At 40.4% G+C, this 57,671-nt stretch carries 57 protein-coding genes, 5 pseudogenes and 1 riboswitch (1 of these 63 running past the window's edge); of the genes and pseudogenes, 50 read left to right on the top strand and 12 right to left on the bottom strand.

Annotated features, from left to right (window positions below; genetic code table 11):
* The 7 genes from rpoC to G4417_RS08900 form a co-directional block, all read left to right on the top strand.
* Positions 1-2,560, top strand: partial view of a DNA-directed RNA polymerase subunit beta' gene (gene rpoC / locus G4417_RS08930; protein WP_173683666.1) — the 3' portion only. 1,202 nt of this gene lie to the left of the window's left edge; only the last 2,560 of its 3,762 coding nucleotides appear in the window; its start codon lies off the left edge, out of view; its stop codon occupies positions 2,558-2,560.
* A gap of 331 nt (positions 2,561-2,891) precedes the next feature.
* A complete protein-coding gene (locus G4417_RS08925) occupies positions 2,892-4,796 on the top strand; it encodes a serine/threonine-protein kinase (protein WP_173683665.1) in 1,905 nt (634 codons plus the stop codon).
* Positions 4,783-5,595, top strand: a complete 813-nt coding sequence (locus tag G4417_RS08920) for a PP2C family protein-serine/threonine phosphatase (protein ID WP_243872101.1) — start codon at positions 4,783-4,785, stop codon at positions 5,593-5,595. Before G4417_RS08925 ends, G4417_RS08920 begins: the two co-directional genes overlap by 14 nt.
* A gap of 13 nt (positions 5,596-5,608) precedes the next feature.
* Positions 5,609-6,838, top strand: a complete 1,230-nt coding sequence (locus G4417_RS08915; protein ID WP_173683663.1) for a hypothetical protein — start codon at positions 5,609-5,611, stop codon at positions 6,836-6,838.
* A gap of 352 nt (positions 6,839-7,190) precedes the next feature.
* On the top strand, positions 7,191-7,547 hold the full coding sequence (locus G4417_RS08910) for a hypothetical protein (RefSeq protein WP_243872100.1): 357 nt from the start codon (positions 7,191-7,193) through the stop codon (positions 7,545-7,547).
* Positions 7,548-7,630: 83 nt separating this feature from the next.
* On the top strand, positions 7,631-9,166 hold the full coding sequence (locus G4417_RS08905) for a glycoside hydrolase family 32 protein (protein ID WP_173683662.1): 1,536 nt from the start codon (positions 7,631-7,633) through the stop codon (positions 9,164-9,166).
* A gap of 165 nt (positions 9,167-9,331) precedes the next feature.
* Complete coding sequence (locus tag G4417_RS08900) at positions 9,332-9,532, top strand: hypothetical protein (RefSeq protein WP_173683661.1); 201 nt, start codon at positions 9,332-9,334, stop codon at positions 9,530-9,532.
* A 189-nt stretch (positions 9,533-9,721) separates the two neighbouring features.
* Here the strand turns inward: G4417_RS08900 and G4417_RS08895 are convergent, their stop codons facing one another.
* Entirely contained in the window at positions 9,722-10,822 is a 1,101-nt protein-coding gene (locus tag G4417_RS08895) for a serine hydrolase (RefSeq protein WP_173683660.1), read from the bottom strand.
* 86 nt (positions 10,823-10,908) lie between these two features.
* Complete coding sequence (locus G4417_RS08890) at positions 10,909-11,922, bottom strand: N-acetylmuramoyl-L-alanine amidase (RefSeq protein WP_173683659.1); 1,014 nt, start codon at positions 11,920-11,922, stop codon at positions 10,909-10,911.
* Between the two features lie 624 nt (positions 11,923-12,546).
* Here G4417_RS08890 and rpsL point away from each other — a divergent pair.
* The 4 genes from rpsL to tuf all read left to right on the top strand — a co-directional run bounded on the left by rpsL (position 12,547) and on the right by tuf (position 17,325).
* Complete coding sequence (gene rpsL, locus G4417_RS08885; RefSeq protein ID WP_008705161.1) at positions 12,547-12,963, top strand: 30S ribosomal protein S12; 417 nt, start codon at positions 12,547-12,549, stop codon at positions 12,961-12,963.
* Between the two features lie 224 nt (positions 12,964-13,187).
* The gene (gene rpsG, locus G4417_RS08880; RefSeq protein ID WP_020993199.1) at positions 13,188-13,658 is read left to right on the top strand and encodes a 30S ribosomal protein S7; all 471 of its coding nucleotides are present in this window, start codon (positions 13,188-13,190) and stop codon (positions 13,656-13,658) included.
* A 17-nt stretch (positions 13,659-13,675) separates the two neighbouring features.
* Positions 13,676-15,796 carry an elongation factor G gene (gene fusA, locus G4417_RS08875; protein WP_161276509.1) on the top strand — a complete coding sequence of 707 codons (2,121 nt, stop codon included), beginning with the start codon at positions 13,676-13,678 and terminating at the stop codon, positions 15,794-15,796.
* A gap of 335 nt (positions 15,797-16,131) precedes the next feature.
* Complete coding sequence (gene tuf / locus G4417_RS08870; RefSeq protein WP_008705156.1) at positions 16,132-17,325, top strand: elongation factor Tu; 1,194 nt, start codon at positions 16,132-16,134, stop codon at positions 17,323-17,325.
* A 257-nt stretch (positions 17,326-17,582) separates the two neighbouring features.
* Here tuf and G4417_RS08865 read toward each other — a convergent pair whose 3' ends face one another.
* On the bottom strand, positions 17,583-18,065 hold the full coding sequence (locus G4417_RS08865) for a helix-turn-helix domain-containing protein (protein ID WP_008790928.1): 483 nt from the start codon (positions 18,063-18,065) through the stop codon (positions 17,583-17,585).
* Positions 18,066-18,297: 232 nt separating this feature from the next.
* Between G4417_RS08865 and G4417_RS08860 the strand changes: the two genes are divergently transcribed.
* The 7 genes from G4417_RS08860 to G4417_RS08830 all read left to right on the top strand — a co-directional run bounded on the left by G4417_RS08860 (position 18,298) and on the right by G4417_RS08830 (position 23,654).
* Positions 18,298-18,492 (top strand): hypothetical protein, encoded by a 195-nt coding sequence (locus G4417_RS08860; RefSeq protein ID WP_008373537.1) that lies wholly within the window; start codon positions 18,298-18,300, stop codon positions 18,490-18,492.
* An 11-nt stretch (positions 18,493-18,503) separates the two neighbouring features.
* A complete protein-coding gene (locus tag G4417_RS08855; protein WP_004850597.1) occupies positions 18,504-19,595 on the top strand; it encodes a site-specific integrase in 1,092 nt (363 codons plus the stop codon).
* A gap of 169 nt (positions 19,596-19,764) precedes the next feature.
* Positions 19,765-20,847 (top strand): AAA family ATPase, encoded by a 1,083-nt coding sequence (locus G4417_RS08850; RefSeq protein ID WP_055152729.1) that lies wholly within the window; start codon positions 19,765-19,767, stop codon positions 20,845-20,847.
* 67 nt (positions 20,848-20,914) lie between these two features.
* Complete coding sequence (locus G4417_RS08845; RefSeq protein ID WP_008793133.1) at positions 20,915-21,154, top strand: hypothetical protein; 240 nt, start codon at positions 20,915-20,917, stop codon at positions 21,152-21,154.
* Positions 21,155-21,328: 174 nt separating this feature from the next.
* On the top strand, positions 21,329-21,556 hold the full coding sequence (locus tag G4417_RS08840) for a DUF5348 domain-containing protein (protein ID WP_008373546.1): 228 nt from the start codon (positions 21,329-21,331) through the stop codon (positions 21,554-21,556).
* 195 nt (positions 21,557-21,751) lie between these two features.
* Positions 21,752-23,173, top strand: coding sequence for a plasmid recombination protein (locus G4417_RS08835; RefSeq protein WP_004850583.1), 1,422 nt, complete (start codon positions 21,752-21,754; stop codon positions 23,171-23,173).
* A gap of 4 nt (positions 23,174-23,177) precedes the next feature.
* A complete protein-coding gene (locus tag G4417_RS08830; RefSeq protein WP_008793036.1) occupies positions 23,178-23,654 on the top strand; it encodes a TnpV protein in 477 nt (158 codons plus the stop codon).
* A 464-nt stretch (positions 23,655-24,118) separates the two neighbouring features.
* Here G4417_RS08830 and rlmN read toward each other — a convergent pair whose 3' ends face one another.
* Both rlmN and G4417_RS08820 read right to left on the bottom strand, forming a co-directional pair.
* A complete protein-coding gene (rlmN, locus tag G4417_RS08825) occupies positions 24,119-25,108 on the bottom strand; it encodes a 23S rRNA (adenine(2503)-C(2))-methyltransferase RlmN (RefSeq protein WP_002569187.1) in 990 nt (329 codons plus the stop codon).
* Positions 25,109-25,131: 23 nt separating this feature from the next.
* Entirely contained in the window at positions 25,132-25,311 is a 180-nt protein-coding gene (locus G4417_RS08820; protein WP_002588768.1) for a cysteine-rich KTR domain-containing protein, read from the bottom strand.
* A gap of 384 nt (positions 25,312-25,695) precedes the next feature.
* Here G4417_RS08820 and G4417_RS08815 point away from each other — a divergent pair.
* The 8 genes and pseudogenes from G4417_RS08815 to G4417_RS08780 all read left to right on the top strand — a co-directional run.
* Positions 25,696-25,911: pseudogene (locus tag G4417_RS08815) on the top strand (helix-turn-helix domain-containing protein); the annotation flags it as partial.
* 32 nt (positions 25,912-25,943) lie between these two features.
* On the top strand, positions 25,944-26,828 hold the full coding sequence (locus tag G4417_RS08810) for an XRE family transcriptional regulator (protein ID WP_226799365.1): 885 nt from the start codon (positions 25,944-25,946) through the stop codon (positions 26,826-26,828).
* Positions 26,829-27,652: 824 nt separating this feature from the next.
* Positions 27,653-27,940: pseudogene (locus G4417_RS08805) on the top strand (TnpV protein); the annotation flags it as partial.
* A gap of 143 nt (positions 27,941-28,083) precedes the next feature.
* Positions 28,084-28,428, top strand: coding sequence for a DUF2116 family Zn-ribbon domain-containing protein (locus G4417_RS08800; RefSeq protein WP_008705137.1), 345 nt, complete (start codon positions 28,084-28,086; stop codon positions 28,426-28,428).
* Positions 28,429-28,483: 55 nt separating this feature from the next.
* Positions 28,484-28,834: an SdpI family protein gene (locus G4417_RS08795; RefSeq protein WP_020993192.1), complete on the top strand. Its 351-nt coding sequence runs from the start codon at positions 28,484-28,486 to the stop codon at positions 28,832-28,834.
* 64 nt (positions 28,835-28,898) lie between these two features.
* On the top strand, positions 28,899-29,090 hold the full coding sequence (locus tag G4417_RS08790; RefSeq protein WP_008705135.1) for a DUF6019 family protein: 192 nt from the start codon (positions 28,899-28,901) through the stop codon (positions 29,088-29,090).
* Positions 29,091-29,127: 37 nt separating this feature from the next.
* Positions 29,128-29,442 carry a DUF3784 domain-containing protein gene (locus G4417_RS08785; protein ID WP_173684216.1) on the top strand — a complete coding sequence of 105 codons (315 nt, stop codon included), beginning with the start codon at positions 29,128-29,130 and terminating at the stop codon, positions 29,440-29,442.
* A gap of 150 nt (positions 29,443-29,592) precedes the next feature.
* Positions 29,593-30,534, top strand: coding sequence for a helix-turn-helix domain-containing protein (locus G4417_RS08780; protein WP_025580140.1), 942 nt, complete (start codon positions 29,593-29,595; stop codon positions 30,532-30,534).
* A 469-nt stretch (positions 30,535-31,003) separates the two neighbouring features.
* Here the strand turns inward: G4417_RS08780 and G4417_RS08775 are convergent, their stop codons facing one another.
* On the bottom strand, positions 31,004-31,222 hold the full coding sequence (locus G4417_RS08775; RefSeq protein WP_019163084.1) for a hypothetical protein: 219 nt from the start codon (positions 31,220-31,222) through the stop codon (positions 31,004-31,006).
* A gap of 120 nt (positions 31,223-31,342) precedes the next feature.
* Here G4417_RS08775 and G4417_RS08770 point away from each other — a divergent pair.
* The 5 genes and pseudogenes from G4417_RS08770 to G4417_RS08750 all read left to right on the top strand — a co-directional run.
* Positions 31,343-31,987, top strand: a pseudogene (locus tag G4417_RS08770) (AAA family ATPase); the annotation flags it as partial.
* Between the two features lie 38 nt (positions 31,988-32,025).
* A complete protein-coding gene (locus G4417_RS08765; RefSeq protein ID WP_173684217.1) occupies positions 32,026-32,367 on the top strand; it encodes a TnpV protein in 342 nt (113 codons plus the stop codon).
* A gap of 447 nt (positions 32,368-32,814) precedes the next feature.
* The gene (locus G4417_RS08760; protein WP_055152721.1) at positions 32,815-33,630 is read left to right on the top strand and encodes a hypothetical protein; all 816 of its coding nucleotides are present in this window, start codon (positions 32,815-32,817) and stop codon (positions 33,628-33,630) included.
* A 69-nt stretch (positions 33,631-33,699) separates the two neighbouring features.
* Entirely contained in the window at positions 33,700-34,389 is a 690-nt protein-coding gene (locus G4417_RS08755; protein WP_055152719.1) for a response regulator transcription factor, read from the top strand.
* A 40-nt stretch (positions 34,390-34,429) separates the two neighbouring features.
* Positions 34,430-35,542, top strand: a complete 1,113-nt coding sequence (locus G4417_RS08750) for a sensor histidine kinase (protein WP_173684008.1) — start codon at positions 34,430-34,432, stop codon at positions 35,540-35,542.
* Positions 35,543-36,144: 602 nt separating this feature from the next.
* On the opposite strand, the gene G4417_RS08740 is transcribed toward G4417_RS08750, so the two are convergent.
* From G4417_RS08740 to panD, 3 genes are all read right to left on the bottom strand, one after another.
* The gene (locus G4417_RS08740) at positions 36,145-37,128 is read right to left on the bottom strand and encodes a bile acid:sodium symporter family protein (RefSeq protein WP_173684007.1); all 984 of its coding nucleotides are present in this window, start codon (positions 37,126-37,128) and stop codon (positions 36,145-36,147) included.
* Positions 37,129-37,131: 3 nt separating this feature from the next.
* Positions 37,132-37,971: a pantoate--beta-alanine ligase gene (gene panC, locus G4417_RS08735; RefSeq protein ID WP_173684006.1), complete on the bottom strand. Its 840-nt coding sequence runs from the start codon at positions 37,969-37,971 to the stop codon at positions 37,132-37,134.
* Between the two features lie 109 nt (positions 37,972-38,080).
* Positions 38,081-38,473 carry an aspartate 1-decarboxylase gene (gene panD / locus G4417_RS08730; protein WP_173684005.1) on the bottom strand — a complete coding sequence of 131 codons (393 nt, stop codon included), beginning with the start codon at positions 38,471-38,473 and terminating at the stop codon, positions 38,081-38,083.
* A 534-nt stretch (positions 38,474-39,007) separates the two neighbouring features.
* On the opposite strand from panD, the gene G4417_RS08725 reads away from it, so the two are divergent.
* The 3 genes from G4417_RS08725 to G4417_RS08715 all read left to right on the top strand — a co-directional run bounded on the left by G4417_RS08725 (position 39,008) and on the right by G4417_RS08715 (position 44,364).
* Positions 39,008-39,628, top strand: coding sequence for a DUF3786 domain-containing protein (locus tag G4417_RS08725; protein WP_173684004.1), 621 nt, complete (start codon positions 39,008-39,010; stop codon positions 39,626-39,628).
* Positions 39,629-40,003: 375 nt separating this feature from the next.
* A riboswitch (cyclic di-GMP riboswitch) is annotated at positions 40,004-40,079 on the top strand.
* Between the two features lie 216 nt (positions 40,080-40,295).
* Positions 40,296-42,074 carry an ABC transporter substrate-binding protein gene (locus G4417_RS08720; protein WP_119245903.1) on the top strand — a complete coding sequence of 593 codons (1,779 nt, stop codon included), beginning with the start codon at positions 40,296-40,298 and terminating at the stop codon, positions 42,072-42,074.
* Positions 42,075-42,132: 58 nt separating this feature from the next.
* Positions 42,133-44,364 (top strand): ATP-binding protein, encoded by a 2,232-nt coding sequence (locus G4417_RS08715; protein ID WP_243872099.1) that lies wholly within the window; start codon positions 42,133-42,135, stop codon positions 44,362-44,364.
* On the opposite strand, the gene G4417_RS08710 is transcribed toward G4417_RS08715, so the two are convergent.
* Positions 44,344-44,562 (bottom strand): hypothetical protein, encoded by a 219-nt coding sequence (locus tag G4417_RS08710; protein ID WP_173717679.1) that lies wholly within the window; start codon positions 44,560-44,562, stop codon positions 44,344-44,346. The two genes, G4417_RS08715 and G4417_RS08710, sit on opposite strands and share 21 nt — an antisense overlap.
* A 167-nt stretch (positions 44,563-44,729) precedes the next feature.
* Between G4417_RS08710 and G4417_RS08705 the strand changes: the two genes are divergently transcribed.
* The 13 genes from G4417_RS08705 (at position 44,730) to G4417_RS08645 (ending at position 54,212) form a co-directional block, all read left to right on the top strand.
* The gene (locus G4417_RS08705; protein WP_243872098.1) at positions 44,730-45,281 is read left to right on the top strand and encodes an RNA polymerase sigma factor; all 552 of its coding nucleotides are present in this window, start codon (positions 44,730-44,732) and stop codon (positions 45,279-45,281) included.
* Between the two features lie 31 nt (positions 45,282-45,312).
* Positions 45,313-46,089, top strand: a complete 777-nt coding sequence (locus G4417_RS08700) for a hypothetical protein (protein ID WP_173684002.1) — start codon at positions 45,313-45,315, stop codon at positions 46,087-46,089.
* 1 nt (position 46,090) lies between these two features.
* Complete coding sequence (locus G4417_RS08695; RefSeq protein WP_026649936.1) at positions 46,091-47,002, top strand: ABC transporter ATP-binding protein; 912 nt, start codon at positions 46,091-46,093, stop codon at positions 47,000-47,002.
* A gap of 1 nt (position 47,003) precedes the next feature.
* Positions 47,004-48,152, top strand: coding sequence for an ABC transporter permease (locus G4417_RS08690; protein ID WP_173717678.1), 1,149 nt, complete (start codon positions 47,004-47,006; stop codon positions 48,150-48,152).
* A 128-nt stretch (positions 48,153-48,280) separates the two neighbouring features.
* Positions 48,281-48,577, top strand: coding sequence for a hypothetical protein (locus G4417_RS08685; protein WP_173684000.1), 297 nt, complete (start codon positions 48,281-48,283; stop codon positions 48,575-48,577).
* 20 nt (positions 48,578-48,597) lie between these two features.
* Entirely contained in the window at positions 48,598-49,107 is a 510-nt protein-coding gene (locus G4417_RS08680) for an RNA polymerase sigma factor (RefSeq protein ID WP_173683999.1), read from the top strand.
* A 1-nt stretch (position 49,108) separates the two neighbouring features.
* On the top strand, positions 49,109-49,762 hold the full coding sequence (locus G4417_RS08675; protein ID WP_173683998.1) for a zf-HC2 domain-containing protein: 654 nt from the start codon (positions 49,109-49,111) through the stop codon (positions 49,760-49,762).
* A 188-nt stretch (positions 49,763-49,950) separates the two neighbouring features.
* Complete coding sequence (locus tag G4417_RS08670; RefSeq protein WP_173683997.1) at positions 49,951-50,805, top strand: YitT family protein; 855 nt, start codon at positions 49,951-49,953, stop codon at positions 50,803-50,805.
* A 90-nt stretch (positions 50,806-50,895) separates the two neighbouring features.
* Complete coding sequence (locus G4417_RS08665) at positions 50,896-52,209, top strand: Na+/H+ antiporter NhaC family protein (RefSeq protein ID WP_173683996.1); 1,314 nt, start codon at positions 50,896-50,898, stop codon at positions 52,207-52,209.
* Positions 52,210-52,362: 153 nt separating this feature from the next.
* Positions 52,363-53,004 carry a MerR family transcriptional regulator gene (locus G4417_RS08660; RefSeq protein ID WP_055060018.1) on the top strand — a complete coding sequence of 214 codons (642 nt, stop codon included), beginning with the start codon at positions 52,363-52,365 and terminating at the stop codon, positions 53,002-53,004.
* A complete protein-coding gene (locus G4417_RS08655; protein ID WP_019163048.1) occupies positions 52,985-53,302 on the top strand; it encodes a YbjQ family protein in 318 nt (105 codons plus the stop codon). The genes G4417_RS08660 and G4417_RS08655 overlap by 20 nt, the downstream gene beginning before the upstream one ends.
* A gap of 88 nt (positions 53,303-53,390) precedes the next feature.
* On the top strand, positions 53,391-53,726 hold the full coding sequence (locus G4417_RS08650; protein WP_019163047.1) for a hypothetical protein: 336 nt from the start codon (positions 53,391-53,393) through the stop codon (positions 53,724-53,726).
* A 57-nt stretch (positions 53,727-53,783) separates the two neighbouring features.
* Positions 53,784-54,212 (top strand): SseB family protein, encoded by a 429-nt coding sequence (locus G4417_RS08645; RefSeq protein ID WP_019163046.1) that lies wholly within the window; start codon positions 53,784-53,786, stop codon positions 54,210-54,212.
* A gap of 118 nt (positions 54,213-54,330) precedes the next feature.
* On the opposite strand, the gene G4417_RS08640 is transcribed toward G4417_RS08645, so the two are convergent.
* Entirely contained in the window at positions 54,331-55,698 is a 1,368-nt protein-coding gene (locus G4417_RS08640; RefSeq protein ID WP_008705109.1) for an MATE family efflux transporter, read from the bottom strand.
* Positions 55,699-56,056: 358 nt separating this feature from the next.
* Between G4417_RS08640 and G4417_RS08635 the strand changes: the two genes are divergently transcribed.
* A complete protein-coding gene (locus G4417_RS08635) occupies positions 56,057-56,515 on the top strand; it encodes a ferritin-like domain-containing protein (protein WP_055058331.1) in 459 nt (152 codons plus the stop codon).
* Between the two features lie 13 nt (positions 56,516-56,528).
* Here the strand turns inward: G4417_RS08635 and G4417_RS08630 are convergent, their stop codons facing one another.
* Positions 56,529-56,852 carry a helix-turn-helix domain-containing protein gene (locus tag G4417_RS08630; protein ID WP_173717677.1) on the bottom strand — a complete coding sequence of 108 codons (324 nt, stop codon included), beginning with the start codon at positions 56,850-56,852 and terminating at the stop codon, positions 56,529-56,531.
* A gap of 5 nt (positions 56,853-56,857) precedes the next feature.
* Here G4417_RS08630 and G4417_RS17510 point away from each other — a divergent pair.
* Positions 56,858-57,034: pseudogene (locus G4417_RS17510) on the top strand (beta-glucosidase); the annotation flags it as partial.
* A gap of 155 nt (positions 57,035-57,189) precedes the next feature.
* Positions 57,190-57,671, top strand: a pseudogene (locus tag G4417_RS08625) (IS200/IS605 family accessory protein TnpB-related protein); the annotation flags it as partial.

Genomic DNA, 57,671 nt, shown 5'->3' with positions numbered 1-57,671 from the left:
GCTGGAGCCTGCTGTATGGGATGTTCTGGAAGATGTTATCAAAGAACATCCGGTTATGCTGAACCGTGCACCTACACTGCACCGTCTTGGTATCCAGGCATTCGAACCAATCCTTGTAGAAGGTAAAGCAATCAAACTGCATCCGCTGGTTTGTACTGCGTTCAACGCTGACTTCGATGGTGACCAGATGGCCGTACATCTTCCGCTTTCACAGGAAGCTCAGGCAGAGTGCCGTTTCCTTCTGTTATCACCGAACAACCTGCTGAAACCTTCTGATGGTGGTCCTGTAGCCGTTCCTTCACAGGATATGGTACTTGGTATCTACTACCTGACTCAGGAAAGACCTGGAAATAAGGGTGAAGGCAAGTTCTTCAAGAGCGTAAACGAAGCAATCCTTGCTTATGAGAATAAAGTAATCACACTGCAGTCCAGAATCCATGTTCGCTGCAGTAAGACAATGCCGGATGGAACTGTTCTGACCGGTACAGTAGAATCTACACTTGGACGTTTCCTGTTCAACGAAATCCTTCCTCAGGATCTTGGTTTCGTAGACAGAAGTGTTCCGGGAAATGAACTTCTTCTTGAGGTTGACTTCCTGGTAGCCAAGAAACAGCTGAAACAGATTCTTGAAAAAGTCATCAATACTCACGGTGCTACAAAGACTGCTGAGGTTCTTGATGCTATCAAGGCTACAGGTTACAAGTATTCCACACGCGCAGCCATGACTGTTGCCATTGCCGATATGACAGTTCCGCCACAGAAACCGGAGATGATCAAACAGGCTCAGGATACTGTAGACCTTATCACAAAGAACTACAAACGTGGTCTTATCACCGAAGAAGAGCGTTACAAAGAAGTTGTTGATACATGGAAAAAGACTGACGATGAGCTTACACATGCTCTGCTGTCCGGTCTTGATAAATACAATAACATCTTCATGATGGCTGACTCCGGTGCCCGTGGTTCCGATAAACAGATCAAACAGCTTGCAGGTATGCGAGGACTGATGGCCGATACAACCGGTCACACCATTGAGCTGCCTATCAAGTCAAACTTCCGTGAAGGTCTTGACGTACTGGAATACTTCATGTCTGCACATGGAGCACGTAAAGGTATGTCCGATACAGCTCTTCGTACAGCCGATTCAGGTTACCTGACAAGACGTATGGTTGACGTTTCTCAGGATTTGATCGTACGTGAGACAGACTGCTGTGAAAACAGGGATGAGATCTCAGGTATGTATGTAGAATCTTTCGTAGATGGTAAAGAAGAGATTGAAGGACTTCAGGAACGTATCACAGGTCGTTTCTCCTGTGAGACAATTAAGAATAAAGATGGCGAAGTGCTTGTAAAAGCAAACCATATGATCACACCGAAACGTGCAGCCCGTATCATGAAAGAGGGCGTGGACAATCAGACAGGCGGATCTATCGAGAAGGTTAAGATCCGTACAATCCTTACATGTAAATGTAAAGTTGGTATCTGTGCGAAATGTTACGGTGCAAACCTTGCAACCGGTGAGCCGGTACAGGTTGGTGAATCTGTTGGTATTATCGCTGCTCAGTCTATCGGTGAGCCAGGTACACAGCTTACTATGCGTACTTTCCACAGTGGTGGTGTTGCCGGTGGGGATATCACACAGGGTCTTCCCCGTGTCGAGGAGCTTTTTGAGGCAAGAAAGCCGAAAGGTCTTGCTATTATCACAGAAATTCCTGGTGTTGCTGTTATTAACGACACTAAGAAAAAACGTGAGGTTATCGTTACAGATCAGGAAACAGGTGAATCCAAGACTTACCTTATTCCTTACGGATCCCGTATCAAGATCACAGACGGACAGATCCTTGAAGCAGGTGATGAACTTACAGAAGGTAGCGTAAATCCGCATGATATCCTGAGAATCAAGGGTGTACGTGCAGTTCAGGATTATATGATCCGTGAAGTACAGCGTGTATATCGTCTCCAGGGTGTTGAGATCAGCGATAAGCATATCGAAGTTATCGTTCGTCAGATGCTGAAGAAAATCCGTATCGAAGATAACGGAGATACAGAATTCCTTCCTGGAACACTGGTTGACTTCCTTGAATACGAGGACGTTAACGAGCAGATGGAAAAAGAAGGCAAACAGCCTGCAGATGGAAAACAGGTTATGCTTGGTATCACCAAGGCATCTCTTGCTACAAACTCCTTCCTGTCAGCCGCTTCCTTCCAGGAAACAACCAAGGTTCTTACTGAAGCTGCTATCAAGGGTAAGGTTGACCCGCTGATTGGTCTGAAGGAGAACGTAATCATCGGTAAACTGATTCCGGCAGGTACTGGTATGAAACGCTACAGAGACGTAAGACTCAGCAGCACAATGCCTGAACCGGAAGTAAATGTTGAAGATATGGATGAAGAACTTCCTGAAGATGAAGAGATCAAAGATGATGAGATGATCACAATGGATGAAGAACTTCCGGAGGATGAAGAATTCGATGTTGAAGAATCTGATGAAGAAGAGGCTGCTGAAGACGAAGCTGATGATCAGGCCGAAGCTTTAGACGATACAGAAGACAACGAATGATCCAGCGGAGTAGATAATTTATCCGGACTGATTTAATATGAATTTATAAGAGAACTATCTGTGCCGACAGATTTTGCCGGCGAGGTAGTTCTCTTTTTCACTTATTATAGCAATCGTTTCAATGCACTGTTTCACAGGATTGCTATAAATTCCAGAACATTCCATTGTCAAAAAAAGAGAAAAATACAAAGAGACTGTTTTTTGTGTTATAATACCAATACATTATGATTATGAAAATATATATTTTTGTTTCCGGTAACAGTTTATGAAATGCATTACCCGGAACCGAATGGAAAATGATAAAGAAATTGAACAGAAATGGAGGTGCGATATGGATAAAGAACTTCCGGTTTCCGCATGGCCGGAATGGAAGATTATAGAGAAAATCGGCGAAGGCTCTTTTGGCAAGGTATATAAGGCACAGAGAACAGAACGTGGAAAATCTTTCTATTCTGCTATCAAAATTATTAATATCCCCGGAAGTCAGAGTGAACTTAACAGTGTGCGCTCTGAGACAGGAGATGACCAGTCCGCAAGACAGTATTTCCAGAATCTGGTGGAGGAATGTATTCAGGAAATCAGTACCATGGAATATTTCAGAGGAAACTCCTACATTGTCTCTGTAGAGGACTTTAAGGTAATGGAGTATCTGGATGCCATTGGCTGGGAAATCTCCATAAGGATGGAATATCTTACAAGTTTCATGGATTACTGTGCGGAAAAGCAGCTTACCGAGAAAGAAGTAATAAAGCTGGGGATGGATCTGAGCAAAGCACTGGAATACTGTAGAAAACTTAAGATTATTCACAGGGATATTAAACCGGAGAATATTTTTGTATCCAGATTCGGAGATTTTAAGCTGGGAGATTTCGGAATTGCACGTGAGCTTGAGAGAACCATGAGTGGATTTTCCAAGAAAGGTACCTATTCTTATATGGCACCTGAGATGTATAAGGGTGAGAAATATGACAGCAGAGTAGATATTTATTCCCTTGGAATTGTATTGTACAGACTGATGAACCATAACAGGCTGCCTTTTATGAGTCTTGAGAAGCAGTTTATTACCTACAGGGATAAGGAAAATGCGCTAAATAAACGTGTTGCAGGAGAACAGATGGGTATACCTGCAGATGCGGGGGAACAGTTTGCCCGTATTATCCTGAAAGCCTGTGCCTATGATCCTGCGCAGAGATATCAGACACCGGAAGAGCTTTATGGTGCGCTGGATGATCTGAAGAATGGGAGAGCTGTCAGAAGCCGGCAGTTGTCCAACGGTGTTCAGAAAACAGGAACAGGTAAAACAAAATCATATAGTGCAACTGTACAGAATATTGCATCAGATGCCGGAAATGTACGGAAAAGTACAGCGCAGAATATGTCAGCACAGAATACGTCAGCGAAGAATACCCAGGAAAATAGAAAAACATCAGATTTTCAGAATGCTGCAAAAAGAAAACGTGCTGTAAACAATGTTCCGGTGAGCAGCTTTACAGATAAAGAAACAATGTCAGTTGTAACAGAACAGAAAATACAGCCACAGGAAACGCCATCAGAAACAGTTGCGATAAGATCTGCGCGTGCTGTGGAAGCCAGAAAGCGAAGACGCAGAAAGAAACAGTTACTGCGCAGAACATTGCTTGCAATCGTGGCAGGAACTGCAATACTTCTGACAGCCGTTATTTATTACAGAGTCAGTACGGATAATACTCAGGAAGAGCAGGAGGATAATCCGATTGCAATTTTGGAGAATGAGAAATACAGTACTACAAAATCTGACTCAAAAGATTTTTCTCAGGCTCTGGACACGATCAAGGAGCAGGCAACAACTATCACCAATAATCTGGACAGCTATGACTGGGTTGGAACGGAAGGGACTGTCCTGCGATATCTGAAGAGGGTGAAGACCACTCAGCAGGCAGATGGAAATCTGGATATTGAAAGTGAATGCATGAAAGCTCTGGTTTATCCGGCAGAGTCGGAAGATAAGGTGTACGAAGAATATTTCTACTGGGGAGAGAAATTATTCTTTGCATATATCTGGTATGATGAAACTTCAGAATACTATTACTATGATGATGGCGAGCTGATCCGGTGGATTGATTCCAATGGAAAATGCCACGATAATGAAACGGATAATGAGGAATTTGTAAAGCGTGGCGAGAAATACTGGAATAATTCACTGAAAGCATTGAAGGGAGAAGGAACAAAGAATAATAATGACAATGTATCAGATTGAGTGTGCATATACCTGTCATATGGGAAATATAAGGGCAAATAATGAAGATAATTTCTGGTGCTTTGGGGAATCCCTTCCAATGGATAATGAAGGAACAAAGGGTGTGTGTTCGAAAATCATTTCGGAAAACAAAGTACCGGCGATGGCGGTGTTTGACGGTATGGGAGGAGAGAGCTGCGGTGAGGTTGCAGCCTTTCTTGCATCTGAAGAATTTGGAAAATTTTATAATACAAATAAAAGAATGCTGAGGGATATGCCGGAAGAGTTTATAGACGGTGTATGTAAAAGGATGAATCAGGCAGTATGCAGATATGGGTCGGATCATCACATCCAGACTATGGGAAGTACAATGGCAATGCTTCTTTTTACACCGGAGTCTATGTTTGCCTGTAATCTTGGGGACAGCAGGATTTATTTTATGGACTGCGGTAAGCTTCAGCAGATTTCCACAGACCATGTCCTTGGCAGTACAGCAGTTGGAAAAGCCCTGTTAACCCAGTACCTTGGACTGCCTGAGGAGCTTCAGAAACTGGAACCTTCTGTGGCTGAAATCGAACATAAGGAAGGATACAGATATCTTTTATGTTCAGACGGAGTAACAGACATGCTTTCGGACAGTGAGATAGAGGCGATTCTGTCACAGGATATGGAAATCCCGGAGATTGTAAATAATCTTCTTGAAAGTGCTCTTCAAAAGGGCGGGAGAGATAATGTGACGATCGTACTCTGTGAGTTACAGAAGCTGGATACGATCCGCAGAATGAAAGAATGGATGAAAAATCTGAAAGATAAAAAATGAGAGGTGGGGCAGCATGAAGAATCGTATGCAGGATCTGGACTTCGAACAGAATGTTGCATTTGATAAAGTACAGGATTATGAATTTACCAGAAGGGCGGCACAGAGATTTCGACAGGTGGTAAGTCTGGACAGTTTTGAAGACGAAGATGCGGATGTTATTTTCCACTATTTATATAAAGAGATGGAACTGGTGTCTTTTGGCAATCATCTGAAGAGATATATTTATGAAAGGGCAGAACTGGAAGAACCTTTCTCGGAGGTTTCACAGGAAGTGTATAAAGAGATTATCGTGGATTCTTTTAAGGAAACTTATACGCCAAAATCCATGAATCCTACATCTACCAAATTGTCAGCCCTGGTGAATAACTGGTTGAATCAGGCCTCTGTAAAAAGAGAAACTGTTTTTCTGCTTGGATTTGGACTGAAAATGACCACCGAAGATGTGTCAGATTTTCTGACAAGGGTGTTGAAGGAACAGGATTTTGATTTTCATAATCCGGACGAGGTGATCTACTGGTACTGCTACAGTACGCAGCAGGGTTATCACAAGGCAGAGGAACTGAAGAAAAAATATGAGGCACTTGTTCCTGTAGAAGTGGAGAATACTCAGGTTTTATGCGGAAGCAATCTGTGCCTTGATACAGAGGAGAAATTAATTGATTATCTCGCCCGCCTGAAATCAAAAAGAGTAGATCCCATATCTGAGAAGAGTCAGGCCTTTCAGGAATTTACGAAGCTTCTATATCATGCGAAGCAGATCATCGCCGGGCTCTATCAGCATGATGAAGAGGAAAAAGGTGGGGATAAGGTGTGGACAGCAGAGCGGATTACACCTTCTGATGTGGAAAAAGTAATCTGCAGCGGAATCCCCATCAATAAAATGGGTAACCTGAAGAAAATGTCCGCCTCCATTCTGGCAAAACATTTCAGTCAGAAGCGTTTCAGCAGGCAGAGGATTACTAATATTCTGAATCATAAGCTTCCGGTAGAGCGTTTTGACCTGATCACTCTGGAGTTTTTTATTGTATCGCAGGAGATGGAGGATGATGATCCATTTAACAGATACAAACATTTCCTTGATGAGATTCAGGACATTCTGCTTCAATGCGGAATGGGCGAAATCTACATAGTGAATCCTTATGAATGTTTCCTCCTTATGTGTCTCCTGACGGACTGCCCTCTGGCAGTGTTCTCGGAGATATGGGAGAAGTCCTATGAAGAAGGAGAAGCTGAAGAGGCATAATGGTATAAACAGGAGAAGCCTTTTGCTTTAAGCAGGATAAATCAGTTCGGGATTGCCGGACGTAGATTGTTCTATTCTACACAGGCAGAGGGCTTCTTTTTTGCTCGTATTATTTTGTTAAAAACACTGCGATTTGTGCATAATATATAAAAAAAGATATATAGTATTGTTGAAAATATCAGAAAAGTAAAAAATAGCATAATTGACTCGTGACTATGAATCGTTTCAACTATATAATAAAACTATCAAATGAATCGTTTCATTTTTGAAACAACCATTGATATCAATAATGCATTCATAAAAGTGTTTATCTGAATCCGGTAGATGGAAAAATACTTTTATCCTGGCAGTTATGATCATTCCGGCTCAGACAGTTATGCTTCCGCAGTTCTCTATTATCTATAAGATGGGACTTTCAAACTCTTATCTTGCACTGGTCCTGCCTCTGGCAAAACCGGTGTATGCAACTGTTGGTATTCTTGTATTTATTGCCTGCTGGAATGATTTTGTATGGCCGGTTATGGTAATCTCAGACAGCTCCAAGCAGACCATCCAGATGGCTCTGAGCAGTCTGTTCAGTATCCAGCCGGTTAACTATGGAAATGTTATGGCTGGTCTGACATTGGTAACAATTCCGGTACTGATTATTTTCCTTAGTCTTCGGAAATACTATGTGGCAGGAATTGCATCTACAGGAGCGAAAAACTAATCTGCTAAAGCCATAAAAAATGAAATGAGCAATAACTGGAAGTATAAGATTTTTGAATGGAACAGCTAAATGGAGGATACAAAATGATATTAAACGTTGAAAAACCATATATTTGGCTCCCGGTAAGCAAGAATGCACCGGAGAGAAAACTGCATTTTTATATAGAAGAAAAAAAAATCCAGGAGATTGATATTCATCTTGGAAAAACAGATTGTGAATTTTACGGATGCTGGGATGCTTCTGCGTTCTTAGGAAAAGATCTGCAGATAGAGGGTGCAGACAAGGAACTTCTGGAAGGAATTTTCTGTTACGGGAAACCTTATGATAATGTATATCCTTATCGCCCGAAACTGCATGCTGCACCTGCAACAGGATGGCATAATGACCCTAATGGTATGGTTTATGCAGATGGATTTTATCATCTCTATTATCAGTGGAATCCATATGGAAGTATGTGGGGAAATATGCAGTGGGGTCATGTAAAGAGTAAGGATCTCTATCACTGGGAACAGGAAGGACTGGCTATTGCACCGGATGAAACAGGAACTGTTTACTCCGGCTGCGGAATTCAGGATAAAGATAATCTGACAGGCTATGGCGAAGGAGCTTTGTTGTACTTCTATACAGCTGCAGGCGGCAGAAATCAGTGGTCTGTGGATGCAGGAAATCTGTTTACCCAGAGACTGGCGTATTCTACAGATGGAGGAAAAACTCTTCAGAGATCAGAAAAATTCTGTATGCCGCATATTGTAAATGAGAACAGAGATCCTAAGGTTTTTTATCATAAAGAAAGCAAAGCATTTATTATGGTATTATACCTGGACGGATATGATTTTGCTGTCTATCGCTCAACAGATCTGCTGAACTGGGAAGAAACTCAGAGAATTTCAGAGCCTGGAATGTGGGAGTGTCCGGATCTTCTTGAACTGGAAGTTAAAAATGTATCAGGGGAAAAGAGATGGGTATTCTGGTCCGCAGATGGTTACTATATGACCGGAGAATTTGACGGGTATAAATTTAAACCTGACGGATGCCGTAAATCCGGGTATAGCTCTGTACTGCCCTATGCAGCTCAGACATTCAGTGGTGTAGATGACAGGGTGATCAGTATGGCATGGCTCCGTATGAAGAATGACAGAGGAAATTACAGAGGACTGATGTCCATTCCTACAGAATTATCCCTTGAAAAAGAAGGCAATGACTATAAAATCTGTTTTGCACCTGCCAAAGAGCTTGAGAATCTGGAAGCAGGATGGTATGATAGTCTAAAAAGCACAATTTCTCCTGAGGGACAGGCATGCAAGATCGTTCTGACTCCGGAAGCAGGTACTAAGGGAGAGTGGAGACTGACAATAGGAAGCCTGAGACTGACAGTGGATTTCTACAGCAATATCCTGAGTATTGAGGATACAGAAACACATGTATATTATATGAGGGAAAGAATCTCAACAGAACAGGAAATCAGCTTCATTTTTGATCAGGAAGTTATTGAGGTATTTGCAGAAAACGGAAAGGTATATGGCGCAGCGGAAACAGAAGAGAATATTCTGGGTATGGACTGGGAAGTTTTCAGAACAGAAGATTTAAAAGTTTCAGAAAAGATGTGTCTGTATAAATAAAGATTTTTACCGGATCAGGTAAGAATCCTGTTTCAACTATAGTCTGTCCGGATGAGAAACATGAGCGCAGATCTCGAAGCGTCTGCGTTCATGAGCATATAGTGGAAGTAGATGATTTTGTCCGTTTTATAAGCGATATACAGTAAAAAATATCAGGAGTTGTATATGGTAACAATAAAAGATGTGGCACAGGGAATGCCTGAGAAGGAAGAATATTATTATCGTATGGCAGAGCAGAATAAAGTGGATGGCATTATCTGCGTTACATATCAGGATGTTGAGCCATATGTATCGGAAAATATCTGGTATCAACAATTGTACAGCCGGTGTCGGATATGGCACGAAAGGCTGTGGAACTTTTATTAAAGAAAATAAAAGGGGAAGAGATTGAGACATTGACGATTCTTCCTGTTGAATTTGCAGAAGGAGGCACAACCCGTTAAGGGATGTGCCTCCTTCTTTTAATCGAATCAAGTAAGTTTTTTGTTTCAATTGTGAATATCTGTCTGGTTTATGACAATTATCTGGATAGACTGTAGATTCAGAAGATTGTGTTTATTCATTATAATATCCGTAGATAGCGCGTGCATCTGCAGCAATGGTGCTCTGGGCTGCACCGGTATCAGTAAGATTCTGTGACATAAAGCATACTACAAGGTCAATTCCTTTGGCTGTATCATAGATGATTGCTGCATCATTTTCTACAGTGTCAAGTTCGCCGGTCTTATTGGCAGTACCGACGCCCTCCGGAAGCTGTGCAGGAATTTTATTTTTGCGCTGCTGCATTTTTAAGTGATAATACATGGCATCTGCATTTGAAAGAGTAGAAGCGGGAAGGGTTCCGTTGACAGTCTGGTATATCTGCTTTAAAAAGGTTCCGCAGTCTTTTGCAGAGGTGTAATTGTCACCATTTTCTTTGCCGGCAAGAAGCATACGGTTCATCTGTGTGCTGGTAAATCCATGTTCCTGGCAGAAATCATTTACTTTTGCCATACCTGCAGAGTCATCGCCGTTTCCAAGCCAGTTTACCAGAGTGTTGGCTGCATCATTATCACTGACTGTTATCATGGCTGAAATATTACTGTCGATTTCATCTCCGCTGTGAGACTGGGAAAGCGTGTCGTAGCTTTCATATACAGCCCCCATAATGTACAGTTTGATCAGGCTTGCTGCTTGCATTGGAGTATCATTGATCATACCTTCAGAATCTTTCAGCAAGTTGCAGACATAGACAGACCATGTTCCATTATCAGCTGGCAGCAGGGACTGCACCTGATTCAGGAGATTATCCATACTGGAGTCAGTATTGTCAGTGAAGGTGGTGCCGGAGGAAGGGGAAAGAGTTCCGTCCTGTTGTTCAGATTCTGAAGAGGGTTCAGTTGATTCTGACTGTGCAGGAGATGTTTCTCCTGTCGCTGCCCTGACAGAGCTTTCCTGTTCTCTTAATTCATCTAACTGATCTGCCTGGTTGATAAGGGTATTTGTATCAGTGGAAATCTCCTCTACGGTTTTGGAGAGTGTCTGCACTTTTTGCTGTAGTGTGACGAGATGGTTTAGTGATAAAAATGAGACAGCAGCAAGTGCGATCACTGCAACGGTCAGTATACCGATCACTATATAGAGAAAAATGTTTTTTTCATTTGGCTTTTTATTCATTGCGGTTTTCCTTTCGTGATTATTGTAATCAGGATTGCGGGAGCTGCGAAGCTGCGTAGCAATCCGCAGATATCAAGTCAACATCATTATGATGCAAAGTAGCTGTCAATGCCATTTGCGATTCCCTGTACCATTGTTTTCTGGAATTCTGCATCGTTCATTTTCAGATCGTCATTCTGGCTTGTCATAAATCCCATTTCAAGGATTGTAACAGGAACAGTGCTCCAGTTAATTCCTGTCATCGTGTCAGTGTACTGAATCCCAAGGTTCTGAAAACCTGTTGCAGCACAGTAGGAATCGATGATGCACCGGGATAATCGATCAGACTGTTCAAACAGTTGTGGGATATAAGGATTATTCTGAGAGGGCGACATGGTCAGTGCTCCTGATGCAGTATGGGAATCATCGCCGTTTGCATGGATGCGGACATAGATTTCTGCACCCTGTGCAGCTGCATATTGTGCGCGTTCCATGTTGCTGATAGCTGTTTCATTGTCTGTTCGTGTCATGACTACATGATATCCTCTCTGTTCCAGTTCATCTCTTAGCTGAAGAGAAACTTCCAGATTGAGCTGGTATTCGGGAACACCGCTGTAGGTTCCCTGAGTTCCGCTGGTACATTTAGCCTTCATTTCAGAAGAACCGGGACCGTTTGGTTCCTGGGCACTCATATCTATGGATTCACTCTGATGACCAGGATCAATTCCTATTATATGTCCGCCTGTTTCTGCTTCGGAGGAAAACACGCCGGCACTGGAATCAGAAGAAGCGATGGTGCTGGTCTGGCTGAATACAGAAGGTCTTGATGAAGATTCTTCCGGGATTTCAGCTTTTTCTTTGGTTTTCTTCTGTGTGGCTGTCTGTTGTTTTTGTTTCATGCGATTGATATTTGACTGGACTGTGTCTATGGCGGTAGTGTACTTGTCTACTGCCTGTTTGACTTCGTCGTGTTTTGCAGTGATCTGTTCGGAGATTGTGTCGACTTCTTTTTCGGTAGTGAGGATCTGGTGCAGTGTGGTCCTGTTAAAGAAGATCAGGGCTATGATGCACAGGAGTCCTGTCAGAAACAGAAGGATGCTGATCATGCTGGGTTTCTTCATATATTATAGTGTCCTTTCCTGAGTTTATAGAATGTTATAGTGTGTCTGCAAGTTGATTTGTTTGCTTTGGTTGTTATTATAATAAAAGGGAGGGGGAAATGCAATTGTTAGTGAAGGGGACGCGCCGGATAATATTTATTTTGTGTGCGGTTTCGGACGCTAAGAGATACTAAATCTGCAGAAATCTGCTAAAAGCATGAGCAGCCCTCTCAAACTCGCTACGTTGCAAACTTCGCTCAAACACGTGAGACGGTCTGCTCATAACGCAGATTTCTGCAGATTAAGTATCTCTAAGCATCCTGCAAATGCACACAAAATAAATATTATCCGGCGCTGGGATTTGCAGTGGGGAAGTGGCAGTAAAGTGGTTGGAGGGAGAGCATATTGTCAGATAAGTTTAATATGGTGATGTAGTGTATGAGGAAAGGATTTTTTGGTTATGATAAAAATATGAAAAAATACTGTAAAATTCACGAGAAATCCCTTGACAGTGCGAGTTTTGCGGGATATAATAAGCAAGCGTGCAAAAGGAGCGTTTAATTTTTTTGCGCGTAATTACACGAATAGCAACCGCAAGGCCCCATAGAAAAATCTATGGAGAAATAAATCGGGAGGTGAAATGGAATGCCAACATTCAACCAGTTAGTAAGAAAAGGACGCCAGACATCTGTAAAGAAATCTACAGCTCCGGCTCTCCAGAAAACATTCAACTCTTTAAGAAAGAAAGCAGTTGAACAGTCTGCACCACAGAAACGTGGCGTTTGTACAGCAGTTAAGACTGCAACTCCTAAGAAGCCTAACTCAGCTCTTAGAAAAATCGCCAGAGTTCGTCTTTCCAACGGAATCGAAGTAACAAGCTACATCCCAGGAGAAGGTCACAATCTTCAGGAGCATAGCGTTGTTCTTATCCGTGGTGGAAGGGTTAAGGACTTACCTGGTACAAGATACCACATCATCAGAGGTACTCTTGATACTGCAGGTGTTGCTAACAGAAAACAGGCCCGTTCTAAATACGGCGCTAAGAGACCGAAAAAGAAATAATTCTAAAAAGGTTTCATAAGAATTTTAAGAACTGATCCTATTGTTTAGGACAGCAGGAATTAATCAATCGAAAATTCACGGAAGACTAGAACTATGAATTTGTACGGTATTCCATATACCCTGCCGGTTGCGGGTTAAATATAGGACCTTACCAGTGCGAACATGCAATAGTTATCTGCGTGAGTACCGATGATTTAATCACAATGATTAAGGAGGGAAGTAACGTGCCACGTAAAGGACATACTCAGAAAAGAGACGTTCTGGCAGATCCAATGTACAACAATAAAGTGGTTACCAAACTTATCAATAACATCATGTTAGACGGTAAGAAAGGTGTAGCACAGAAAATTGTTTACGGTGCATTCGCCAGAATCGAAGAAAAAGCTGGTAAACCAGCACTTGAAGTTTTCGAAGAGGCTATGAATAACATCATGCCACTTCTTGAAGTAAAAGCTAGACGTATCGGTGGTGCTACTTATCAGGTTCCGATCGAGGTAAGAGCAGACAGACGTCAGGCACTGGCTCTTCGCTGGTTAACAATGTTCTCTCGTAAAAGAGGCGAGAAAACAATGGAAGAAAGACTTGCAAATGAGCTTTTAGATGCAATGAACAACACAGGTGCATCCGTTAAGAGAAAAGAAGACATGCACAAGATGGCTGAAGCAAATAAAGCATTTGCTCACTATCGCTTCTAATATAGGAGGAAAATCCATTGGCTAAAGAGGGAAGAGAATATCCATTAGAGCGTACCAGAAATATTGGTATTATGGCTCATATCGATGCGGGTAAAACAACTCTTACAGAACGTATCCTGTATTATACAGGTGTCAACTATAAGATTGGTGATACTCATGAAGGTACTGCTACCATGGACTGGATGGAACAGGAGCAGGAGAGAGGTATCACAATCACTTCAGCGGCTACAACATGTCACTGGACTCTGGAAGAGAACTGCAAACCGAAGCCAGGTGCTCTGGAACATCGTATCAACATCATTGATACCCCAGGTCACGTTGACTTCACAGTAGAAGTTGAGCGTTCTCTTCGTGTACTTGACGGTGCTGTCGGCGTTTTCTGTGCTAAGGGTGGTGTTGAACCGCAGTCTGAAAACGTATGGCGTCAGGCCGACACTTACAATGTACCACGTATGGCATTCATCAACAAGATGGATATCCTTGGTGCAAACTTCTACGGTGCAGTAGAGCAGATCAAGACTCGTCTTGGTAAAAACGCAATCTGCTTACAGCTGCCAATCGGAAAAGAAGATGATTTCAAAGGAATCATTGACTTATTCGAAATGAAAGCTTACATCTACAACGATGAAAAAGGTGATGATATCTCCATCGTTGATATTCCTGAAGACATGAAGGAAGATGCTGAGCTTTATCATACAGAGCTCATTGAGAAAATCTGTGAGCTTGATGACGACTTAATGATGGAATATCTTGAAGGTGAAGAACCAACTGTTGAGAGACTGAAAGCAACATTAAGAAAAGCGACATGCGAGTGTACTGCTGTTCCGGTTTGCTGCGGTTCTGCTTACAGAAACAAAGGTGTTCAGAAACTTCTTGATGCTATTCTTGAGTACATGCCAGCTCCAACAGACATCCCTCCAATCCAGGGTGTTGATCTGGACGGCAACGAAGTAGTGAGACATTCTTCTGACGAAGAACCGTTCTCCGCACTTGCATTCAAGATTATGACAGACCCATTCGTTGGTAAACTTGCATATTTCCGTGTATACTCCGGTACAATGAATTCCGGTTCTTATGTACTTAACGCTACTAAGGACAAGAAAGAACGTGTTGGACGTATCCTTCAGATGCATGCTAACAAACGTATGGAACTTGATAAAGTATATTCCGGTGATATCGCTGCAGCGATCGGATTTAAATTCACAACAACTGGTGATACAATCTGTGACGAACAGCATCCGGTAATTCTGGAGTCCATGGAATTCCCAGAACCAGTTATCGAGCTCGCTATCGAGCCTAAGACAAAAGCTGGACAGGGTAAACTTGGTGAAGCTCTTGCAAAACTTGCAGAAGAAGATCCGACATTCCGTGCACACACAGATCAGGAAACTGGACAGACTATTATCGCTGGTATGGGTGAGCTTCATCTGGATATCATCGTTGACCGTCTCCTTCGTGAATTCAAGGTTGAGGCTAACGTAGGTGCTCCTCAGGTTGCTTACAAAGAGACAATCACCAAAGCTGTTGACGTAGACAGTAAGTATGCAAAACAGTCTGGTGGTCGTGGACAGTATGGTCACTGTAAAGTTAAATTCGAGCCTATGGATGCCAACGGAGAAGAACTGTACAAGTTCGAATCCACAGTTGTTGGTGGTGCTATTCCGAAGGAATACATTCCGGCAGTCGGCGAAGGTATCGAAGAAGCTATGAAAGCTGGTATCCTTGGCGGATTCCCTGTAGTCGGTGTATATGCTAACGTATACGATGGTTCCTACCATGAAGTCGACTCCTCTGAAATGGCATTCCACATTGCAGGTTCTCTTGCATTCAAGGATGCTATGCAGAAAGCAGCTCCTGTACTTCTTGAGCCGATCATGAAGGTAGAGGTTACAACACCTGAAGATTACATGGGTGATGTAATCGGTGATATCAACTCCCGTCGTGGACGTATCGAGGGTATGGAAGATATCGGCGGTGGTAAGATGATCCGTGGATACGTTCCACTTTCCGAAATGTTCGGATATGCTACAGACCTTCGTTCCAGAACACAGGGACGTGGTAACTACTCTATGTTCTTTGAGAAATATGAGCAGGTTCCGAAGTCTGTACAGGAAAAGATCCTTGCTAAGAAAGACTGATAATTTTGATCATCTGCAGTCTGTTGGTGTTTAAAGCCAACGGACTGCAGGAGATATAACGTTATTGTTCACTTCGTTCTCAGTAACGTTGCCAAAAATTCATTCCAGATTGTTTTCTGCAACGGAATTTTGGCATATACATGCCAAAACACCTCGTGTGATAGCGGCGTGGGTGAACTGTAATGATATAACAATTGGTAATGCAAGTTATCAAATTGTATAAAATGCTTGCAAATATTCTGATTATGCAATATAATCAAGGATAGCAAGTTTAAAACCGAAAAGATGCTCTATAATAATATAAGAGCCAATTGTTTTAAGGAGGACGTTTTAAAATGGCAAAAGCTAAGTTTGAGAGAACAAAACCGCATTGTAACATTGGTACCATTGGACACGTTGACCATGGTAAAACAACTTTAACAGCTGCAATCACAAAAGTTCTGGCTGAGAGAGTTGCTGGAAACGTAGTAGAAAACTTTGAAGATATCGATAAAGCTCCAGAAGAAAGAGAGCGTGGTATCACAATTTCTACAGCTCACGTTGAGTATCAGACAGAGAAGAGACATTATGCACATGTTGACTGCCCAGGACATGCTGACTACGTTAAGAACATGATCACAGGTGCAGCTCAGATGGATGGTGCTATCCTTGTTGTAGCAGCTACAGATGGTGTTATGGCTCAGACAAAAGAGCACGTTCTTCTTGCTCGTCAGGTAGGTGTTCCTTACATCGTTGTATTCATGAACAAATGTGATATGGTTGATGACGAAGAACTTCTTGAACTGGTTGAGATGGAGATTCGTGAACTTCTTTCCGAGTATGATTTCCCAGGAGATGATATCCCGGTAATCAAAGGTTCTGCTCTTAAAGCTCTTGAAGATCCGAACGGTGAGTGGGGAGACAAGATCATGGAACTTATGGATGCTGTTGACAGCTACATTCCAGACCCACAGCGTGACACAGATAAACCATTCGTAATGCCTGTAGAGGATGTATTCTCTATCACAGGTCGTGGTACAGTTGCTACTGGTAGAGTAGAGGCTGGTGTACTTCATGTATCTGACGAAGTCGAAATCGTTGGTATCAAAGAAGAAACACGTAAAGTAGTTGTAACTGGTATCGAGATGTTCCGTAAACTTCTTGATGAAGCTCAGGCTGGTGATAACATCGGTGCACTTCTTCGTGGTGTTCAGAGAAACGAAATCGAGCGTGGACAGGTTCTTGCTAAACCAGGAACACTTACATGCCATACAAAATTCACAGCTCAGGTTTACGTTCTGACAAAAGATGAAGGTGGACGTCATACTCCATTCTTCAACAACTATCGTCCACAGTTCTACTTCAGAACAACAGACGTAACAGGTGTTTGCAACCTTCCAGAAGGAACAGAAATGTGTATGCCTGGAGATAACATCGAAATGACAATCGAACTGATCCATCCAATCGCTATGAGCCAGGGTCTTACTTTCGCTATCCGTGAAGGTGGACGTACTGTAGGATCAGGACGTGTTGCTACAATCATCGAGTAATCACTGACTAATATATATTGAGTACCGCAAGGTACATTGTGTCCAAACGTAAGATACCCCGGAACCGTAAGGTTTCCGGGGTTTTTCTGTACTCTAAGAAAAGAATTATTCGTAAATTTATCAGGTTAGTAATAGTGAAACATTTATCAGCAAGATGAAATACAGATAAATTTATAATTAAAAAATAAGACCAGCGGTGCCAAAACGGTGCCAAAAAGAAACTCCTGCGAATGTTTGCTATTCACAGGAGTATTTTTTTACCAGCCTTTGATCTGTTTGATTTGTTCAGCACGTTCTGGATCACGATGATATTGTAATTTCAGACGGATAGTTTCCACAACTTCCTGTCTGGATTCATCATCAAGCTGATAGAACGATGTAAGCAGATTATCTACATCAGGCATACTGTTCTTACCGAAAAGGTACATCAGCGGATACATAGAATTTTTTAAGTAAGTCTTTACACGACTTGCGTCTAATGCTCCGTTCAAACCGTCTGGAAGTGTAGGATAAATCTCTTCTTCCTTAATTGTGCCAGAAAATGGACTGGCAGAACATATCTCATTCACATCAATTTGCAATTCATTCGCAAGTCTTAATGCAAAATCAAATCGAATATTGGAATCTTTTTGAATAATTGAATATAAGGTTGTAGCACTGATTCCGGTTGCCTTTGCAATTTTGCGGACATTTGTGCCTTTTTCATCAAGATATTTCTTTAAATTTTTACCGTCACCCATAGAATCCTCCTTTTTCATATATTAGAAAATTACGAAAAACATAAATCTATAAAATATCATAACACAGACGTGGAATAAAATAAAGAAAAAATAGTGTACGAAGTTCGTAAAAATGTGTTTACGAAATATTGACAACGATAGAAATACATGATATTATCAATTTACGAAAATCGTACAGATATAGAAATACAGTAAACGTATTCTATATCTGGAGAGGAAAGGAGGAGGCAATATGGCAAGTTACAATTATATGATGAGTGCTGATGAAGTGGCACAGGAATTAAACTGCTCAAAATCTCATGCCTATAAACTGGTGAAAGCTATGAATAAAGAATTATCTGCACAGGGATATATTACGATGGCTGGAAGAATACCAAAGGCGTTTTGGGCAAAAAAGATGTATGGCTATGAAATAGCAGAAAATTAGGGAGGATCAATATGGCTTACAGAGAAAAAGACACAAAAAAATGGACAGCCCAGTGGTTTGAGACAAATGTCATGGGTGAGAAGAAAAAACGCAGAAAGCGTGGATTTGAAACAAAGCGAGAAGCATTGGAGTTTGAACGAAGCAAAAAGTTGAGCAATGAGCGAAGTATGGATATGAAGCTGAGCGATTTTATTGAGATTTATTTTTCAGACAAACAAAATGATCTGAAAGATCGAACAATCAAAAATAAAAGATATATGATGCAACAGCATATCGTTCCATACTTCGGAAATCAGATGATGAGTGAAATCAAGGCTTCACAGATTATTCAGTGGCAGAATGAAATTCAGAAAAAAGGCTATTCAGATTCTTATCTGAGAATGATTCAGAATCAGTTGACCAGTCTGTTTACACATGCAGCTAAAATCTATGACTTGCCGGTTAATCCATGCAAGAAAGTGAAACGAATGGGAAATTCAGATTCAAGAAGTTTGAACTTCTGGACACTGGACGAGTACAAACAGTTTATACAGACAATGGAGCCGGGAACAAGATATTATCTTATGTTTGAGATGCTGTTCTGGACTGGATGCAGGATCGGGGAGCTGCTTGCGATTACAAAAGCTGATATCAATTTTGAAAAGAATCAGCTTAGTATCAATAAGACTTATTACCGGACAGGAATGCAGGATATTATCACAGAACCGAAAACAAAACAGTCCTTTCGGACAATCGAAATTCCGGAATTTCTGAAAGAGGAAATTAAGGAATTTGTAGATGGTCATTACGGAATGCCGGATACAGAAAGATTATTTCCGGTTGTTCAGGAAGCGGTACAGCATAAGATGAAACGGCAGATTGAGCTGGCAGGAGTGAAGAAAATTCGAGTGCATGATATCAGGCACAGCCATGTGGCTTATCTTATTGAGAAAGGTGTGGAACCGTTATTGATTCGGGACAGATTAGGTCATAAAGATATTCGTATCACATTGAACACTTATGGACATCTTTATCCAAATCAGCAGAGAAAGATTGCAAATCTTCTGGATAATGAAAATGGAAATGCTGTTACCGGATTGGGAGAAGAAAGAGATGAATGTTGAAAAGGCAAAAGAAAAAGCCCAGATAAATAATCTGAGCAAGTTCTCTGATAATCAGATTCACTGATATACCATCTTGGCAGATTCAGTATATCACGAATCGGGAAATACGACAATTCCCGAATATCTGTTCATCAGAGACTTGCCCGGAAGGGCAGGAGGAGATGATGGAATGAATATGAATGAAAAAAATAAAATTGAGAATTGTAGAATAGAACCAAAACTGAAACTGATCAATATGGATTCAGTAGAGGTGGAACAGGTAGAATGGCTGCTTTATCCGTTTATTCCTTATGGAAAAGTGACCATTATACAGGGAGATCCAGGAGAAGGCAAGACAACGATGGTACTTCAGATTATTGCAAAACTGACCAGAGGAGAGCCGATTCTTCCTGTTACTGATAAAACGAAAACAAAAGAAAAACGAAGTGATGAAGTCGATAGTGAGAATGAAGATTTAGATGCTGAAGATAATATGCAGGAACAGTCTTCTGTGTCACCTGTAAATGTAATCTATCAGACAGCAGAAGATGGACTTGGAGATACTATCAAACCCAGATTACTTGCTGCAGGTGCAGATTGTTCAAAGGTGCTGGTGATTGATGACAGTGACCAGCCACTGACAATGGCAGATGTCAGATTGGAAGAAGCAATCGTGCAGACAAAAGCAAAAATGGTTGTTCTTGATCCGATACAGGGCTTTCTGGGAGCGGACGTAGATATGCACAGGGCAAATGAGATCAGACCACTGATGAAGCGTATCGCAGTGCTGTCAGAAAAATATCACTGTGCAGTTATTTTAATCGGTCATATGAACAAAAACAGCAACGGCAAATCTTCTTATCGAGGACTTGGCTCCATTGATTTTCAGGCTGCTGCAAGAAGTGTTCTGATTGTCGGGCGAGTGAAAGATGAACCGGAAGTAAGAGTGGTATGTCATACGAAGAGTTCTCTTGCACCGGAAGGAACGTCCATTGCATTCAGACTGGATAAGAATAATGGGTTTGAATGGATTGGAGAATATGATATCAGTGCCGATGAACTTCTTAATGGAGACGGAAGAGGACAGAAAAGTCGGAAAGCAAAAGAATTTCTCCTTGAGATACTGGCAAATGGAGGAATGACTCAGAAGAAAATTGCAGAAGAAGCAGAAGCCAGAGGAATCAAAAGTAAAACGCTATGGAACGCCAAACGGGAACTTGAAATTGATTCCGTAAAACGTGGAAAGCAATGGTATTGGATGTTGCCAGAATAAAAATGGAAGATGGCAAGATTACCATTTCTTAAGAAGAGGGGATCTTGCTACCTTGAAAGGAGAATAGATGCAAAATAAAAGTGTACAGATTCCATACGAGTTATTCTTTCAGCTCTTGCAATATTTTTTGATGGATAACTACGATGGTGAAGAAATAATACGGTTGGGATTGGAGAAAAAACTGGATGCAATGGTGAATCGTGAAGTATACAGCAAATCCAAAACAGCACCAACGGAAGAAGAAAGAGAAAAGTTCCGGAAGGAATATCTGGACAGACGGGGAATACCGGAGAACTTTCGATGGTAAAGGTTCTTTCTGAACACTTTATTACAGGAGCGTGTCACGCACCTGTAGATAGCAGACAAGGAGAATGTTGGTAAGGTGTAGTCGGGAGTTGACTGGCGTAGAAGAGAATTTTCAAAAGGGAGCCCTGATTCAGGGCGCCCCTGCGGAAACGGTAGATGAAAGGAGATTGGCACAATGAGAGAAGGAAGATTAGGATATAACAGTTATAACAAAAGATATGGATTATTATCATCAGATCTATGGATTGATACAGGATTTCACTGTGGAGAATGCCTGGAAGTGTTGCTTGATGATGAATGGGTTCAGACCAGAATGGAAATGAATCCTGCAAGAGAATGGTATCTTGTAGGGACACCGTATTGTGGTGATTTGGAATATATTCGGGCAAGGATACCGGAGTAAAGGTCTCTGTACCCCCGGAGGGCGCAAGGGTACTTTTGATGGACGGTACGGCTGTCGAAAGTGCTTTTGCGTTACTTTTGACAAAAGTAACAAAACCGCCGTATCCGGCGAATATTTCTTTTTATACTATAGCTGGCAAAGATACAAATTTATGTGCCATGTCTGGCACTGGTTTTAGAAAGCGGGGTGAGGAATATGACGATGAAACGAACAATCAGTGGTATGATCGGGACAGGGTCTCTGGCTCATAACAGACGAGATTTTATAGCAGAAAATGTTGATCCAGACAGAGTGCAATTAAATATTTGTTACCGGAATGAGAATCTGAAAGAAGTCTATAAAGAGCTGTTTGATGAAGCTGTAGAACGGTATAATGTCGGGAAAAGAAAAGATCGGCAGATTACAAATTATTATGAAAAGATTCGCCAAGGAAAACAGGAAAAGTTGTTCCATGAAGTGATTTTCCAGATTGGAAACCGAGAAGATATGGCTGTTGGAACAGAAGCAGGAGATCTGGCTGTAAACGTACTGGATGAGTATGTAAAAGATTTCCAGAAACGGAATCCGACACTTCGGGTATTTAGTTGCTATCTGCATCAGGATGAGGCTACTCCACATCTCCATATTGATTTTATTCCTTATGTGACGGACTGGAAAGGAAAAGGAATGGATACCAGAGTTTCACTGAAACAGGCATTAAAAAGTCTTGGATTTCAAGGTGGAAATAAGCATGATACGGAACTGAATCAGTGGATAAATCATGAAAAAGAAGTTCTGGCAGAGACTGCAAAGCAGTATGGAATTGAATGGGAACAGAAAGGTACTCATGAGGAACATCTGGATGTCTATAACTTCAAGAAAAAAGAACGGAAAAAGGAAGTACAGGAATTGGAGCAGGAGAAAGAGCATCTAACTGCTGAAAAAGAAGAATTAACAGCACAAATTGCAGAATCCAGAGCAGATATCCAGAATTTAAAAGACGATAAGGAACAGGCAATCAAGGCGAAGCAAGAAGCAGAACAAAAGGCAGGGAGCGCAGAAAAAGAACTAAAAAGCCTGGAAGATCGCAGAGAACAGCTACAACCGATTATGGATAGTGTGAGCAAAGAAATCAAAGAATATGGAACGGTTAAAATGTTACTGCCGGAGGCGGGCACGCTAGAACGGGCAGTAACCTATCGAGATAAAAAAATTAAACCACTGTTTCTTCAAATAAAGAATAAGGTTGCTGTAATGGCGGCTCAGGTTAAAGAACTTACGAAAGAGGTGGAAGGTTGGAAGAGAAAATATCAAAAGGTGAAACAAAAATATAATGCTATTCAGAGAGAACTGGATGATATACGTAAAGATAATCAGAAATTGTCAGAAGAAAAAGATATATTACAAGGTGTTTCTGATAGGTATGATCGTGTTGTGCGTGTTCTTGGAATAGAAACTGTAGATACAGCAGTACAGCAGGATATTCAAAACGAGAAAGTCCTGGAAGAAAAGCGACGGATGGAACAAATGCCGAAGGGAAATATTCATGAAAGATTGGCATGGGGAATGAAAAAAAGCGAGATGGAGAATCAGCAGCGTAAGAAAACTAAATCAAAAAACAGAGAAATGGAGAGATAAGATTATGGAAACACACATTTATGATGAAAAGAACGGATTAAGCTATACTTTGCATGGAGATTATTATTTGCCGGATTTGGTATTGAATGAAGAAGAACCGATATATGGGAAATATGGAATGCTGAGGAAACAGTTTCTGAAGGAACACAGATTAGCAAAATATCAATATTTGTTGTTGACTGGAAAGCTGACGGAACACCTGAATCAAATTGATCAGGAGAGCAGAGAGCAGGTGGAAATGCTTATGGAACAGATGGCAGAAAAACAGGGCGTAACTGAAGAATTAAAGGTACAGAATCGGACGAAGTGGGTTAGACTGATGAATAATATAAAAGCTAGTGCAGAAGAAATGGTGTTGAAACTTCTGAAAAGCACATTGTTTGTAAAACTCCCTGCTATTAGGTTCCACATTCTCACCTCCTTTCTCGTTGGAAAGTTGGTGGTGCTTCCCCCTTTTCGCGGGGCAATACGGCGTTTTTGAAAAACGCCGAAGATTTTTTGAAATTTTTTCAAAAAATTTTTTGAGCAGCAAAATACGCCTGTCCGAAAAGCCCGGACAGGCGTATAGGTATTGTAAGCAGTATTTAGATGATTAGACAGTTCATAGTCAAGGGTAGAGAGGTTCCCGGCGGTGGTCGGGCTTTTTTTGATATGTCAATGACCGTCGGATTTTGTCGATAGGGTATGTGCTTCATGGCGGCTACCTCCTTTAGCCGCCGCTTTTAACAGTGATACCGCGTCATTTCATTAGAAGATAAAAAGAAACGGCGGCTTTGATTTTTCAAAGCTGCTGCGGAAATCAAAGAACGACAAGCAACAGTTCTGATTTTGCTCCAATATGGTTATTAGGGGCACAAATTAAAATCAAAAAAGAGCCGATAACAGCAGTATTTCAAACTGCATATTATCGGCTCTGCGTCTGTGCGTCTGGCTCTTTTAATTAAATTATTTCTGTTGTTTTTTGGCTTTATTATATGTATTAGCTAACTGTCCACAAGCTGCTTTAATCTCTCTACCATGAGAAACTCTCATGGTAACTTCAAGTCCTGTTTGCTCTAATTGATGTTTGAACGCAACCATTTCTTGTTTTTGTGGTGCTCTAATTTTTGAATTACTCGTCGGGTTGTATTGCAGCACGTTAATCATAACATTTTTGCCCTTAAACCATTTTGCAAGTTGCCTTATATCTGAGGAACGGTCATTTATACCTGGTAAAAGCAAATACGCAAATACCACTTTTCGATTATGCCTTTGAGAATAGGACAATGCTTGCTTAACAACATCTTCAATAGCGTACATGTGCATATGAGGAATGATACAGTTTCTCGCAGCCTGTGTTGCTGCATGTAAAGATATTGTCAACTGAATTTTTAGATGTTCTTCGCGCAATTTTTTTAATTGATTAACTGGACCAACTGTTGATACGGTAATGCCGTCGGTTGGAAAGTTAAGTCCATTTCTATCTCGAAGAATATGGATTGCTGCAATCAAGTTGTCGTAATTGAATAAAGGTTCTCCCATTCCCATAAAAACGATACGATTTACTTTTTGACGTATCAATACAACCTGCTGCACAATTTCAGACGGTGTTAGATTACGAACAAAACCATTGCGTCCGGACTCACAAAAAATACAGCCAACAGAACAACCAACTTGCGTACTTACGCAAACAGTCCCACCATCTCGCCGTTTAATAAAAACCGTTTCAATATACCTGTTATCTTTCAATTCATAAACATACTTTTCAGTATCGCTACTTTTATAGACTTTTTTTGTTGATATTGATAGATTTTCTTTGTGAAATGGCTGTTTATACAATTCCGTATATAAGGCTCTTGCTTTATCCTCTCCAATTACTTCCGACATTTCTTTGTAAGTAAATCCGTATGGGTCATTCAATATTTCCGTAGGTGTACTTTTAGGTAAGTGTTTCATTTAAATATCCTTCCTTTTCAAAATTAAAAAGTTTGTTTTTCAGAGTTTTTGATTATGATTTCTAGTTTTTCAACATCAACGATATGCGTTAATTTACATTTAGGGCAGAAAAGAGGAAAATTTCTTAATACCGTATTATAAAATACTTGAACCCTCGTCTTTCCGTTACAAATTGGACATTTTATCCAATATTTTTCAAGCATAATATTTCTCCTTTTGCGCAAAAAAATGCAGGTCAATTCTCAACATGAGCATTGACCTGCATTTATACATATAATACTACAACAAAATTAAGGCATAGTTTTTATACTATGTCTATACGTCGTTAGTTTTGTTGTATAGCATACGCAAAATAAGCATGACAAAAAAGCCCATATTGAAAATGGGAAAAATCTTTTTTGATTTCAATGCTTATCGAATACGCATGCTATGTAACATAAACATTCCCCCCCTTTTATATAATATTATATACAAAAGCAGCTTGTTGTCAACATATATATATATGAATTATTTTGGCTAACTGATAGAACTATGTAGACATATCCAAGAAGAAAGGGGAACAGTAAAATGTAAGAGGGTGAATAACTATGGCAAAAAGACCAGTACCAAAATACGACTTCAAGGCTTTTGGGGCAGCGATAAAGGCAGCGCGTGAAGGACGCAAGGAAAGCCGCAAGAAAGTAGGCGACGAAATGTTTATCTCGCCGCGCTACCTTGCGAACATTGAGAACAAGGGGCAGCACCCAAGTTTACAGATATTCTTTGAGCTGATACAGCGTTACCATATATCCGTATCTCATTACTTCCAGCTTTGGCACGACTATTGAAAATTGATATGAATGAATTGTTTTCGTTTCATGAAGAATTGACAGAAAAAGAGATTGGACAATTTGTGAATGAACTTTCGGAAGTTTCATTGGACAGCTTTACAGAGGCTTTCGAGATGGCATCTCGTAAAATACAGGAGTATCCTCATTGCGACTTATTAATATATACGATCGCAACCGTTCTGAACGGATCTTTGACTTTGTCAGATCTTAATGACGAAGAACGAATGGAATATAATACAGCTATTATTGAGTGGCTGGAACGAACAGCAGATAGTCAGGATGAAAGAGTGAGAAATTCAAGCGTTTTTATACTTGCAACAAAATATGTCCAAATGGAGAAATATGAAGAAGCAAATGCCCTTTTGAAAAAAATTCCTGATACTGTAATTGATGCAACGATTATGAAAACAAGTGTATTAGCACATCAGGAAGGAACAGATACTGCTGCATTATTCTTAGAAGGGAAATTGCTACAGGCAGTTATCAATATCCAAAGCTACTTGTATAAGTTAATAGAAATGGAAGAAGAGACAGGAAATCATGATAAAGCAGAGAAAATTGCTGAGATTACAGATCACATGATATCATTGTTTGGACTATGGAATTATGGCAACACAGTTCCATATCTGCTGATTGCTGGATATCGAAAAGATGTAGAAAAATGTATCCAGTTAATTAAGCGATTATTAAGTGAATCACAGAAGCCTTGGAATATGACACAATCCCCTTTGTATTACAGGTATGAAGATACTGCACAGGGAAAAGCTTTTTCGGGACTTGGAAAAAATTTTGTTCGTGAATTGTATTCGGAAATTGAAAATAAGAAAGAGTATGAATTCTTGAGGGGGAATAAGGAACTCGAATCAATTTTTGAGGAACACTTGAAATAGGTTGTAAAAATGTATGGAAATAGATGTAGTTGAGAAAGAAGAAAATTTTTGACATTTCCACAGATGCGTGCTAATATGATTATAGAAAAAGAGTGCTACCGATAGACGGTTAGTCCACATACTTATTGATTACAAAAATAACCGTTCAGTTTGCAGGCTGGGGCGGTTATTTTTGTGGTTTATGATTATCTTTGCCTAATGTATATCCGATACTAAAGCAGGTTAAGCCGAAGCTCACTACTGCTATGAAGTCCACAATACTCATTGGCTTAGCCCTCCTTTCCACTGGATTCCTTTACAGGTTTCTATGTAATCAGAGGGTCACAGTCCCTCTGGAGAAGGACTAACCGCCTACCGTTATGGTAGCACCCATGTTTCGATTATAACAGTTAAAAATTACCGGTGCAATATAAAGTTGGTAGAGAAGTATCTAGTATCTACAGAAGAGAATCGGTTTGAGTATTCTCCGGTGCCAAAACGGTGCCAAGAAATCAGGCAAATCAAAATAGGTGGTGCAATTCAGCTGTTTTTCACTGTATTTTGGAGAGAAAACCATAAAAAATATGAGATAAAACGGGATTAAAGTATCGTGAAGGTGGACGTACTGTTGGATCAGGACGTGTTGCTACAATCATCGAATAATTTTAGCATAACATCTTAAATTATATATATTGAGTACCGCAAGGTACATTGTGTCCAAACGTAAGATACCCCGGAACCGTAAGGTTTCCGGGGTTTTTCTGTTGCCTGGAAACATAAAAATTATGAAAAATAATTCTATATTAAAATATGGATATTTGATGAAATCTTTGCTGTTGAATTAAGAAGAACCGATATATGGAAAATATGGAATGTTGCGAAAACAGTTCCTGAAGGAACACAGATCAGCAAAATATCAATACTTGCTATTGACTGGAAAGCTGACGAAACACCTGAATCAGATTGATCAGGAAGCCAGAAAGCAGGTGGAAATACTTATGGAACAGATGGTGAAAAAACAGGGTGCGACGGAAGAATTAAAGGCACAGGATCAGATGAAGTGGGTTAGATTAATGATTAATATAAAATCCAGTGCAGAAGAAATTGTAGTGAAAAATACGATATATATGTAGGTGGAAATAGGCGGTCGAAAAGGATCGCTTTTTTCTGTTTTGTGTGTATTGGAATAGTATTTTAAAATGAACTATGGTAGAATAAAGTAAAGACAAATCGAGAGCTTTTGGATAAAATTTTGAAAATTATCGAGGAAGTTACTATGAAAAAATGTAGATATTGTGGCAAAGAATTAGATAGTAATTTGGAATTTTGTAGCAGTGAGTGCGAAAACAGCTATAGAAAGATAATTGAAAAAGATAGACATAAAATTAAGTATTTCATTTCGAGCATTATTTTAGGGTTTTTAGCTATGTTTTATGGTGTTGTGTCAAGCCGCAATTGCATGATTGGAAGTGGAATTATAGTAATGGGGGTCACTGTTGTTTTGCTTCCATTTACTACTTCAGAAACAACTGCTTTATTTGGAAATAAAAAGGCGAGATTTATTGGAAGAATACTAGGCATGATACTTATAGCGGTTGGAATATGGGTAGGGTTTATTTGATGACAACTTTAGTCTTTAGAGCAAATTAATCAGAAGTTGAGAGGAGATCTCTGTAATGTTTATATTTTTATCTGCGTGTTCACTTTTAGTACCGTTATCTATGATTATATTGGGATATACGTGGAAAGATAAGCCTCCTAAAGATCGGCAGGGGAGTTCGGGATATCGAACTACTATGTCAAGGATGAATGATGAAACATGGAGATATGCACACAGGTGTTGGGGCTGGATAAACTTTGTTTTAGGAATCATCCTGGTGATACTATCGATTTTTATTTTGATTTTAACGAAAGATGATACAAACTTTGAAATGATTTCTGTTTATTTGGTGTTTTTACAATTAGGAATTATGGTGCTTACAATTATTCCGACAGAATTTTTGTTGCATAAACATTTTACAAAGTAAGGAATGAAAAAATAGCTAATTTCCAATTGGCGGAAATGAAAATCGGAAGTTGGAGGATTGAATTATGTGGAATGAATTAGGTATAAGCGGTGGAACCGCAATTGTTATTTTGATTGCACTGTATTTCGTTATCAAATGGGCAGTGAAGAATGGCATCAAAGAAGCCTACAGTGCTATCACTGGAAAGAAAACTGATGAAGATATCCAAAACGAAAAAGAGTTGAAAGAACTTGGATTGGATTCAGAAGATCAATAACTTCAAGTTTGTGGAATCGACTGAAAGGAAGCATTATATGTTCTATATTGTTTTTAACTTTGCAATGGCAGTGATTATGTTTTTATTTGGAATATGGTTTTATAGGTCAAAAGGACAAGCATCCAAATTCTTGTCTGGTTATAATATGAAATCAGCAGAAGAACGAAAAAAATATGATGAAAATGCTATGTGTAAGGCATATGGGAAGAGAATGATGTTTATGTCAATTCCTTTTATTGCTGGAATGATTATAGATATTTGGCATATAGGAACTGGTTGTTTAATTGCATGGGCGATATGGTTTGTTATGTTTATTCTGTTGCTTATAGACAGACATAAAAGAGAAAGTTGATTTATAGAAAAATAGAATGTTTTCGGGGTGAAAATGCCGTTTATTTGTTTTAGACATACGATGTCCGGTTGAAAATTAGCGGATTCTCGTTTTATGTCGTGGTAATTTTGTCACATATTGGTAAGCTGTAAGTGGAAGAGAGGTAGAGACATGGACACAAAAAAGATTGGAGCTTTTTTAAAGCAATGTCGTAAAGAAAAGAATCTTACGCAAGAGCAGCTTGCCGAGAAGTTTGAGGTATCTGCAAGAACAGTTTCCAGATGGGAAACAGGAATAAATATGCCAGATCTCAGTATACTTGTTCAACTTGCTGAATATTACGATGTTGAGATGAGAGAGCTCCTGGATGGAGAAAGGAGCCAGACTATGAATAAAGAGATGAAAGAAACACTGGACAAAGTTGCGGTGTATGAAGGATGGGTGAAACAAAAAGCATTAAAGGCTGGAAATCTTGCATTTGCATCAATGTTTGTGATTAGTGTGTTAGCGATTATTATTCAGATGTTATTAACTGTGGATATTCGCTTGGTTTTAGGAGAGACAGCAACTGCTTTGGTAGGAGGAATCCTGTACGCCTCTATTATGGTGTATAATGGAATATGGGATAAATGTTTGCCAAAAAGTGCTACTATATGGCGAGATTTTCTCACCAGTGTGATATGTGCAGGAATTTTTACAGTCATCTATGGCATATGTTTATTTAGAATGGGAGCTACAGAAACACAGGTAACACGATTAGCATTGGGATTTCTGATTGGTATTATTATTGTGGCATTTATTATTCTTAGGCTCTTGGCATTTATTAATCGAAAAAGAAACCAGAATTCGTCAAATGTTCAGGAGAAAAAGGAAACTTCTCTATCTAAGGCAGAATGGACAAAAATTTATAATGCACAGAATATAGTAGAGACAGAACAACTTGTAGAAATGTTAAAGCAAAATGGAATAGTAGCTTTTTCTCAGGAAGCAGGTGCGAATGTTGCAATGCATGGGGCACCAGGATTTGGAATATATGGTGTGGATATATTTGTGAAAACCGATGATGCAGAGAAGGCAGTACAGTTGATCAAGGAGATTAATAACCAAGAATGAAGAAAATTTTTGACATTTTCACACATGCGTGCTAATATGATTATAGAAAAAGAGTGCTACCGATAGACGGTTAGTCCACATACTTAATTGATTAAAAATAACCGTTCAGTTTGCGAGGCTGGGGCGGTTATTTTTGTGTCTTGTTATTATCTTTGCCGAATGTGTATCCGGCACAAAAGCAGGTGATGCCGAAGCTCACGACTGCAATAAAGTCCACAATACTCATTGGCTTAGCCCTCCTTTCCAGTGGATTCTCTTTCGAGTTTCTATGTAATCAGAGGGTCACAGGTCTCCGTTTCACTTCGGTCGTTGCAAAACGAGTGCCACTGGCACTCTGCAACCCTCTGCTGAAGGACTAACCGCCTACCGTTATGATAGCACCCATGTTTCGATTATAACAGTCAAGGTGGGAATCTGCAACCGGAAAGTTGACAGCTCATGAAAATCTGGCTGTGATACTGTTATGATACTATTTCTGTTCGTTATTGGAAAATTTCTGTGTTAAAAGTTCATCTCGTTTACGGATTCGTGTCTCAAAATCCAGTTCTTCAATTTCTTTATGGGTGACAGGTTTGGAAGTGTAGTATTCCAACGTCTGCTTTTTCCACATATCAAACATATCTTTGCCTGTGAAATAAGATTCCAGGCTTTCTCTGTTCTCCTGCAGATCAGCAAGAAAATTACACATATCTGCGTTTAAAGAATGTTCCGGATTATTTCCATAAAAGCGAAGTCCGGCATACCATTTCTGTGTTTCTGTTTCTATATCACCGGGAAGTTTATTATTTATATCCAGTTCATTGGATTCATGATTGATGAGAGACTGGAATCTGCTATCAAACAGACTGGTGCGAGAGTGCTTATTTTAGATCCGATTCAGGCATACCTTGGAGGAACAATGGATATGAACCGGGCAAATGAAGCAAGGGATATGACAAAAAGATTGAGCTTGCTGGCAGAAAAGTATAAATGTGCAATTTTATTAATCGGACACATGAATAAAGCTGGGGGAAATAAAGCTGCACATAGAGGAATGGGTTCGATTGACTTTCTTGCGGTAGCCAGAAGCGTATTACTGGTAGGAAGAATAGAGGGAGAATCGGATTTAAGAGCAGTGGTTCAGATTAAAAATAATCTGGCTGCATTTGGGCATTCCAAAGCATTTCACCTGACAGAAACAGGATTTGAGTGGATAGGTGACTATGAAATCACAGCAGATGAGGTGCTTGGTGGAATTGCCCCAAAGGTAAATAAACTGGAACAGGCAAAGAAGATGCTGAGGGAACTGGCAAAAACATCAGCTTCTGTGCAAAGCAGTGAAATTTTTGATAAGGCAGAAGAGTTGAACATTTCTAAAAGAACACTGGAAAATGCAAAAAAGGAACTTGGAATTAAGGCAAGACGAATCGGTAATTCATGGTATTGGGATTTAGATAAAGTTAAGCCGGAATAAATTAAGGGTGCAACATTGCAGGGTATGAGAAAAACGGAATGAGTTATACGTTGCATGGAGATTACTATTTGCCGGATCTGGTTTTGAACGAAGCAGAACCGACATATGGAAAATATGGAATGTTACGAAAGCAGTTCTTAAAAGAATACAGATCAGCAAGGTATCAGTATCTGTTATTGACTGGAAAACTGAATGAACATCTGAACCAGACAGATCAGGAAGCCAGAGAACAGGTGGAAATGCTTATGAAACAGATGGCAGAAAAAAAGGGTGTAACTGAAGAATTAAAGGTACAGGATCAGATGAAGTGGGTTGGGTTAATGAATAATATAAAAGTTAGTGCAGAAGAGATTATATTGAAAAACATGGTATATGTGTGAGTGTGAGAGAAGAGATCGCGTTACTGTTCACATGCCACTGTCCCGCGAGGTGTTTTGGCATGAATATGCCAAAATCCCGAGACATACAAGCCAAAATTCCATTGCCGCAGGCAATCTGGAATGAATTTTGGCTACGTTACTGTGAACGGAGTGAACAGTAACGAGATCGCTCTTTTACACTTTTGTATATATTAGAATAGCACTTTAGAAAGCACTATGGTATAATAAGGTGAAGGTAAATCGGAATTGCAGATTTAGAAAAATTTGGGGTATTTGAAAAAAGATTGTACCCTTAAGAGGCGAGAGTAAATATGGTTTATAGGAAATCTTGTGCTGTTACACTTTCTTGACATTTTCATGACTGTTCTAAGGATATTTTTACATTTGCCTGAGCTATACTTTAGCCATACCGAACAACCGGTAAATAAAAAATCAGGATGTACTAAAATGATGAACAGATTATTCAAAAGAGGAATGGTAATAGCACTTGCAGCAGCAATGACTACATCCGCAGGTATTCCTGCCATGGCTGCCCAGAAGGAGACACAGGAGGAGACAGTGACTACATCAGAGGTAACACAAACAAATGTAGATTATGGTTCTCTCACTCAGAAGGAGATTGAAGAGTTTAACTCCATTTATGACCGACTTGACGCTATCGACAAAGAGGTAATGAAAGATGCAGATGGTCTTTCTGATGAAGATATCTATGCCAGATACGATCAGTATCAGGATGAAACCGATACCCTCATGGATCGCCTTGAGGAGCTTGATAAAAAAGCCGGGTGGATCGACAACGAGGAATATGAATATTCCGAGGATGGGTATAATGCTCTGTACGATACAGGCAAACTCACCGCAGAGGAAGCAGAACAGCTTCAGAAAGCATATGAAAGAATCGAAGAAATTGATGCGGAAGTGTGGACGGACGATGATCTTTCAGACGATGAGATCGAAGCCCGCTATGCAAAGTATGATGACGAGATTACATCACTGAACGCACAGATTGAAACGCTTGAAAAGAAAGCGGGTTGGTATGAGGGATACTATGGAAATTTGAGCGAAGATGAAGTCAATCAGCTTAACAGTATTTACAATAAAATTGATGCAATCTATGACAATATTTATAACGGCTCTGATAACCTCTCTGACGAGGAATTTGCTTCTCGCTATGCGAAGTATTCAGATGAGATTGATGCTTTGGAGGCACAGGCAATCGCTCTTGAAGCGAAAGCAGGTGGAACTAAAATACAGACATACTGATTTTGAAAGATATAATATGGGGAATCTCACGGAATTTCTGAGGGACTCCCCTCATGTGGGATTAAAGATATGGCAAAAAAAATCTATTTGGCAGATGATGAACAGGATATACGAGAAATACTCACAGAATTTTTATCCAATGCCGGATATGAGGTAACAGCATACAAGAATGGTGATACACTCTTTTCTGTTTTTCAGGAGAAGCCCTGTGATCTTGTTATTCTTGATATTATGATGCCGGGTTCAGACGGTCTTTCCATATGTAAAAAGTTAAGGACAATATCATCAGTTCCTATTATTATTTTGACGGCAAAGGATTCAGAGTCTGACCATATGAAGGGATTTATGTATGGAGGGGATGACTATCTGATTAAGCCATTTTCGCCGTCACTTCTTGTTGTCCGGGTAAATGCGTTGTTCCGAAGAGTTGAAATGAATATACCGGTAAAGGCAGATATTTCCTTTGGTGATGTGTGTTTTTCATGGGAGAAGCATAATGCCATTGTGAAAGAGCATGATATTGGTCTGACTATGACAGAATTTTCGCTTCTGGGATGTCTTATGGAACATGGTGGAACGGCAATCCCCCGGAATGAAATTCTCGACAAAGTATGGGGAATAGATTCTACGGAGATAGAAACCAGAGTTGTCGATGAGACAGTAAGAAGAGTCAGGCAGAAAATGAAGACCGCAGGCAGCAAAGTTCGCATTAGTGCTGTCTGGGGCTATGGCTATAAACTGGAGGATTGTAATGAATAAGACACGTTATAAAATTGCCACACTTACAGGTTCCGCCGTTATGGCAGCCATGCTTTTGAGCCTGCTGATTCTGAACATAGTTTTTAATAAAAAAATAGAGCTGAGAGCTGAGAATGCAATTAAAAACGTTTTTACTTTGAATTCAGACGAATATTTGAATTACGAATCTGAAAATGATACGGGCTCTTTATATTATGCCTCACTTGTATATATGGGGGCAGATTCAGAAAACAGGGATGACATATATCAGATTCTGACACCCAAAGAGAAGAAACTTATTGACTGGTATGAAACACACCCGTCTGATGAAATGCAAAGGGCAAAAATTAACGAAGCAACTTATTATATGAAAGCCAGAACAGAGTATTACGAAGACAGCAATGAGAGATTACTTGCTTATGTGGATGTTACCGGCGAACCAGAACTCGTAAAAGAAATCAGTTTTGGTGTTTTGCTGGATGCTTTTGTCATTGCCGCTCTCGGTGCTGCCATTGGATATTTTCTCGGGAAAAAACTTGAACAAAATGACAAAGCTCAGAAGACCTTTTTTGAAAATACATCTCACGAATTAAAAACCCCGCTTATGGCAATTTGCGGATATGCGGAGGAGATTGAAATGGGAGTCATTACCGATTATTCTCAAGCGGGCAGAATGATAGTGTCTCAGACGGAGCGTATGAGTAAACTTATTGAGGATATCCTGTATTTATCAAAAATGGAAAGCGGTACGGAACCATTAAAGTGTGAACCAATAGAAATGGCATCACTGGTTCAAGATATTTTGATGCCGCTTGAAGGAATTGTGAACAGGCGAAACCTTTCAGTATCGTTAGAACTGGACGAAGGATATGTCAACGGAGACCCGGAGAAGCTGGAACACGCTGTTGCTAACCTGATAACTAATTCCGTAAAATATGCGTGTAGTCAAATCGAAATATCGTGGAAAAATCAAGTCCTTTCCATCTGGAACGATGGAGGAGAACTTAGCACAGAGGATTTTTCCCATATGTTTGAACGTTTTCATACGGGACAAAACGGAAACAGCGGAATAGGGCTTGCCCTCTCAAAAGAAATCGTTGAAATGCACGGATGGAAACTTAGTGCGAAAAATGACAGGCATGGCATATGTTTATCAATGGTATGCCACAGTTAATTTAGAAACAATCAGGTTTACAGCTTCCAGTTTGTTGAGATGTTGCAAAATTTGGAATCAGGAGAGAATAAGAATGATTAACAATTTAATGTACATAGAATTAAAAATGGGATATTCTGATGATGATCCGGCATGGATTGGATATGTCAAAACTTCAAAAAGTAGAATAAAAATTTTTTGACATTTCTGCATATGGCTTAGCCCTCCTTTCCAGTGGATTCTCTTTCGAGTTTCTATGTAATCAGAGGGTCACAGGTCTCCGTTTCACTTCGGTCGTTGCAAAACGAGTGCCGCTGGCACTCAGCAACCTCTGCTGAAGGACTAACCGCCTACCGTTATGATAGCACCCATGTTTCGATTATAACAGTCAAGGTGGGAATCTGCAACCGGAAAGTTGACAGCTCATGAAAAATCGGCTGTGATACCATTTTGATACTAAAAAATGAAGAGAATAGAAATATAGCTTGGAAAATCCGCAATACAGGACAATATAGACACGAAAATCATAGAAAATAATGAGATTTTAAGAACCTCACAAACGTAAGATACCCCGGAACCGTAAGGTTTCCGGGGTTTTTCTGTTTTCTATGTTCTTTTGTTATTTATGCTGCAGACACACCATTTTCACCTGTGCGTGTCTGGTTCTCTGCGCCGGAACGGCGGATCCCTGCAAAGATAGAGCCGGCAATATTATGCCATACACTGAAAATAGCACCTGGAAGTGTTGCCAGTGGATTGGCTGCAAAGTTAGCTGCTGCCAGAGAAACTGCCAGTCCGCTGTTTTGCATGCCGACTTCAATAGCTATAGCTGTTGTCCGTGTATATTCTACATGGAAAATTTTGGCTGCAAGGAGTCCAAGCATCATACCACAGAAATTGTGGATTGCAACAACACCAAGGACCAGAACTCCGCAGTTTAAGATTTTCTCTGCATTAACGGCCACGATTCCGCCAATGATCATAACAATGGCAACAACAGAGATCAATGGCATGACATCTGAAACTTTATCTACATGCTCTCCTGCAAGTGTACGAAGAAGGATTCCAAGAAGTACAGGAATCAGAATTACTTTTACAACAGACAGTACCATTGCCCAGAAGGATACTTCCACCCAGGCACCTGCCAGAATGTACACAAGAAATGGAGTCATAACAGGAGCAGCCAGAGTGGAAACAATTGTCATTCCTACTGAAAGTGCAACATCACCGCCTGCAATATAGGTGATCACATTGCTGGCTGTTCCACCAGGACAGCATCCCACAAGGATCACACCCAGAGCCAGATCTGCAGGAAGATTCATGACTTTGCACAATACCCAGGCCACGACTGGCATAATCGTATACTGTGCAACTGCGCCAATGATCACTTCCTTTGGTCTGGAAAAAATTGCACGGAAGTCTTCCAGACGTATGGTCAGTCCCATGCCAAACATGATCACACCCAGAAAAACAGACGTATAATTTGTCATCCATGCAAATCCATCCCTCCAGAAAAAGGCAAGGCATGAAAAGGCAATGATGATGATTCCAATATATCTGGATGCAAAACTGCTGATTTTTTCGATTTTCTTTAAAATATTTTCCATATATTATACCTCGTAGCTGAAGTTATCGATCAGTCTTGTTTTGCCAATATAGACAGCCATTGCTACGAGAACATTATGATCTGCTTTTTCCACAGGCTGCATGGTAAGTGCATCTACCATGGAAACGTAGTCGATTTTTGCCAGAGGCTCTTTTTCGATCACTGCACGCATTTTGCCGAGAAGTTCTTCTGCGGAAATGCCTGCGTGGATGATTTCCTGTCCGAGTTTTACGGATCTGGACAGACAGAGAGCAGCCTTTCTCTCTTCATCGCTTAAATATGTATTTCTGGAGGATTTTGCCAGTCCGTCCTCCTCACGGATGATTGGGCAGCCTACGATCTCTATATCAAAATTCAGATCCTGGACCATCTTGCGGATGATGGCAAGCTGCTGAGCATCCTTCTGTCCGAAATATGCTCTGTCCGGGGCTACAATATGAAACAGTTTGGTTACAACTGTGCACACACCCTTGAAATGGATAGGACGTGTTTTTCCACAAAGTGTTTCAGATAATGTATCGATACTTACAAATGCATGGGGATCATGATACATTTCAGAAGGTTCAGGGCAGAAGATCAGGTCTGCGCCAAGACTCTCACAGAGTTTACTGTCTCGCTCGAAATCTCTTGGATATGCCTCAAGATCCTCTGTCGGACCAAACTGTGTTGGATTGACAAAGTCAGACACAACTACAATGTCGTTCTGCTCTCTGCATTTTTTGATCAGACTTGCATGTCCCTCATGAAGAAATCCCATTGTTGGAACAAGACCTATAGTTTTACCTTCTTTTTTCCATGCTTTGATCTGTTTTTTTGTTTCTTCTACTGTTTTTGTTACCTGCATTGTTATCTCCTCTTTCTCGGTCAATGGACCGGTATCATAGATTTTGAGATAGCCTCTTTTCTGAATTCACTTTCATCTTATGATAGTCTCTAACCTGATATCAATGTTTTCAGGCCATGTCTTTCAGCAGACCATGTTTCTCATAATTGGTCACTCTGCTGATCTTATTCTCTTCATCTACAAATACAACTGCAGGCTTATGAGTACGTGCCTCTTCAGGCTCATACCCTGCGTAAGCCATGATGATAATCTTGTCACCTGTGCTTACACATCTTGCTGCTGCTCCATTCAGACAGATCATACCGCTTCCGCGTTTTCCGCAGATTGTGTATGTCTCGAATCGACTGCCGTTGTTCACATCTACAATCTGAACTTTCTCATATTCCAGTATTCCGGCAGCTTCCAGCAGTTCTTCATCCACAGTAATGCTTCCCACATAATCCAGTTCGGCCTGGACAACAGTTGCTCTGTGGATTTTTCCTTTTAACATTTCTATTGTCATCTTATATAGTCCTTTCCTGCGGGAAAAATCAGAGTCATGCAGCTCCATAAAAAGGAAATATACCTTTATGATCTGCAAAAAAAGCGCATCAGGATACACTTTGACCCTGAAACGCTTCTGATTGATTCCCTGTATATTGAGTCCTGTTTCTGATACATAAAATATGGCTTGTTATTCCATAGATTAGGGGAAATCTGATTTCCTGTATCATAAATACCGGCTCCTATCTTTTAAAATTACATACATCCTTCCGTTTCCGCTTTCGGGTTCCGGCTGGCTGTTTTTATATAAGATTCCAGTGATTTCAGCCAGAGTATAGTTTTGAGTCCAAATACTATCTCTGAGTGGTATTATTACATCTGGTCGGTTATTTGTCAATAAATTGTTTATCTACTGTTCACATACAACTATCCCAAATCCCGAGACGATAAAACATAATTGATTTCTGACAGACAGTTTGCTAGAATATATCTATGAAAAGAGAGTAGTGTGCCGGGCGGATTCGGTTAAATAAGAAATGGAATAAAGTATATTATGGATAATTATGAAAAACAGGTATATACGGGAAGAAAGTTGTTTCTAAAGTATGATCAGGATAAGCTGATAGAGAAATATGGATTGAAACATGATGAAGAATATCTGTATTTGAAATATATCGGAACAGAATATCGGATCGATCGCGGAAATGGTGCCATTGAATATGTTGCGGATGATGAATGGACGGATTGCAGAGAATATACAATTGTTATGACAATTTATGATTTTCTCTGTTGCTCCGGACAGGAAGTACTGCCGCCTTTGACCGGGCAGTGGCAGCCTGTGAGCAGGTTTGTAACTGCCGGAAGCAGTCCGTCAACAGCCCCCTTTGTGGAAAAGTATGCAAAAGCATTTTCAGGAAAAGTGGAAGAGGTAAAGCAGGCCTGCACCTGTCTGGGGGGAAAGCAGACGGAGCGTTTGGCAGGGGCGGATCTGACATTTGAAATGCCTGTTCTTCCGGGTTTTTCTGTGTTGCTTCAGTTCTGGGATGGGGATGAAGAATTCCTGCCAAAGATTTTACTGTTGTGGGATAAGGTATCGTTATCATATCTTCATTTTGAGACAACCTATTATCTTCAGGGAGATCTTCTGAAGACTATACTGCAGACCATCGGCTGAATACATTGCAGCCGGTCATTTGGAGGGCGGTACGCAGTATCTGAAAGCTGAACACAAAAGAGGGAAAGAACCGGATGAACTTGTCACTGCGAGAATTGAAGTGGGGGATCAGATGGAGCTGTTGTTTTAAGAATATGGAATAATCAATCTATAGCAATCCTCGTAAATAATGCATTTAAGAGGATTGCTATAAGTACAAATGAGCAGAAAACAGTAATGTCAATGTTGCGTGGAATTCGGAAGTAGGAGAACAGTTCGAATATATAATCGGCTGTTCTTTTTTTAGCGTTAAAGCGGCGAGGTTTTTCTTGTGTACAGTGGAATGTAGGAGTATAATGAAATCAATATTTTGCATAAATTTACAATCTGTAATAGAACGACGATCGGCAAAGCAGATGAAAGTCTGTGACGCAAAGCTACAGGGCCTGTAAAATGGCAGCCAGTTGCATGAAATGATGTGCGCTGTCTGTGAGACGGTATTTTTTTATGTTATAGGAAATTACTCCGTAATGTTCCTATAACATAAAAAAGCCCTCCGGGCAGGATCGCACTGCGACGGAGGGGAATTATGTCGCTGAAGCGACCCTTCGCAGGCGAAGAATCCTGCAGCAGGGATGTTATTTCATAAACGGAACCATAATGATTTTATCGGAGAAGAGAGAAAAATATGAAAATCAAAAAAGTACAAAGTGCATGTCTTATTTTGGCATGTATAGCGGCAACAGGACTTATAGGGTGTGGGAAAACAGATGAAACACCAAAGAAGCACGAAGCAATTACTTTTATGGCTCCTTATCTGGAAGTGGACAATTTTATAGAAGAAGTGCATAAAACATATCCAGAGATTGAGCTTGAAGTAGTCCCGTACAGCGGAGCAAATACAACAACCTGTCTGCAGAACATGTTAGAGGCAGATGATCTTCCGGACATCTGCACACAGACTTTTTATAAGCCAGATGTGGTGGATGTCAGTGATAAGATGATTGATCTCTCAGGATACGATTTTACAGATAATTATGTGGAATCACGTCTGAAAGATGTATCCGATGAGGGTGCACTTTATATGCTTCCATCTTTGTACAACTGTTATGGAATCACCTATAATAAAACACTGCTTGAGAAGCATGGCTGGAAGCTGCCAACATCTTTTACAGAGCTTGAAGAACTTGCAGACAAGGCAAAAGAAGCAGGAGTTACGTTATGTATGGCACAGATTCAGTATCCTGGTTCAGCCTTCCAGTATATATGTAATATTGCGGATGCGGGATTCCTTGGTACTATGTCTGGAAAGCAGTGGCAGAAAGATTACCTGTCAGGAAAGGCAAATGTCAGTGACACGGAAGGCATGATGGACAGCATGGAATATATCCAGAAATGGAAAAATCTCGGTATGCTTGACTGCAGCAACAGTGATCCGGTAGATGATAGTAAAACAAGAGAAGCTTTTATAAAGGGAAATTCACTGTTTCTATTGGGACCACAGAATGGCATTATGGAATCAGAAGATACAACGGACAAATTTGGTCTGATGCCATACCTGTCTGAAGATGGAAGCAAGAATATATTTATTTTAAATGTAAACCGTTTTTATGGATTGAATAAAAAGCTGGAGAATGATCCTGAGAAACTTGAAGATGCATTAAAAGTCATGAAGGTGCTGTCTACGGTAGAAGGAACCAGTGCCCTGTATCCGGACAGTACATTAAAAGCAGGACTGCTTCCTTTCAAAGATGCAAAGGCAGATGACACCTTCTATGCAGATATTTCGGATTTTATCAATGCAGGGAATACGACACCGTTTATTTATTCCGGATGGGAAAATACGATTGTAAATACCGGAACAAAAATGCAGGAATTCATGCAGGATAAGGCATCAATAAAGGATGTGGCAGATCAGCTGGATGAAGATCAGGACAGCGTGGTAAATAATCAGCCGGAAGTGATCACAACAGCTACAGAGGAAATTTCACAGGAAAGCTGTGCAAAGCTGGTGGGCAGATGCTTTGCCGAGGCAACCGGAAGTGACGTTGCTCTTATATCCCTTGGAACATGGATCAGTGGAAATGGTACGAACCAGAACAATGATGGTGTGAGCGGAAAACTGTATGCAAAGAATATTACAGACTATGATGTATGTATCATTCTTCCGACTGGCTGGTCACAGACGATTAAAACAATCAGGCTGACAGGAAAACAGATTCAGGCATTGTATGAAGAAGGTTATGATGCAGTTGGTACAGGCAAGAATTATCCATATATGTTGGTAAATCCTGAAGATATGGAACTGGAGGATGGAAAGACTTATCAGGTTGCAATTTCCGGAATCAGTGAAAAACTGGCATCGGAAACGGAAGTGACAGATAGTGGTATTGTAGGTATGGATGCGGCAAAAGAGTTTTTTGGGCAATTTAAGACTTTAAGTGAAGCAGACGCTGAATGGAAATAAGCGGAGGGGAAGGATGCATAAGGCAAAGAATTACCGGAACTTAATATTGGGTTGTTGTATGACTGGTATAGCGATGTTTCTTGCATTCTTTTTCCTGTATCATAGTTATATCCAGGATATTATCTATGAAGAACGATTAAACCAGATGGAAGAGATTACCCGTCAGATGTTTCAAAATCTGGAGGATGTGATTGATTCAAACTGGGACCGGGTAACGGAAGAATGTAATTATCTGAGAGATGCAAACGTACAGACTACAGATGAACTCTGCAGACATATGAAAAAGAAATATGAATTATCAGCATATGCAGATCATAAGATCACGTTGATGGCAGTGGATTCAGAAGGTGGATATTATACAGAATCCGGAAAAAGAGGACTTTTCCGGGATCTGGACTATTTTGAAGAAAGTCCTGAAAAGATCAGTTTTGTTTTTGATTCCATGACGGATAATCAGTCAGAGATGGTATTTCTGAATCGTCTGCCGGAGCCCATACATCTTCAAAACGGAGAAAAGAAAACTTCAATTCTCTATTTTGGAATTGCCCAGGACATGGAACAGTTGAATCCATATTTTAACTGCGAAGCTTATAACGGAAACAACAGTGTGTATGTACTGGATGATAATGGATCTAAACTGTTCAACAGCAATCAGGTGGAACTGATCAAGGGCCATAATGTATTTTCTGTTTTACAGAATATGAAGTATCTTCACAATTCTTCCTTTGAGAAAACAAAGGCGGAACTGGAAGAAAAAGGCTGCAGTTATTCTAATGCAGTTCTGGACGGAACAGAATATTTTTACGGATTAAAAAGAATGGAAAATGCCGAATGGACACTTATCTTTCTGGTTCCGGCGGAGTATGTTGCTACGAATACATTAAAACTTGTCAATTTTATTATGGTATTTATCGTTATCTTTACGGTTATCGTAGCTGCCTGTGTTATGATGGGGATTTTCTTTGTTATGTACAGAAATCAGCAGGAAGCAATCCGTTTGGAACGGGAAAATAATGCCAAGCTGGAAACAGTGAATACAAAACTGCGTCAGGCTAAACAGGCGGCAGAGGATGCTTTTCAGGTGGCACAGGAAGCGAACAGATCCAAGAGCAGTTTTCTTGCCAATATGTCTCACGATATACGTACTCCTATGAATGCAATCATTGGTATTACGTCCCTGATCAGACATGATGCCGGTGATAAAGGCAAGGTAATAGAGTATGCGGATAAAATTGATACTTCCTCACAGCATCTGTTAGGGATCATTAATGAAGTTCTGGATATGAGTAAGATTGAAGCAGGAAAAACTGTTTTCAAGTATTCTGATTTTTCTATTTCGGATTTTATACAGGAGCTTGATACTATATTTCGTTCTCAGATATATGAAAAGAAGCAGACTCTTACAATTACAAAAGAAAACATCCGGCATGAGTGGGTGAATGGGGATCAGGTTCATCTGATGCAGATTTTCAGCAATCTGCTGTCTAATGCAATAAAATATACACAGGAAGGCGGAGAAATTCAGCTTCTGGCAGAGGAATGTGAATCAAATTCATCTGTTTATGCAAAGTATCGTTTTTTAGTCTGCGATAATGGTATGGGAATGTCGGCAGATTTCAAGGACAGGATTTTTGATGCCTTTACCCGTGCAGAAAATTCCCTGACAAATAAGATACAGGGAACCGGTCTTGGAATGGCAATCACCAAAAATCTGGTTGACTTGATGGGCGGAACCATTGATGTAGAAAGTGAACCGGGACAGGGCAGCTGTTTTGAAGTTTTTATGGATCTGAAAATCGCAGAAGAAAGATCTGTTTCTCCGGCTTCGCAGACAGAAACAGAAGAGCAGGATGGCAATATCCTGAAAGGAATGAGATTCCTATGTGCAGAGGACAATGAGCTGAATGCGGAGATTCTGACAGAACTGTTAAAGATTGAGGGCGCGGAGTGTACGATCTGTGAAAATGGTAAAAGGGTCCTGGAGACATTTGAACAGTCTGTCCCGGGTGACTATGATATGATCCTGATGGATGTGCAGATGCCTGTCATGAACGGCTATGAGGCAACGAAGGCAATCCGCAGAAGCTCCCATGAGCTGGCAAAGACAATTCCGATTATTGCCATGACTGCCAATGCATTCTCAGAGGATATTCAGCATTCTCTGACAGCTGGTATGAATGCCCATATTTCAAAACCGGTTGATATGAAGACGCTGGAAAAGACAATAAGAAGCATAAAATCCGGCGGCGGGGGGGTACCGAAACGCAGGTCATTGCTCAGTAACCATTAAATAATAAACCCGTACTTGCTGTTTTGGATCAGGTGCTTGGAACATCATATGAGTTACATGAGTGAGGAAAAGTGGATCGTAGCTTAAAATACGAATCGTCAGTTTTGGGGAGATAAGAAATTTATCTCCCTGTTTTTCTAATGTATGCTCGGAATCTTTTTGTATTCGATTATGCACATCTATAACTTCTATACCCATATCGGGTAATTTATCAGAAACATGTAATTATGCAATATAAAGCAGAAGAACTCTTTCAATGCAGTTTTTCCATGAGAAATTTTATAAACGTAATAAGTTTTGTGAACTTTTTTACATCATTTATGGTTATATAATATGTAAGACGTTTTACAACAGGAGAATATATAATGAGTGACAGAAAGCTGCTGAAGAAAGTACGGGACGGAGATAAAGAGGCATTATCTGATATTATAAAACAATATTATGCGGACATTTTCCGTTTCTGTCTTTACATGATACAGAACGAAGAAGATTCCTATGATATTACGCAGGAAACTTTCCTGAAGTTTATGAAATATGGGACATCTTATCAAAGAAACAATCTGAAAGGATATCTTCTTACTATTGCCAGAAACTGCTGCTTTGATTATCAGCAGAGAAAAAAAGAGGCAGGAAAAAATCTCCGCAGTTATGAAGCTGAGAATGAAAACGGAAGCCTGAAAATAAGTGCAAATACGCAAAATATCCATCAATATCCGGATATTTGCGGAACAGATAAAATGAAAGAAATGGAAGATTATCTTTATCTGAAAGGACTACTGAACAGACTTTCCCAGGAGGTAAGGGAGGTAATCATTTTGCGTGCATATGAGGAATTGAAATTTAAAGATATTGCAAAGATGATAATTGTAGTCTCTCTACTGCAAAGTCGAGATATCGTATTGGAATTCAGCAGATGAAAAATATGATAAAGGAAGGAGATCAATGAGAATGCAGGATAAAGATATCAGACGGCTTTTTCAAAAAGCGGAAATACAGGTTTGTCCGGAACAGAAGCGGATATTAAAAATGTATGAATATCTTCAAAATGAGATCGACAAAAATGAAAATAAAAAGCAGAGAAAAAGAACAGAGATTTCATTGAGGGATATTTTGTGGCAGCAATTCAGGCTTATAGATAAAACATATGTAATTGTGTATATTATGGTAGTTTTTGCAGGTTTTGCGCTGATGGTATTTTTGCAGTATGCAGGAACAGGGAAAAATGATGCGATCATGGTAAGTATGATAATTTCTGGTTGTCTGAGCACGCTTTCTGTCTGGGGGATTAACAAGTTATATTTTGGAAAAATGGCAGAGTTGGGAGCAACCTGTTATTTTGATACCAGAATGTGTGCGGCAGCAGGGCTGATGGTTATCGGAAGCGTTAATTTTATAGTTATTATGTTATTGGCATTATATTCAGGAAATACATGGGAAGTATCAAATCTGCAGACAGTGATATATATTTTGACAGCATATCTCGTATCAGGTTCATTAGATTTCGGGATTTTACTTTTTAAGACAGGAGAAAAAGCATCGGTGGCAATGGCAGCAGGAATTCTTATCTGTTCAGGTGTCTGTATAGTGGTATCAAACATTTCCGGCGCATTATTTTCTGCTTCAATCAGTATATGGGCAGGTGTGTGTGCAGTGGCAGGAGGATTAACATTTGTGCAGGTGAAAAGATTGTTCTCGGCAGGAGAAATGGTGTTTGAGGAGGCATAATATGCATGAATTAAAGTTATACGAGGTTCAGAAAAAATATAAAGACAAAACAGCGGTGAAACAGGTAAGTTATACATTTAAACATGGAGTTTATGGTCTGCTTGGAGAAAACGGGGCGGGAAAAACAACTCTGATGCGTCTGATCTGTGGAGTTTTGCAGCCAACCACAGGAAATATTTATTATGACGGAATGGAAATTGCTCAGATGGGAGCAGAATATCGCAGGCTTTTGGGATATCTGCCACAGGAACTGGGTTATTATGACAATTTTACAGCAGAAAGATTCTTGAGATACATAGCTGCATTGAAAGCTATGTCAGCGGAGTGTTCCGAGCAGAAGATTCAGGAACTGCTGGAACTGGTAGAACTTCAGAAGGATAAAAAGAAAAAGCTTAGAACTTTTTCAGGGGGAATGCTTCGGAGAGTAGGAATAGCCCAGGCGTTGCTCAATAATCCGGAAATTCTGGTTCTGGATGAACCGACTGCAGGATTGGATCCGAAAGAAAGGGTAAAATTTAGAAATATTATCAGTTCATTGGGAAAAGAAAAAACAGTATTACTTTCGACACATATTGTATCCGATATTGAATACATTGCTGATCAGATTTTAATTATGAAGGATGGCGAACTGATCTGTAGTGGAACAGAACAGGGGATTACTGCAAGTGTAAAGGGATATGTCTGGAAATGTAATGTTTCGACTGATGTGGCACAAAAACTTTGTAACCAGTATATGGTAAGTAACCTGAGAAACGGCAGTGAGGAAAATCAGGCAGAACTGAGGATTATTTCAGAAAAATGCCCATTTCCCGCTGCTGAACTTGCAGAGGAAACACTGGAGGATGCATATCTTTATCAAACACAGGATATTAACAGAATAAGGAGCAGAAGAGATGAGAATGCAGTTGTATAAGATGGAACTTTATAAAATTTTTCACAGGAAGATTTTCTGGATAGGAATATTAGCAATCTTGGGACTGATGTTTGTGTATTTCTGGTTTGCGGAAGTGGGAGATGAGAGATGTGTAATAGATGGTTGGAGCTATTCAGGATATGAAGCAGTACAGATGAATAAAAAAATTACAGAAGAGTATGCGGGTACTGTCACAGATGAAAAAATCAATCAGATTGTAGATAAATATGGACTTCCTTCGGAATTAAATGAAAATATGCCTGGCTGGAAGAACGGTAATTATCTGAATGATTTTGTAACAAGATTTTTTACAAATGGAAGCTGGGAGAATGGAGTAAAACCTACAGAGCGATATAGGCTTAAGGACACTGATTTATGGAAAGCCTATAAAGAATACAATGAAAATATAGACAGCAAATCAGAAAAAAACGATAAGAAACAGATGAAAAATGAGATATTGTCAATGTGGAAGCTCAAACCAACACTGGAATATACCACAGGCTGGAAAGTTTTCGGAGAACTGCTACAGTTTGGACTGATTTTGGGAAGTATTATGATCATCTGTGTGATTTCAGGTATTTTTGCAGAGGAAAGTCAGACAAAGATGTTACCATTAATCTTTACAACAGTGGAGGGGAAAAGGAAGGATACTTCAGCCAAAGTTCTGGCTTCTTTTACGATAACAGTTCTGTTATATGCAGGAATTACAGGAAGTGCATGGGGATTATGCAAAATCGTGTATGACTTAAAGGGAGGATACAATCTGACAGGAGTAGTCATTTCGGGAAGTATGTGGAAGACAGTGGATAAAGTTCCATTTTTCAGTTATTTGTCAGTGCTTTTGATATTGGGGATGTTGGCATTTTTATCATTAAATGCCATTACATTGTGCACTTCAGCATATCAGGACAGTATGTTTGGAGCTGTAGTTGCAACTGCAATATGTTGGGCAATTCCATTGCTTGTACGGATTTTTTTTGGTGGATTTGTATGGATTTTGGTGGACTCGATGCCGATGTTTCTCATTATGCAGGTGAATCTGAATGATATATACAGTATCTGGTACGTTGTAGCTGTAATAGCTGTGGGTGTGTTGGCAGTGTCTCTGACCAAAGGAATATTGCATTATAAAGTCAAACAGGTAGTGTAAGAAGAAACTTACTTGCTTCGGTTAAAATATCAAAATATAAATTTTCCTGTAACGTTTCTTCTGTCTGTGACTTAATTATATAGAAAGACATCAGATAAAATAATGATACAGCAGACAGGAGGATTATCATGAAACGATATTTAGGAATATTCATTCTGACAGTTATGGTTGGTTTATCAGGTTGTGCATCTGATACAGACAGTGATACTCAGGTGAGCAGCCGTGCATATTCAATGCAGATGCAACAAAATCAGAACCGTGTTCAGACATTCAATGGAAGAAGACAGATCAGGTCGTCAGATGGATCTATGTGGACACCGCCGGCAGGGTCATATCAGGATAAAGATGGTTATATTCTGGATAAGGATGGCACCACGATCGGCCAGACCGGACCATTGAAAATCCCGAAAGATGCAGTAGGATAATAAAAATACAAGGAGCAGGAATGGAGAAATCAGAAATCGAAACAATCTACCGTAAGTATTTCCATGATGTCTTTCTCTATATCCGGGCACTTTCCGAAAATGAAAGTCTGGCAGAGGAAATTACCCAGGAAACATTCCTGAAGGCAATGAATAATATTGAGAAATTTGACGGCAGGAAGGATATCCGCGCATGGCTATTTGTAATTGCGAAGAATACATATTTCCGCTATTGCAGACGAAATAAAATCTATGTGGGTGAAGAATTTTCAGAAATAATGCAGGATTCCATGCGGGATACATCCCCGGCCGTACTGGATCAGATCGTGCAGGATGAGACAGTTCGGAATCTCAAACGCTATGCAGAACTGATACCGGAACCCTACAGGGAAGTATTTCACCTGCGGATATACGGTGAGCTCTCCTTTGAGCAGATCGGAAAATGCTATCAGAAAAGTGCAGGGTGGGCAAGAGTAACCTGCCATCGTGCACGACAGATGATAAGAGCACAGATAAGTCAGGAGGAAAAGTAACATGGAAAAAATAAACTGCAATGTGATCCAGGATATTCTGCCATTATACATTGATGATGTGGTAAGTGATGACACAAAAGAACTTGTAGAAGAACACCTGCAAAACTGCGAAATCTGCCAGCGAGTATACCATGAGACAAAGGCAGACCTTGAAAATGATATGAAGGTTTCAGTGCAGACAAAAGAAAGCAGCAATGAAGCAAATGACCTGAAGAATTTCAGGAAATTTTTAAAGAAAAAAAAGACAAAAACAATCCTGCTTTCCATAGCAGCAACCATAGTTTGCTTTGTGGCAGTGTTTACCTTTATGAATAAACATGTCACATATATCAACTACAAAGATGCCGGGATTACTATTGTTGAGGATAATAAAGATGAAGTAACATATAGAATGAATATAAAAGGAAATTATCGCTGGAAAACATCTTTGGACAGAGAAACAGGTGTAATGACTATCCATTTTGAACAGAGCCTGTGGGAAAAATATGTAAGCTGTATTTTTTATCCATATGATAATCTTCATGAGATTCTGAAAAAAGATGAGATAAAAGAAGTGTATGTAGATAAGGATGGAACTACAACAACAATCTGGGAAGCTCCGGAGGAAGAACAGAAGGCTTATTTATCTGAAGAACATACAGAGCCGTTAGGATAAAATCTTAGAGTGTTTTTCAAACACGATCTAAAATATGAAAGCGAATTTTATAGCAGTCCTATAGGTTATAAGGATTTACAAAGGGGTTGTCATGGAAGGCAGCCTCTTTTTGTAATTGCTGATGGACATTCTCTTCCCATATGTTACAATAGAACAAGAATATGGAAAGAAAGACAGGAAAATTAACAATGAAAAAACAACTAAATTATGCAGATATCATAAAGGAAGCTCTGATCCTGACAGGTGCGGTAGCGATCATTGCGGCAGCAGTTTATTTCTTTCTGGTGCCGAGCCATACCTCTGTAAGTAGTATCTCCGGTCTTGGTATCGTGTTATCAAACTTTGTACCATTGCCGTTGTCGACAATCACCATGATTTTGAATGTGGTACTTCTGATTATTGGTTTCTTTACCTGCGGACGCGAATTTGGCGTAAAAACGGTTTACACCAGCATCGTTTTGCCTTTATTTCTCGGATTATTTGAGAAATTATTCCCGGATTTTGGCTCTATGACCAACAGTCAGGAGCTGGATGTACTGTGCTATATCCTGATAGTCAGTGTAGGACTGAGCATTCTTTTTAACAGAAATGCATCCTCCGGTGGTCTGGATATTGTGGCAAAGATTATGAACAAATATCTCCACATGGAACTGGGAAAAGCAATGTCTCTTTCCGGTATGTGTGTGGCTCTTTCCGCAGCGCTTGTATATGATAAGAAAACAGTGGTGCTGAGTATTCTGGGAACATACTTTAATGGAATGGTTCTGGATCACTTTATCTTTGACCATAATATTAAACGTCGTGTCTGTGTCATCACTCAGAAAGAGGAAGAACTGCGTAAATTCATTATCGAAGATCTGCATAGCGGAGCAACTATCTATGAAGCGACAGGTGCCTATAATATGAAGAAACGCAATGAGATCATCACGATCGTAGACAAAACAGAATATCAGAAGCTGATGGCTTACATCAATCATGAAGATCCAAAGGCCTTTGTGACAGTTTACAATGTATCGGATATGCGCTATCAGCCAAAACTGTGAGAAATATTATGGCAGGAAAGCTGTGGGTATGATAGAATAGCAGGGTGATTATATAACCATAAAGAGATTATGGTAGAAAGAGGATGAAAGATGAGAAAAGGAAAAGGAATTGCCTTGCTTCCCATTGGTGTATTTCTTGTATTATACCTTGGACTGGGCATTTTGTTTGAGTATGTGATGGAAATCCCTATGGGATTTTATAATGTGCCGATCGTAGTAGCATTTCTGGCTGCAATCCTGGTTGCCTGTCTGCAGAACAGAGCACTGGATTTTGATAAGAAACTGGAAATCATGGCACAGGGAGTTGGGGACAAAAATATCATCACTATGCTTTTAATCTTCCTTGCAGCAGGTTCCTTTGTTGGGGTTGTGGGAAGAAGCAGTGCTGAGAGTGTTGCATATTGTATGCTGAGTCTGATACCTGCCAGATTTTCAGTATCTGTGCTGTTTATAGTTGCCTGTTTTGTGTCTGTGGCTATGGGAACCTCTGTGGGAACCATTACCCTTCTGACACCGATTGCAGCAGCAGTTTCCACAGCATCAGGATTTGATCTGGCATTTTGTGTGGCTTCTGTTATGGGAGGAGCCATGTTTGGGGACAATCTTTCTTTTATTTCAGATACGACGATTGCTGCATGTAATGGTCAGGGATGTGAGATGAAAGACAAATTCAGGGAAAACTTCTGGATCGCTCTTCCGGCAGCCGTTGCTACATTGATTTTAATTCTGATTTTGTCATTTCAGACAGAAATCCAGGGCCGTGTGATCCAGCCCTATCATCTGACACAGGTAATACCGTATGTGCTGGTATTGATCGGAGGAATTGTTGGGATCAATGTGTTTGTGGTATTGCTGACAGGAATCGTATCCGGAGCATTTATTATGCTGATCGGAGGACATACCACACCTGTAGAGATCCTGAAAAATATGGGATCCGGTGTATCCGGAATGTTTGAGACCTGTATGGTGGCGATTCTGGTAGCTGCCATGTGTGCGCTGATACGTAAGTATGGTGGATTCGATGCACTTCTTGGCTGGATCCATAAAATTTTCCGCGGAAAGAAGGGCGGACAGCTTGGAATGGGACTTCTGGTAGGAACTATGGATATTGCCACTGCCAATAATACAGTGGCGATCGTAATGGCAAACCCCATCGCAAAGGAAATGGCAGAGGAGTATGGGATTACACCGAGAAAGACAGCTTCCATACTGGACACTTTTTCCTGTGTTTTCCAGGGAGTGATTCCATATGGTGCACAGATGCTGGTTGCGATCTCAGCAGTGAATGAGCTGGGTGGTGAGATTTCTGCATTTCAGATCATGCCGAAATTGTTTTACCCCATGTTATTGCTGTTCAGTTCTCTGATCACAATTATGAGAGGCTCAGACCGTACAGGAGCTTAAAAGATTCCCCCTGCCGGAAGCTATACTTTTTTCAATTTCTTTCAAAAAATACTTGACCTTCCTCCTTGTGGAAGCAGTATAAAGAAAGCACAGACAGGGCAGTAGAGCAGCGGATCAGCTATATCTGCTGTCAGGAAAGCAAGAGGTAGCAGTATGAAGATCAAACAGGTGGAAGAGCTGGTAGGCATCACCAGAAAGAATATCCGTTTTTATGAAGAGCAGGGTCTCCTGAATGTGGAGCGTGCAGAGAACGGATACCGGGAATATCATACGGCAGATATTGCCAGACTTCAGGAAATCAAATTATTCCGGAAGATGGATATTTCCATAGAAGAGATGAGAGCTCTTTTTGAAAAGAGGAAAAGCCTGCAGTTTTGTCTGGAACAGCACCTGGGAGAACTGGAACGCCGCAGGGAGGGCCTTGTGAAAATGCAGGAAATGTGTGAGCGCCTGATCGCAGAGCATCAGTCCCTGGATACCTTGAATGCCGAGAACTGTCTGGAAGAAATCGAGCAGATGGAGAAAGAGGGTGCAAGGTTTATGGATATAAAGAAAACAGATATCCGTAAGAAAAGAAGGACAGGAGCGATCATTGGAGCAGTAGTTATGATCTTGCTTATGGGATTTACCATAGGGCTTATGCTGTGGGCAAATACACAAGATCCCATACCGACCGGACTGCTGATATTTCTGATCGCCATACCGGTTGTGATCATCGGAGGAATTCTGGCAGCACTTGCAGGACGCATGAAAGAGATTGAAGGAGGAGAAGAGGATGAAGCTTCTAAGTATTGAATACATTCCGGGTGTAGAGTTTGAGGCACTGGGAATTGTAAAGGGAACAGTTGTACAGACAAAAAATGTAGGAAAAGATTTCATGGCAGGGATGAAGACTCTGGTAGGCGGAGAGATCACAGGCTATACGGAAATGCTCAATGAGGCAAGACAGATTGCCACCAAGCGTATGGTAGATGAAGCCAAAGAGATGAATGCGGATGCTGTGATCGGTGTGAAATATGGCTCCTCCCAGGTAATGTCAGGGGCAGCAGAAGTTATTGCGTATGGAACTGCTGTGAAATATAAACAGGATTAAAAATTAAGAACAAGAGCAGAGAACGCAAAAAGAGATCTTAAGTAAAGCAGAAAATCCGTAATGAAGGCTGGGAAAGGAAATTCAACATATGAAGATTGAAGGAAATCAGAAGGAATTAGACGCAATGGCTGAGTTTCATAAAGGAAACCGTGCAGAGGGTTTGCGTCTGCAGGAGGAATTCGCGGCAGAATTTCGTGAAGAATACAAGGAGAAGGATCACTGTTCCTGCCAGAAAGCCTGTCGTTATCACGGAAACTGCAAGGAATGTGTGGCAATCCACAGAGCACACCAGGAACATGTTCCGAACTGTATGCGGCCTCTGCTCAATAAGAAGTTGAAACTGTTATCAGAGCTGACAGAACATACGCTGGCAAATGAGATAGAAGCACCGCATGAAATCCTGAGAAAGCCATCAAAAAGCTGAAAAATTCAGAAAATGTACTGGAAATAAAACGATGAAAGGCATAAAAGAGATATTAATATGAGCGATAATAAGAATGTAAATCAGGATAAAGGTCTTCAGGGAAATGAAAAAATAGAGCAGGCGATCGCTGCTCTGCAGCAGGAAGCCACTCAGGAAATGCTGGCACATACACTGACTGTAATCCGTAGACGAATGAGAGAAAACGGCCAGTTTATCCTTTCAGTAGAACCGCCCACAGGAGACAACCAGCTCCGGATCGGCACAGTGAAAACCGGAGATGGAAAAGTCTGGTGGGCGGCATTTACAAGCTTTGAGGAAGAACTGAAAGGCGGCGGAAGCGTACAATCCACTTTTCTGACAGACATAGATCAGCTTTTTCATTCAGCATTACAGGTAAATGAGATTGAGGGAATTATTCTTAACCCATGGAATCGGACGATCATGCTCGATAAGAACCTGATTAATATTATATTGGGAAATATATGAAGCTATGTAAAGAACTCTCATGTTCAGTTAAATAAAAGTCCTCATTGTTTATCCTTTTTACAATTTCTGCAAAGTTATGCGATAGTTAAAAATAGATAAATACTGAGGACTTTTCTGCTTATCGGGAGTTTCCCATTTTGTTTAATTCAGGCAAGATTGTAACCAGCATGGTAATAAAGCACAGAGAACCACCGATTACATTAGATACCGGCTCTGCCATAAACACGCCATCTGTACCCATGTGTAATCCATAGGGCAGGAAATAAGTCAGCGGAACCACGATAAATACTTTACGAAGCAGGGAGAAAAAAATCGCCTGCTTTTTTTTATTTAATGATTTAAACACAGTCTGACCAATATACTGCAGATCCATAAAAATAAATGCTGCAAAGTAAAGTTTCAGTGCAGGAACTGCATCCTTTAATAGTAGTTTGTCTGAACTGAAGATCCCGATCAGAAATTCAGGGGCAATGAGAATGACGCTCCACATGATACCTGTATAGATCAGAACCATAATGATCAGAACAACCCCTGCTTTCTTTACCCTGTCAGGACGTCTGGCTCCGTAATTGTAGCTGAGAACAGGAGAGGTTCCCTCATTGATCGCATGGATAGGCGTCTCTACCATCTGGCGAACACTGGATATAATAGTCATGACAGAGATATAAATATCACCGCCTGTCACGGAAAGAACATTATTGCAGCAAATACTTACCAGACTGTTGGTCAGCTGCATGATAAATCCAGCAGACCCCAGACTGATGATATCCCTGGCATGTCTGGTGCACTCAGAAATCTCATTTATATGAATCCATCTTACCTTCAATTCTGATTTTCCATGAAGAAAATAAAATACAAGCAAGGCAGAGAGAATCTGAGAGATGACAGTAGCAATCGCTGCACCCTTAATCCCCATATCCAGAACAAAAATAAAAATCGGATCAAGAATAATATTTGCCACTGCACCGACTGTTACTGACAGCATACCGATAATGGCATATCCCTGTGCATTGATAAAAGGATTCATTCCTGTTGCTATCATGGAAGGGAGAGTACCCAGAAGGTAAATCATCAGATAGGGATACGCATAAACCAGAGCATCATCTGAAGCACCAAACAGAGTCAGTAAGGGGCGGGCAAAAAGAAATCCGATCAGCATCAGCACAGCAGCACTTCCACATAACATGGTGAAAGCAGTATTCATGATCATGTCAGCAGTCCTGGAATCTCCTTTTCCGCGGTTGATAGAGAAAATTGGTGCACCTCCGGAACCAAAGAGATTACTGAAAGCAGTAATGATCATGATGATCGGAAAGCATAAGCCCACAGCGCCAAGTGCAGTTGTTCCTATATCATGGATCCTGGCGATATAGATACGGTCCACAATGTTGTATAAAAGATTCAATATCTGCGCTACCAGCATGGGAAGTGCAGCACTTAATATATTGTTGGTTACAGTTCCGTTTTCAAAATCAATTCGTTTCATTATAAATCTTCCTAAGTTTAAAACTTTTATCGTGCATATAAGTATATCATAAAGTAAACAGAAATTCACTCTGATGCAGTGGTGTTGGAACAAAATAGTTACTGTTCACTCCGTTCACAGTAACGTAGCCAAAATTCATTCCAGATTGCCTGCGGCAATGGAATTTTGGCTCGTATGTCTCGGGATTTTGGCATATTCATGCCAAAACACCTCGCGGGACAGTGGCATGTGAACAGTAACACAAAATATTCTCTGAAATTGTCATAAGTCATGATACAGAGAATAAAAAAGCATTTTTTATCCATACTATTTTCATGTAACAAAATACAGTATTTCTTAAAAAAGGAGACAACAGACTATGATTTTAAAAGAAAAGGAACGTTCAGTAATCGAAGATCTTCAGACACAAGAGAAAAGCTGTGTGGAAAAGTATGGAAAATACGCAGAACAGGCCAGGGACCCGGAGCTTAAAAATCTTTTCCGGAATATCCAGCAGGAAGAACAGAAGCATTATGAGTCTTTGTCAATGATTCTTTCCGGAAGTGTGCCTGAATGTAACTGTAATGACAGGTCAGGCAAAGACTATCAGCCAAAAGCAGTCTATACAGCCATGAGTTCACCGGAAGACAAAGAGCACGATGCGTTTCTTGCAACAGACTGTATCGGTACAGAGAAGCTGGTGTCAGGAACATACAATGATGATGTATTTGCCTTTGGCGATAGTGGTGTACGCAAGCTGCTGGCAGATATCCAGATTGAGGAACAGAACCATGCAGAGATGCTGTATAAGTATAAAACAGTGAATGGAATGGCATAACAGCGAAAAGCATTCATTTATTAAAGTTCTGCCCGTATTTTTCCCGATACTGCCGCAGAGTCATTCCTGTATATTTTTTAAACACTTTTCCCAGATGACTCTGAGAGGAAAATCCCAGATAAGTGGCGATTTCAATATAAGAATAGGGGGAACAAGCCAGAAGATTCCTGGTAAGCTTTACCTTTTCCTGTAAAATGAAATCTGTAAGAGTAACGTTTTCACATTGCCTGAATAGTTCAGAAAGATAATTCGCATTCAGATGCAGATACTCTGCAATATCCTGGATGCGGATTTTTTCATGTAAATGTTTGAAAATGTAATCTTTGGATTGTTCCACCCAGATATTTTTGGAGGCAATATCAGAAAGAAGTCTATGAAGCAAGAATCAAGATCCATCGTTCTGAGTACATTACAGAAAGAGACTTCACAAGAATTAAATCCATGGGAATGGATGCAGTAAGAATCCCAGTTCCATATTTCATTTTCGGTGACAGAGAACCATTCATCGGATGTATTGAATAATTGCGCGTCGCATTCTCGTTACTTTAGCCTGGAAATTTTTTACCCAAAGGAAAACATATGTTTATTTTTAGCACTATATGTGCTAAAATATAGCCATGGGTAGTAGAAAGAACAACAGAATCTGAGAAAAGAGTTATCAGGGAAAAATAAAAATGCAGATAATATCCAGTTATGGTGTAGAATTACGAAAACAGAATATCCCGATCCGCCAGACACTGGAGATCTACCGTTCTGCTGTCAGCTATCTGATTGGGATTTATGTGCAGGTATGGGAAGAATTAGCAGAAATCCCGGATGCAAAGAGGCGTTTTAATGTTGCAGAACATCTGGTACATACTACGAAGAAAAACCATGCCTGTTTTGATTTTGATATCCGGTTCCCAAAGATGCCTTCCTATCTGCGCAGATCTGCCATCCAGCATGCACTGGGGACAGTATCCTCTTATAAAACACGGCTGGATCTATGGGAAAAGACCGACGGAAAGAGCGGGAAACCAAAGCTTGTATATGAAAATCACGCCATGCCGGTCTTCTACCGTGATGTCATGTATCGTGAAGGCGCGGAAGGGAAAGACGAAGCATACCTGAAACTCTATGACGGTCATGACTGGAAATGGTCCTGTGTACGTCTGGA

The sequence above is a fragment of the Blautia wexlerae genome (assembly GCF_013300825.1).
GTDB classification, from domain to species: Bacteria; Bacillota; Clostridia; order Lachnospirales; family Lachnospiraceae; genus Blautia_A; species Blautia_A wexlerae_B.
This window is presented reverse-complemented; position numbering and strand designations above follow the sequence as displayed.

What these genes read in the sequence shown, in the direction of transcription:
- G4417_RS08925 (WP_173683665.1), top strand. Translation starts at nt 2,892, where the DNA reads ATGGATAAAGAACTTCCGGTTTCCGCATGGCCGGAATGGAAGATTATA.
- G4417_RS08920 (WP_243872101.1), top strand. Translation starts at nt 4,783, where the DNA reads ATGTATCAGATTGAGTGTGCATATACCTGTCATATGGGAAATATAAGG.
- G4417_RS08915 (WP_173683663.1), top strand. Translation starts at nt 5,609, where the DNA reads ATGAAGAATCGTATGCAGGATCTGGACTTCGAACAGAATGTTGCATTT.
- G4417_RS08910 (WP_243872100.1), top strand. Translation starts at nt 7,191, where the DNA reads ATGATCATTCCGGCTCAGACAGTTATGCTTCCGCAGTTCTCTATTATC.
- G4417_RS08905 (WP_173683662.1), top strand. Translation starts at nt 7,631, where the DNA reads ATGATATTAAACGTTGAAAAACCATATATTTGGCTCCCGGTAAGCAAG.
- G4417_RS08900 (WP_173683661.1), top strand. Translation starts at nt 9,332, where the DNA reads ATGGTAACAATAAAAGATGTGGCACAGGGAATGCCTGAGAAGGAAGAA.
- G4417_RS08895 (WP_173683660.1), bottom strand. Translation starts at nt 10,822, where the DNA reads ATGAATAAAAAGCCAAATGAAAAAAACATTTTTCTCTATATAGTGATC.
- G4417_RS08890 (WP_173683659.1), bottom strand. Translation starts at nt 11,922, where the DNA reads ATGAAGAAACCCAGCATGATCAGCATCCTTCTGTTTCTGACAGGACTC.
- rpsL (WP_008705161.1), top strand. Translation starts at nt 12,547, where the DNA reads ATGCCAACATTCAACCAGTTAGTAAGAAAAGGACGCCAGACATCTGTA.
- tuf (WP_008705156.1), top strand. Translation starts at nt 16,132, where the DNA reads ATGGCAAAAGCTAAGTTTGAGAGAACAAAACCGCATTGTAACATTGGT.
- G4417_RS08865 (WP_008790928.1), bottom strand. Translation starts at nt 18,065, where the DNA reads ATGGGTGACGGTAAAAATTTAAAGAAATATCTTGATGAAAAAGGCACA.
- G4417_RS08860 (WP_008373537.1), top strand. Translation starts at nt 18,298, where the DNA reads ATGGCAAGTTACAATTATATGATGAGTGCTGATGAAGTGGCACAGGAA.
- G4417_RS08855 (WP_004850597.1), top strand. Translation starts at nt 18,504, where the DNA reads ATGGCTTACAGAGAAAAAGACACAAAAAAATGGACAGCCCAGTGGTTT.
- G4417_RS08850 (WP_055152729.1), top strand. Translation starts at nt 19,765, where the DNA reads ATGAATATGAATGAAAAAAATAAAATTGAGAATTGTAGAATAGAACCA.
- G4417_RS08845 (WP_008793133.1), top strand. Translation starts at nt 20,915, where the DNA reads ATGCAAAATAAAAGTGTACAGATTCCATACGAGTTATTCTTTCAGCTC.
- G4417_RS08840 (WP_008373546.1), top strand. Translation starts at nt 21,329, where the DNA reads ATGAGAGAAGGAAGATTAGGATATAACAGTTATAACAAAAGATATGGA.
- G4417_RS08835 (WP_004850583.1), top strand. Translation starts at nt 21,752, where the DNA reads ATGACGATGAAACGAACAATCAGTGGTATGATCGGGACAGGGTCTCTG.
- G4417_RS08830 (WP_008793036.1), top strand. Translation starts at nt 23,178, where the DNA reads ATGGAAACACACATTTATGATGAAAAGAACGGATTAAGCTATACTTTG.
- rlmN (WP_002569187.1), bottom strand. Translation starts at nt 25,108, where the DNA reads ATGAAACACTTACCTAAAAGTACACCTACGGAAATATTGAATGACCCA.
- G4417_RS08820 (WP_002588768.1), bottom strand. Translation starts at nt 25,311, where the DNA reads ATGCTTGAAAAATATTGGATAAAATGTCCAATTTGTAACGGAAAGACG.
- G4417_RS08810 (WP_226799365.1), top strand. Translation starts at nt 25,944, where the DNA reads ATGAATGAATTGTTTTCGTTTCATGAAGAATTGACAGAAAAAGAGATT.
- G4417_RS08800 (WP_008705137.1), top strand. Translation starts at nt 28,084, where the DNA reads ATGAAAAAATGTAGATATTGTGGCAAAGAATTAGATAGTAATTTGGAA.
- G4417_RS08795 (WP_020993192.1), top strand. Translation starts at nt 28,484, where the DNA reads ATGTTTATATTTTTATCTGCGTGTTCACTTTTAGTACCGTTATCTATG.
- G4417_RS08790 (WP_008705135.1), top strand. Translation starts at nt 28,899, where the DNA reads ATGTGGAATGAATTAGGTATAAGCGGTGGAACCGCAATTGTTATTTTG.
- G4417_RS08785 (WP_173684216.1), top strand. Translation starts at nt 29,128, where the DNA reads ATGTTCTATATTGTTTTTAACTTTGCAATGGCAGTGATTATGTTTTTA.
- G4417_RS08780 (WP_025580140.1), top strand. Translation starts at nt 29,593, where the DNA reads ATGGACACAAAAAAGATTGGAGCTTTTTTAAAGCAATGTCGTAAAGAA.
- G4417_RS08775 (WP_019163084.1), bottom strand. Translation starts at nt 31,222, where the DNA reads ATGTGTAATTTTCTTGCTGATCTGCAGGAGAACAGAGAAAGCCTGGAA.
- G4417_RS08765 (WP_173684217.1), top strand. Translation starts at nt 32,026, where the DNA reads ATGAGTTATACGTTGCATGGAGATTACTATTTGCCGGATCTGGTTTTG.
- G4417_RS08760 (WP_055152721.1), top strand. Translation starts at nt 32,815, where the DNA reads ATGATGAACAGATTATTCAAAAGAGGAATGGTAATAGCACTTGCAGCA.
- G4417_RS08755 (WP_055152719.1), top strand. Translation starts at nt 33,700, where the DNA reads ATGGCAAAAAAAATCTATTTGGCAGATGATGAACAGGATATACGAGAA.
- G4417_RS08750 (WP_173684008.1), top strand. Translation starts at nt 34,430, where the DNA reads ATGGCAGCCATGCTTTTGAGCCTGCTGATTCTGAACATAGTTTTTAAT.
- G4417_RS08740 (WP_173684007.1), bottom strand. Translation starts at nt 37,128, where the DNA reads ATGGAAAATATTTTAAAGAAAATCGAAAAAATCAGCAGTTTTGCATCC.
- panC (WP_173684006.1), bottom strand. Translation starts at nt 37,971, where the DNA reads ATGCAGGTAACAAAAACAGTAGAAGAAACAAAAAAACAGATCAAAGCA.
- panD (WP_173684005.1), bottom strand. Translation starts at nt 38,473, where the DNA reads ATGACAATAGAAATGTTAAAAGGAAAAATCCACAGAGCAACTGTTGTC.
- G4417_RS08725 (WP_173684004.1), top strand. Translation starts at nt 39,008, where the DNA reads ATGGATAATTATGAAAAACAGGTATATACGGGAAGAAAGTTGTTTCTA.
- G4417_RS08720 (WP_119245903.1), top strand. Translation starts at nt 40,296, where the DNA reads ATGAAAATCAAAAAAGTACAAAGTGCATGTCTTATTTTGGCATGTATA.
- G4417_RS08715 (WP_243872099.1), top strand. Translation starts at nt 42,133, where the DNA reads ATGACTGGTATAGCGATGTTTCTTGCATTCTTTTTCCTGTATCATAGT.
- G4417_RS08710 (WP_173717679.1), bottom strand. Translation starts at nt 44,562, where the DNA reads ATGGGTATAGAAGTTATAGATGTGCATAATCGAATACAAAAAGATTCC.
- G4417_RS08705 (WP_243872098.1), top strand. Translation starts at nt 44,730, where the DNA reads ATGAGTGACAGAAAGCTGCTGAAGAAAGTACGGGACGGAGATAAAGAG.
- G4417_RS08700 (WP_173684002.1), top strand. Translation starts at nt 45,313, where the DNA reads ATGCAGGATAAAGATATCAGACGGCTTTTTCAAAAAGCGGAAATACAG.
- G4417_RS08695 (WP_026649936.1), top strand. Translation starts at nt 46,091, where the DNA reads ATGCATGAATTAAAGTTATACGAGGTTCAGAAAAAATATAAAGACAAA.
- G4417_RS08690 (WP_173717678.1), top strand. Translation starts at nt 47,004, where the DNA reads ATGGAACTTTATAAAATTTTTCACAGGAAGATTTTCTGGATAGGAATA.
- G4417_RS08685 (WP_173684000.1), top strand. Translation starts at nt 48,281, where the DNA reads ATGAAACGATATTTAGGAATATTCATTCTGACAGTTATGGTTGGTTTA.
- G4417_RS08680 (WP_173683999.1), top strand. Translation starts at nt 48,598, where the DNA reads ATGGAGAAATCAGAAATCGAAACAATCTACCGTAAGTATTTCCATGAT.
- G4417_RS08675 (WP_173683998.1), top strand. Translation starts at nt 49,109, where the DNA reads ATGGAAAAAATAAACTGCAATGTGATCCAGGATATTCTGCCATTATAC.
- G4417_RS08670 (WP_173683997.1), top strand. Translation starts at nt 49,951, where the DNA reads ATGAAAAAACAACTAAATTATGCAGATATCATAAAGGAAGCTCTGATC.
- G4417_RS08665 (WP_173683996.1), top strand. Translation starts at nt 50,896, where the DNA reads ATGAGAAAAGGAAAAGGAATTGCCTTGCTTCCCATTGGTGTATTTCTT.
- G4417_RS08660 (WP_055060018.1), top strand. Translation starts at nt 52,363, where the DNA reads ATGAAGATCAAACAGGTGGAAGAGCTGGTAGGCATCACCAGAAAGAAT.
- G4417_RS08655 (WP_019163048.1), top strand. Translation starts at nt 52,985, where the DNA reads ATGAAGCTTCTAAGTATTGAATACATTCCGGGTGTAGAGTTTGAGGCA.
- G4417_RS08650 (WP_019163047.1), top strand. Translation starts at nt 53,391, where the DNA reads ATGAAGATTGAAGGAAATCAGAAGGAATTAGACGCAATGGCTGAGTTT.
- G4417_RS08645 (WP_019163046.1), top strand. Translation starts at nt 53,784, where the DNA reads ATGAGCGATAATAAGAATGTAAATCAGGATAAAGGTCTTCAGGGAAAT.
- G4417_RS08640 (WP_008705109.1), bottom strand. Translation starts at nt 55,698, where the DNA reads ATGAAACGAATTGATTTTGAAAACGGAACTGTAACCAACAATATATTA.
- G4417_RS08635 (WP_055058331.1), top strand. Translation starts at nt 56,057, where the DNA reads ATGATTTTAAAAGAAAAGGAACGTTCAGTAATCGAAGATCTTCAGACA.